The sequence below is a fragment of the Acidovorax sp. GW101-3H11 genome (assembly GCF_001633105.1).
Classification (GTDB): domain Bacteria; phylum Pseudomonadota; class Gammaproteobacteria; order Burkholderiales; family Burkholderiaceae_C; genus Acidovorax.
In genome coordinates this window covers 1171025-1228176 of sequence record NZ_LUKZ01000009.1, presented here as the reverse complement: position 1 = coordinate 1228176, position 57152 = coordinate 1171025, and the positions used below count along the sequence as shown (strand labels likewise).

The following is a 57152-nucleotide window of genomic DNA, read 5'->3' as shown; positions in this document are numbered from 1 at the left end:
AAGGCTGTCAGCGCGCGTCCATCAAGCGCTGGCAGCTATTTTTTTGATAGTTGAATCAGCGTGTGGCGGTTGTGGGAATCGTGGCAACAGGCCGGTCCAGCCGCACCCGCACAAAACTCGCAAAACGCGGCAGGCCGCCGTCGTGTGTGCCTCGGAAGCGATAAGTCACCCAGCTGCCGATGGGCGGAGGATCGGCGCGGTCGGCATCCGTCAGCCCCGCGCCCAGCCTGAAGCGCTGGCCCGAGGGCATCTCCACCAGCAGCGCGCCCAGCCGCCCGGCATGTTTGCCCTTGCCCGGCAGGTGGCCCACCACCAGGGCCTCGGTGTCTTCGTGGGTCTTGAGCTTGATGAGATCGTCGCTGCGGCCTGAACGGTACAGCGAACTGCCCTTGTGCAGCATCAGCCCCTCGCCGCCCGCGCGCACCGTGCGCTGCAGCAGGGCTTGCAGGGCGGCATCGGTGGCCACGCGCTGTTGCGGCACGGCCTGCACCCAAGGTTGGTGGATTTGCGCCACCAGGGCTTTCAGGGCGGGCAGGCGTTCATCAAACGGGCCGCCCTGGGTGGGCAGGTCAAACACCATGAAGCGCATCTGCCGCCAGGCCGCATCGTCTGGTTGCTGCTGGCGTGTGGTGGATTGGGCGTGCGCAAAACGTCCGCGCCCCGCCCACAGCTCGCCGTCCATGGGCGTGGCGGGCCAGCCTGCGGTGAACCAGGCGGGCGCGGCCACGGTTTCGCCACCCCGCGTGCGCAGCGTGTGGCCGTCCCAGTAGCCCCGCACGCCGTCGTACTTCTCGCTCACCCAGTAGTCGGCCAGCGGCATCCCGGGGCGGTACACATTGGCCAGCAGCAGGGCGGGGGCATCGGCTGCGTGCACCGCCATGGCGACAGGCAGCAGGCCCAGCATCCCCAGGCCCAGCCAATGCCTGCGGGTTAGTTTGCTATTGAAAATATAGCTGCTTGCGCATGATGGATGCGCGGTAGCAGCCATTTTGTTCAATATTTCGGTGTGGTCCGCAGGGTGTCCGGGGTGCGGTGCGCTCAGACCTGGTCGGCAGACAGGCCCGCCGTCTGGCTGAAGCCGCCATCCACGTAGGTGATCTCGGCGGTCATGCCCGAGGCCAGGTCGGACAGCAGGAAGGCCGCCACATTGCCCACGTCTTCAATCGTCACATTGCGGCGCAGGGGCGAGGCATCGGCCACGCGGGACAGCAGCTTGCCAAAGTCCTTGATGCCGCTGGCCGCCAGCGTCTTGATGGGGCCCGCGCTGATGCCGTTGGCGCGGATGCTGCGGCCGTCTGCAGTGCGGCCCACGGCCTCGGCCAGGTAGCGCACCGAGGCTTCGAGGCTGGCCTTGGCCAGGCCCATGGTGTTGTAGTTGGGGATGGAGCGCAGCGCACCCAAGTAGCTCAGGGTGATCAGCGACGACTTGTCGTTCAGGTAGGGCAGGGCGGCTTTGGCCATGGCCGGGAAGCTGTAGGCGCTGATGTCGTGCGCAATGCGGAAGCCTTCGCGGCTCAGGCCGTCGAGGAAGTTGCCCGCAATCGCCTCGCGCGGTGCAAAGCCGATGCTGTGCACAAAGCCGTCGAACTTCGGCCAGGTCTGCGACAGCTCGGCAAACATGCGCTCGATCTGCTCGTCGCTCGCCACGTCGCAGTCAAACACCAGCGTGGAGTTGAACTCGGCAGCAAAGTCGGTGATGCGGTCCTTGAAGCGCTCGCCCACGTAGCTGAACGCCAGCTCGGCGCCTTGTTCGTGGCAGGCCTTGGCGATGCCGTAGGCGATGGAGCGGTTGGACAAAACACCCGTGATGAGCAGCTTCTTGCCGGTCAGAAAACCCATGTTTGTTCTCCTTGTGGAATTGGGGGGAGGGCGCCCCGCTGGCGCGCTGCATGTGGTTATGCGCTACTCGCTGCGGTGGCCGATGAACGTAGTGCAGAATTGTCGCATGTGGCTTGTTGCAGTCTGTTCTCGCTGGGTCCGCGCGGTGTTGTGCGCTGTGTGTGGCATGGTTTTCGGCCCGGCTTCCTGGGCCGCACATGCCTATGCGCAGTTTGGTGATGTGAAGTACCCGCCGGGTTTTACCCATTTTGACTATGTCAATCCGAACGCTCCAAAGGGCGGAGAGATTCGTTTGGTCCCGCCGATTGCGGTCACCAATTTCGACAAGTTCAATCCGTTCACGCTGAAGGGAACGCCGCCTGCGGGGATGCTGGAGTTGGTTTTCGAGTCCCTGTTGATCGGTAATTCAGAGGAACCGTCCACAGGGTACGGCTTGCTCGCAGAAGACGTGGAGGTGGCGCCGGATGGTTTGTCGGCCACCTTTCGCATTCGCAAGGAAGCGCGATTCAGCGATGGGTCTGCAGTGATGGCCGCCGATGTGGTCCATTCTTTCAACACCCTGATGAGCAAGCAGGCATCGCCGCAGTTCAAGACGATCTTTGGGGATATCAAAGAGGTCCGGGCGCTGGCTGAGCGCTTGGTCAAATTTGAATTTGCCAGTTCCAATCGAGAACTGCCGCTTGTGGCTGGGAGTGTCCCGGTTTTCAGCCGGAAATGGGGGGCTGGAAAGCCCTTCGATGCAGTCATCACAGATGTGCCCATTGCCTCGGGGCCCTACCGGCCCTCCAGTGGGCAACTGGGGCGCGATATTACCTATGTTCGTGACAAGAATTACTGGGGTGCTTCCTTGCCGGTGCGCAAGGGTCTCTACAACTTTGATCGCATCACCTACAAACTCTATCTCGATGACACCAGCCGGTTTGAAGGGCTCAAAGCGGGTGAATATGACCTGAAGCGGGAGTTCGTTTCCAAAAACTGGGCGCGCCAATACAAGGGCAAGGCTTTTGACTCCGGCGCCGTCAAGAAGCAGGTGTTCGAGCACCGCAATCCTGGTGATTTCCAAGGCTACACATTCAACCTGCGCAATCCCAAGTTCAAGGACATTCGCGTTCGCAAGGCTATTGCGCTGACGATGGACTTCGAGTGGCTCAATCGCCAGATGTTTTATGGTTTGTACAAGCGGGTGGAGGGGTATTTCCCGAACAGTGACTTCCATGCGTCGGGGCTGCCAGGGCCTGCAGAAATGGCTTTGCTGGAGCCGCTGCGCGACAAGCTGAGCCCCGACGTGTTTGGCCCGGCCTTGCGATCACCCAGCACGCTGCCTCCATCCAGTTTGCGGGACAACCTGCGCCAGGCGAAACAGTTGTTGGCGGAGGCAGGCTGGGTCTACCGTGACGGAGCGCTGAGAAACGCCCAGGGCGATGCGTTCGAGATGGAGTACCTGAATGCACAGCCGTCCTCGGTGCGACTGGTCAGCCCCATGCAGATTGCTTTGAAAAAGCTGGGGATCAACCTGAAGATACGCAATGTGGACGGAGCCCTCTACCAGCAGCGGATGGATGAGTTCGAATTCGAGCTGGGCAGCCTTCGTATTCCAGGACGGACTTCCCCAGGCAGCGAGCTCTTTGAATACTTTGGCTCCAAGGCCGCCGCGACACCCGGCTCGGCCAACATGTGGGGCATTGCCGATCCAGCGGTGGACAGCCTGATTCGTTCGGTGCTTAGTGCACAGACCAAGGCGGATGTCTCTGCGGCGATGCGTGCGCTGGACCGTGTTTTGTCGCACGGCTACTACTCGATTCCGCAGTGGTACAGCGACGAGTTTTTTGTGGGCTACCGGCCCGCTGGTTTTGTCTTGCCCTCGACAATTCCGCCCTATTACCAGCCGGATTCTTGGGCTGCCGCCACGTGGTGGGCTTCGCCAACCAACCGCTAGGGTCACACTGCATGCTCAGCTACATACTCAAACGCATCTTGTTGATGGTGCCCACGCTGCTGGGGGTGCTGCTGCTGACCTTTGTGGTCATCCAGTTTGTACCCGGCGGGCCGGTGGAGCAACTGGTGTCGCAGTTGCAGGGGCGCTCTTCCGGTGGGGAGGGCGCTTCGCCGAGTGCAGGAGCGGGAGGGGATTACCGTGGCCGCCAAGGGTTGAGCCCGAAGCAACTGGAGGAAATCAAGGCGCTGTACGGGTTCGACAAGCCTGCGCATGAGCGCTTCGCGCAAATGCTTTGGTCGTTTGCGCGGTTTGACCTGGGGCAGAGTTTCTATCAACGAAAAGCCGTCTCTGACCTTGTGCGTGAAAAGCTCCCCGTTTCCATCAGCCTGGGCCTGTGGACCTTTTTCATCAGCTATCTGGTTGCCGTGCCTCTGGGCGTTGCCAAGGCGGTGCGGGCGGGGTCGCGGTTCGATCTGGTCACCACCTTGCTCATCCTGGTCGGCTACGCCATACCCGGCTTCGTGCTGGGTGTGGCGCTTTTGGTGATCTTCGGCGGGCAACTGCAGTGGTTTCCGCTTAGGGGGCTCACATCGGCCAACTGGGAGCAGCTGTCCTGGGGCGCGCGCATCGTGGACTACCTGTGGCACATCACGCTGCCGGTGATCGCCATGGTGCTGGGCAGTTTTGCCGTCACGGCCATGCTGACCAAAAACGCGTTCCTCGAAGAAATCCGCAAGCAGTATGTGCTCACGGCCCGTGCCAAAGGCTTGAGCGAGCGCCAGGTGCTGTGGAAGCATGTGTTCCGCAACGCGCTCATCCCCATCGTTACCGGCTTTCCGGCCGCGTTCATTGGCGCGTTCTTTGCGGGCTCGCTGCTCATCGAAACCCTGTTCTCGCTCGACGGCCTCGGCCTGCTCAGCTACGAGAGCGTGATCCGCCGCGACTACCCGGTGGTGCTGGGCACGCTGTATTTGTTCACGCTGATCGGGCTGGTGACCAAGCTCATCAGCGACCTTTGTTATGTGTGGGTGGACCCGCGCGTGAAGTTTGACTAGCCCGAACGCACCGATGGCCCCGATGAGTCCTGCTGCTGCCCCGATTTCACTCTCCCCATCCCGCCGCGCCTGGCTGCGTTTCAAGCGCAACCGGCTGGGGTACTGGAGCCTGCTCATTTTTTGCGCCCTGGTGCTGGTCAGCCTGTGCGCCGAGCTGGTCAGCAACGACAAGCCGCTGGTGGTGCGCTACGAGGGGCAGACCTACTTCCCCATGCTCAAGGACTACCCCGAAAAAACCTTCGGGGGCGACTTTGAAACCCCCACCGACTACCTCGACCCCTTCATCAAGGAGCGGCTGAGCACCGGCAGCAACTGGGCGCTGTACACCCTCAACCCCTATGGCCCCAACACGCTCAACTACTTTGCCAAGGCGCCCAACCCCTCGGCGCCCACGGCCGACAACTGGCTGGGCACGGACGACCGGGGGCGTGACCTGCTGGCGCAGCTGCTCTATGGCTTTCGGGTGAGTGTGCTGTTTGGCCTGGCGCTCACCGTCACCGGCGTGCTGCTGGGCGTTGTCACGGGGGCCATCCAGGGCTTCTTTGGTGGCAAGATCGACCTTGCGTTCCAGCGCTTCATCGAGATCTGGGGCTCCATGCCCGAGCTGTACCTGCTCATCATCTTCAGTGCGGTGTTTGCGCCCAGCATTTCGCTGCTGCTCATCTTGCTCAGCCTGTTTGGCTGGATGGGGCTGTCGGACTACGTGCGCGCCGAGTTCCTGCGCAACCGCCAACTGGACTATGTGAAGGCTGCGCGAGCCCTGGGGGTGGGCAACCTGCAGATCATCTGGCGCCATATCCTGCCCAACAGCCTGACGCCCGTGGTCACCTTCCTGCCGTTCCGCATGAGTGCGGCCATCCTTGCGCTCACCTCGCTCGACTTTCTGGGCCTGGGCGTGCCGCCTGGCACACCGTCGCTGGGCGAGCTGCTGAGCCAGGGCAAGAACAGCATCGACGCGTGGTGGATTTCGCTTTCGACCTTTGGCGTGCTGGTCACTACCCTTCTCTTGCTCACCTTCATGGGCGACGCACTGCGCGATGCGCTGGACCCCAGAAAGGCCGACCTGTGACCGTAATCTCATCGGCCAACAATCCACCCCTGCTGCAGGTGCAGGACCTGCATGTGCGCTTTGGCACCAAAGAGGTGGTGCGGGGTGTCAATCTCCACATTGCCGCTGGCGAGAAACTCGCGCTGGTGGGCGAGTCTGGCTCGGGCAAGACCATCACCGCCTTGAGCCTGCTGCGCCTGGCGGGCGATGCCGCCATCACCGGGCAGGCCCATCTTCAAGGCCGGGGCGACCTGCTGGCGCTGACCGAGCGCGAGATGCGCGGCGTGCGCGGCGACGACATCGCCATGGTGTTCCAGGAGCCCATGACGGCGCTCAACCCGCTGATGACGATTGGCGCGCAGATTGCCGAAATTTTGCAGCTCAAGCGCGGCCTCACGGGCGTGCAGTGCGCGCAGGCCACCATCGATCTGCTGGCGCAGACCGGAATCCCCGAGCCCGCGCGCCGGGCGGGCAGCTTTCCGCACCAGCTCAGCGGCGGCCAGCGCCAGCGCGCCATGATCGCCATGGCCCTGGCCAGCGCGCCCAAGCTGCTGTTGGCCGACGAGCCCACCACCGCGCTGGACGTGAGCCTGCGCGGGCAGATTCTGGATTTGCTGAGCGACCTGCAACGCCAGACCGGCATGGCCGTGCTGCTCATCACGCACGACCTGAACCTGGTGCGCCGCTTTGCCGACCGCGTGGCCGTGATGGAGCAGGGCGTGCTGGTAGAGCAAGGCCCGGTAGCCGAAGTATTCGGCGCGCCGCAACACGCCTACACCCGCCGCCTGATTGCCAGCCAGCCGCGCCGCGATGTGGCCCTGGCCGACCCGCCTGCTGGCACGGCGCCCGTGGTGCAGACGCAAGACCTGCGCGTGGTCTACCCCACGCCGCTGCCGGGCATCCAAGGCTGGTTCAAAAAGGGCGAGTTTGTGGCCGTGCAGGGCGCCACGCTGCAATTGCTGCCCGGCCAGACACTGGGCGTGGTGGGCGAATCCGGTTCGGGCAAGTCCACCCTGGCCCAGGCCATCCTGGGGCTGTTGCCCTCGACAGGACAACTGCAGGTGGGCGGCCAAGCCTGGCAGCAGCCCGCCATGCGCAACACGCCTGCCAACCAGCAGCTGCGCCGCCGGGTGCAGGTGGTGTTTCAGGACCCGTTCTCGTCCCTGTCGCCCCGCCTCACGGTCGAGGAGATCGTGGGCGAGGGACTCAAGGTACACGAGCCCACACTCACCGTGGCCGAGCGCCGCAGCCGTGTGGAAGCCATACTGGCCGAGGTGGGCCTGACCGAAGCGCAGTTTCCGCGCCTGCTGGCGCGCTACCCGCATGAGTTTTCGGGCGGCCAGCGCCAGCGCCTGGCGGTGGCGCGCGCACTCATCGTGCAGCCGCAGGTGCTGGTGCTCGACGAGCCCACCAGCGCGCTGGATGTGACCATCCAGCAGCAGGTGCTGGGCTTGCTGCAGCGCCTGCAAAAAGAAAAGGGCCTGAGCTATCTGCTCATCACCCACGACGTGGATGTGATCCGTGCCATGGCGCACGATGTGCTGGTCATGAAGGACGGCGCGGTGCTGGAAAGCGGCAGCGTGGTGGATGTGCTGGATGCCCCCCAGCACCCGTACACCCAGCGGCTGGTGGCTGCCGCCACAGTGCCTGGCGGATAATTTGAGAGTCAAATTGGCTGCTTGCGCCTGTCTGCTATGCGCGAGCTGCTATCAAATTTGATTATCCCCTGTTGCGCCAGAGGCTTGGCCTTTGGCCTCGATCCTGCAGGGGGGCCTGGTGCGTCGAGTGCCGATCAGGTCCTGACCGCCAGGCGCCGCGCATGTTGCTCCACGCCGGGCTGTGCCCACACGATCTTGCGCACATCCACCCCCAGGGCCTGTGCGCGCTCCATCAGGTGCTCGCGCACATGCCAGGGCAGGGTGGGGGTGCGTGACAGCACCCACACATAGTCGGTGCTGGAGCCCACCACCAGGGCCCACTGGTAGTTCTCGTCCAGCGCCACCACGTTGTAGCCGCCATAAAACGGTCCGAAGAACGACACCTTGAGGGCGGCGCGGTTGGGGCTGTCCACAAACTCGGCGCGGCCCTTCGCTTCCTTCCACTGCTTGCGCACAGGGTCATAGCCCCGGTTCACCACCTTGATGGTGTTGTCTGCGCTGCGGTTGTACGTGGCCGTGGCCTGCGTCAGGCCACGCTCAAAGGAGTTTTCGATGCGCGCCACCTCGTGCCAGTGCCCTGTGTAGCGGTCCACATCAAAACCTGTGACGGACTGCACGCCCTCGGGTGCGCGCGGTGTGGAGCAGGCCGACAGCACCAGCGCCCCCATCAACGCGGCTGCGCCCACGATCCAAGGCCAGGGGGCGCGGCGGGGCGTGGTGCAGATAGCGTGCATGGCGGTGTCTCCTGGGGGCTGTTGTTGTGTGTGGGGCGCTGGCTGCAGCGCTTGCCTGGCAACCGACTGTAGGTACGGCACATGCGGCACGGTGTAGGAAGGCGCTGGCGCGCGCTGTCGGCGGCGCGGCGCGCCGGGTGTCGCCATGCGCGCTGCCTGCGCCGCCTTGGCCTGCGCCCTTTGCGCGTTTCTGTGTGCAGGGGATGGTGACGGGGGTAGAGTGCAACTGGGCCTCGGGCGGCGGCGTTTCATGGCCTGTTCTGTGTGGCCGTTCTGCGATCAAGGAGCCTTGTGAACCATCCCTTTTCGTCCCCTGTGCCTGCCTCGTTCCCTTTGACCGAAGACGCTGTGGCTTCTGCAGATTCGATCGCGCCAACGCGGGCACCGGATCTGCCCGCCGACGACCCCGCTGTGCGCAGCTACCAACAGGCGCAGCGCCAGGCCTCGCCGGGCACATGGTGCAGTGGCCTGCACCTGGGGGCCGAGCAGGTGAGCTGGGCGGCGGGCACCGGCACCCCTGACCCCACTGTGAGGCTGCGCTTGCCGCTGGGCGGCGCACGCACGGCACGGCAGTTCTTTCGAGGCGCCATACCGGCCCCGCTGGAGCTGGAGAATGCGATTGCTGCGGTCGAGGATGAAGTGCACATCGCCCACCGCCAGTTGCAGGGCTTGCTGCCGCAGGGGCAAGTGTGGGCTCCGTGGTCTACCGACGCGGCGCTGCACGGGCTGGCAACCTTGGCAGGTGTGCCGCCCGGGCCGCAGCGGGTGCTGACGCTCGACGCCATGGAGCGCTTGTTCAACCGCCTGGCGGCTGTGTCTGAAGGCCGCCCCGCCGCGCACGAGGGCCTGCCGGAAGACCCCGCCTTTGCTGGCACGCTGCTCGTGTTGCGGGAGCTGATGCACCACCTGCCATTCGCATCCCTGGTGCTGGTGGACGGCACGCCCGGGGCATGAGTCCAACAGAGGCACGGGCTGGCGTGAAAGACGCCCCATGCCGCAGTGCGCGCCTGGTGCATGCGGCTGTTGAACCGGCTGTGCCAGTCCCAGCCTCTTTCCAGTCTGCTGGCTACTTGGCAGCCGCCTTGGCTGCTTGCGCCTTCTGCGTCTTGTTGTAGACCTCCATCACGGTCCCAAAGTCGCGTTCAAAGTTGATGGGCAGGAAGGTGTCGTTGCCGGGCAGAAGCTGCCGCAGCTTGGGCGAAAAGCTGTAGCTGAAGGAGCACTTCTTCACACGCGCCTGCACGTCGGGCGAGACATCCTTGCCCATCGTCCAGGTCTCGGTCATGAAGGGCGGGCTTTCCCACAGCGTGCGGATGCTGGAGCCCTTCACATCACCCTTCACCACCATGCGCTGGTACAGGTCACTGGCCACGGCAGCCGCCGGGTAGAAGCCGTGCATCACGCCCGTGACAGAGCGCTCATGGCCGTTGGAGAACACCACTTCGTAGTTCTGGTCTGGCATCAGTCCGATGGCGGGGAACAAGGCGCGCGGCGCCAGGTTGCCCGAATTGGAGGTGGGCGTGGTGTGCGCAATCTTCTTGCCCACCAAATCCTGCGGTTTGGTGAAGGGACTGTCTACGCGCGCGATGAGGATCAGCTTGTATGAATTGCGTTGCCCGCTGGCCTTGTTGCCCGGCACCCCGAACGGCGTGGGCTGGCCGGCAGCCACCAGTTGTGGCACCAGGCCGGGGTTGACCTGAGCCAGCTGTGCCTTGCCAGACACCAGGCTGTCGATGAGTTCTTTTTCTGCCAGCACGTCGATGTTGGTGCTCTTGTCCAGCGATTCGCCCTGCTGGTTCTGCAGATCGATGTTGCCGCAGCGTGCCAGGTGGTTGAAGTAGTCGCCCCACAGCAGCATGGTCTCGGCCTTGGCATAGGTCTTGGGCATGGCCACCACCAGCTTTTCGCGCGGGCTGCTGGCGAACTGGCTGGCGGCTTGCGCAGTGGCAGCAGGCTTGGCGGGGGCGGCGCGCTCTGTTTGTGCGGCCACTGGGCTCAGGGTCAGCGCTGCGCCAGACATCAGTGCATAAAAGCGGGTATCGAATCGCATGGTGAGGTCCCTCCGGGGTGTTGGCTTTGAGGGCAACACTGAACAAGTCCATCGCGCACCGCGCATCCCTGCTTGGGGCGGTCTGCCGCGTTGCAAATCCTCGCGATAGCTACGGCTATCGCTGTGGTTTGCGCCTTGCATCCCATCCCCAACCAGGGCGCGCGCCACCGCGAGGACTTGTTCAGTGTTGCCTTGGATCGGGCCGAGCCCGAGGGCCGAGAGTATGCAGGGGCTTTGGGTGATGATCGGGCACCCAGGCGACTGTGTGTGGGCTTTCTGCAAAGGCGCCCAGGCACTGGACAGTGTGTCAACCGGCTGCACGGCGCCCTGGACAGGGCCGCGAAGGACAGGCGCGGCACGGCCCGACACAATGCCATCACGCAACACCCTCAATACGCTCCTCATCCGTTCCAGTCCCATGTCGCAAAACACCCTCACGCTGCAGCTGTTCTTTGAAGACCCGATCAAGCTCAAGACCGCTCAGCTGGTCTACCAGTACCTGTGCGCAGACAACACCGAGCAGGCCCAGCGCTGGGCGGACAAGCTGGGCGCCCCCGGCCTGGAGGCGTTGTGGGACACAGAATGGTTCAACCAGTCGGTGGCTGCGGCGCCGTCGCACCTGGTGCTGCAGTTCGATACCGGCACCAGCAGCGACCTGCCCTTGCTGCAGATCGAAACCTTGTTCAGCCACGGCCTGCGGGCGGCGGTGCTGGAGGTCTTCTACGACCAGGTTGGCGAAACCGAGCGCATGCACTTCGACCGGGGCCAGTGGGTGTCGCGCCAGGCGTTCATGGACGCCAACCCGCAGTGGCGCGCCGTGGTCGAGCCCGCTCAGCAAGGCGGCGAAGACAGCGAGGGCGATGCCGACGACCGCTACGCCTGCTCCAAAGACCCCGCCAAGCCGCTGGCCGTGGCCAAGCTGCGCCAGCAGGAAGAAAAGCGCAAGCGCGAGGCCCAGGAGGCGGCCGAGGCGTTTGTGGAGATGGCGCGGGCCATGGGCAAAAGCGGCAAGTCGCCCGTGCAGGGCCTCATCGCCGTGCTGCTGTTGCGCGCCGGGCTCAAGGGGCTGGTGCATGCGGTGGCATTCACGGTCGTCACCGTGTTGCTGTTCAAAGGCTTCTGGCTGTGGATGGGCCTGGGGCTGGCGCTGGCCGTGGCGCTGCCGCTGTACTACATGGCCACCGAACACAAGGAGCTGCGCGGGGACGACGGAGACGATGACGCCGACCCGCCTGGCGACGGCGGCCCCGCCACAGTGGTGGCAGCGCAGTAAAAGAATCTCAGGAGAACAACAACATGCTGACGCAAATCGAATGGTGGGGTGGGGTGATCTTTGTGCTGGGGGCGCTCACCTACCGCATGGTCATGGGGGCGCTGGAGAGGCCGGTGGACGGCATCCCTTGGTACCGGCTCATGATGCACGCGTTCTTTCTGGCCCCGGCCGTGCTGCTGGCGGGCTACTTCTATCCGCTTACGCAGCCCGCGCTGCAATACGGCTACCTGGTGCTGTTGGCCGTCTCGCTGCTGGTGGTGGCCGTGATGCTGGTGCAGGAAATGACCGGCGATTCGGGCGAGGGCAAAGAAGAGGGGCGCAGCAAGGAACCCTTGAAGGAGGGCGCGACAGCCGAGGCTGAAGAGTACGAGGAGCCCGGTTGGCTGATGCCGGTGGTCGGCGCCATCGTGCTGTACAGCCCGGTGCTCACGGCCTGTGGCCTCGCCAGCTATAAAGCCTGGCCCATGGTGCAGCGCCTGGCGTAGTGCATCCGCAGTGCGCAGTGGGATGGCAGCGGTCTGGCAAGGCTGACAATGCCTGCCCACCATCCCCATGTTTTTCGCTGCCCTTAGTTTTGGCTCGGTGTACCAGCCTTCGTTAGTCCACAACTCCATGTCCCCCGATTCCTTTGCCGATCTTCTGTCGGTCTACATGCGGCGCATCCGCGCCAGCGCCTCCGGCGTGGCCACCGAAATCGGCCTGAGCCGCGAGGCGGTGAACAACTGGCGCAACGGCATTTCGGTGCCCAACCCGCGCTCGCGCGACAAGCTGGTGGCCTGCACCCGCTACCTGCGCCTGACCGAGAGCGAGACCAACCGCCTGCTTAGCGCAGCAGGGTTTGCGCCCGAGTTTCCGCTGCAGGCCGAAGCGCCGCTGCGGGCCGAGGCCAGGGCCACGGGTGTGGCCCCAGGCGCGGCGCAGCCCTTTGCGGCGTTTCAGGACCGGCTGTTTGCCCAGCTTGCGCAGGCCGTGCCATACCCCATCTCGCTGCTGCTGTCGCCCGCGCACTGGGGGCAGCCGCCGTTTCGGCACGAGCTGCTGCAGCGTGCCCGCGCGCAGTATGGTGAGGGCTCGGTGCTGCACATCCAGCCGCCCTACAGCGTGAGCACGGTGCCCGCCGAATACTTCGCCGCCATCGGCCGCCAATGTGGCCTGGGCGATGTGGCGTCGGACTACGAGTTTGAATCTGCGCTGGAGCGCCGCCTGCTGGCAGGCGAACGCATCTTCTGCCTGGTCAGCCGCTTTGAGCAGGGCACACCCGCGCTGCGCGAGACCCTGGCGGGCATTTTGCGCAGCCTGAGCGAAATGCACAGCGGCCGCCTGCACCTGCTGCTGTGTGGCGGCGAGGCGCTGGCCGACCTCAAGTACCGCAGTGGCGACCTCTCGCTGCTCAACATCGCGCAGGTCAACCACTGGCCCGACCCGTCGCTGTACGACCTCCTGCAGCTGGCCCGGCACCGCTGGCCCGAGCACACCTGGACGGAGCCCGTGGTGGCCGATCTGCAAGCGCTCAGCGGCGGCCACCCCGCGTTGTTTGAAGAGGGCTTGCAGTGGCTGGTGGACCAGGGAATGGACCAGAGAGGGGGCAACGGCGATGCACCCCCCAGTGCCCTGCGCACCCACCTGGCCAGCAGCCCGCGCCTGTGGCAAACCTTTTTGCCCCTGGCCCAGGCGCCCGCCACCCGCGCGCGCCTGTTACAGCTGCTGCAGGCCGACGACCTGGGCCGCGCCCGGCCCTACCTGCAAGACGACGAACTGCGCGCCCTGTTCTGGGGCAACCTGATCCATGTGCGTGGCACGGGCGATGCGGCGCGATTGCACTGGCGCTGCGCCACCATTCGCGATGCGGGCTTCATGGTGCTGGATTCATGCTCGGCGGACTGAAGCCCCTGCTGTCCAAACCCGTGGTGCGCGCCGTTGTCATCGCGCTGGTCACGCTGTTTGTGGTCAGTGCGGTGTTCACGCCCCAGCACAACCCGGCCACGCGCGGCAGGTTCATGGCGACCATGAACGTGGGCCCGGTGTGGGGCGAGCTGGTGCAATGGCGCGTGGCGATGGTGCAGGCGCACAACGAGCTGGGCCACTGGCCCAAGGACATTAATGCCTACGCCCCCCCGGTGGCTCAGCCGCAGTTGCGCGTCACCTCCCCGCGCCCCTATGTGCTGCAGGCCGACATCGCCCAGCACCCCGAGCTGGGCAAGCTCGCAGGTACCCAGGTGGTGGTGGAGCTGAAACCCGGCACCACCACCTGGTCCTGCCGCCCCGGCAAACCGCCCATCCCCCTGGGCTACCTGCCCATCAACTGCCTGGAGGGCAGCACCGACGATTTCGAGCGCCCCACCCAAGTGCCCGATGCCGACCCGTTTGGCTGGATGCGCTCGCTGATCGCCTGGTGCGCCGTGATCTTTGGGGTGGGCGCCGTGCTGTGGGTGGTGCGCCATCCGCTCATCGGTGCGGGCCAGCTGCGCCCCGCACGCCTGCGCCGCACGCCGCTCGCGCGCCTGCCGCAGATCGACCGCCTGCTGCGCTGGCTGCGGCGGCTGGACGCCACCTTGCTGGCCGCCGACATCCGCACGGTGGACTGGCGCCGCGCCGTGGCCTGCGCCCAGGCCACGGGCGGCGAGCGCGCCCCGGCCCTGGCGCGCGCGCTGGCCGAGCGCGTGTCGGCACGCTGCCAGCCCAGCACCGGCTGGGCGCTGCCCGGTGCAGTGTTTGAGTGGCAGTTCCCGCCCGACCTGCCCGTGTCGCTGGACCGCTGCCTGGTGTTTGTGCCCACGCCCGGCATCGACGAAGCCACCGTGCTGCGCCAGCTGCGCGCCGTGCAGACCGGCAGCGACGTGCTGCTGATCCTGTGCGAGCACAGCGTGGACACGCCCTGGCCCCTGCTGCGCGCGCATGCCGACGACCGCGCCAACCTGCATGTGATGCTGGACAGCGCCCACCAGACCGAATGGCTGATTGGCGGCGAGGCCCTGCAGGTGCTGCTGCGCCAGCTGGCCGCACAGCTGCGCATCACGCGCATCTCGCCCTACCAGACACGCGGCGGCGTGACGCGCGAGGGCGGCTTTTTTGGCCGCGCCCAGCTGCTCGCCCGCGTCATCAACCGCGAGCCCGCCAACTACCTGGTGGTGGGCGGGCGCCAGCTGGGCAAAAGCAGCCTGCTCAAGGCCGTGCAACGCCGCATGGCGGGCCACCCGCACACCGTGTGCCACTACGTCTCGCTGCGCGACCACCGCCTGGCGCCGCGCATGGCGCTGCAGTTTGGCCTGGCGGCCGACACCCCGCTCGAAGCCATCGTGGACCACCTGCAGGCGCAGTACCAGGGCAAGCGCCTGGTGCTGCTCATCGACGAGGCCGACCTGTTCTTTCGTGACGAATCGGCCAACGGCTATGTGCAGCTGTCCACCCTGCGCGCGCTCAGCGAAGAGGGGCGCTGCTGGTTCATGCTCGCGGGCTTCTGGGATTTGTATGCCACGGCCGTGCTCGACTACCAAAGCCCCCTGCGCAACTTTGGCGAGGTGCTGGCCATTGGCGGCCTGGAGCGCAGCGCCTGCCGCGAGCTGGCCACCGAGCCGCTGCGCAAACTGCGCCTAGGCTTTGACAACGAGCGCCTGGTGGACCGCCTGGTGGACGCCAGCGGCCAGCGCGCCAACCTGGTCGCCATCCTGTGCCAGGAGTGCCTGGAGGCACTGGCGCCCGGCGAGCGCGTGATTGAAAAGCGCCATCTCGACCAGGCCCTGGCCTCGCAGGCCGTGCAGGATGCCTTGGCGGGCTGGGGCCGTCTGAGCCACGACGAAGCCGCCTGCCGTCTCGACCGCATCGTGGTCTACCACACCGCCCAGACCGGGCAGGCCAGCCTGGTCGCCCTGGCCCAGCTGCTGCAAGGCCACGGCATCGCGGGCGACGCGCAGGCGCTGCGCCAGTCACTGGCGCGCCTGCAGCTGGCCTATGTGCTGCGCAAGCATGAAGGCGGTGAATACCGCTTTGCCATCCCGCTGCTGCAGGACCAGTTTGAACCGGCGGAAGTGGAACTGCTGCTGCACCAGGAGCTGGCCGTGCTGGCGCGCAGCGACGCCAAGGTGTGAGCCAAAGAGGCTTATTTCCGATGGCCCTCACTCCCTCTCCCCTTGTGGGAGAGGGCCGGGGAGAGGGGGGTGAAACGGGCGCATAGCGGGCGCAGGACCCCTCTCCCCAACCCTCTCCCGCAGGGGGAGAGGGGGCCACCCTTCAGTGCTGGTGCACAGGTTGTTGTTTCTGTCTGGGATCTGTGTCTATTGCGGGGGAAAAAAGGCCGTTATCGCGCTATGGATAAGCGCTTTTAGCTATTGATTTGATAGTGATAGACGCTGTGGGCATGGAGGTTCACGGCAGTGCCACCACCACCGCCCCGCGCTTGCGCCCCGTCTCCACATACGCATGTGCCGCAGGCAGGTCGGCAAACGGGTAGGCGCAGTCCAGCACCGGCCGCAGCGCACCGGCCTGGGCCAGGCCCATCAGGGTCTGCAGGTCCTCAGGCTGCTCGGCCGCCGGGCCGCCAATGCTGCGGCGCGTGCCGCGCGGGCGGGCCAGCACCTGCGCCAGGCTGCCCGCCACCGCCAGGTAGCGGCCATGCTCCGTCAGGCGCGGCAGGCAGGCGGCAAAGCTGCTGGCGCCCACCGTGTCGGCCACCACGTCCCACTGCTGCGGGTCCTGGGTGAAGTCCTCTTCGGTGTAGTCGATCACGGCCTGTGCGCCCAGCGCCCGGGCCAGCGCCACATTGCCGCCACTGCACACCGCCGTGACATGCGCGCCCCGGTGCCGCGCCAGCTGCACCATGGCGCTGCCCACCGCGCCCGCTGCGCCAATCACCAGCAGCGATTCGCCCGCGCGCAGGTTGGCCTTGTTCAAAAAGTGCAGCGCCGCCAAGCCACCAAACGGCAGGCAGGCCGCGTCTACAAACGACAGGCGCTCGGGCTTGTGCACCAGGGGCCGGGTGCTGGGCAGCAGGCAGTACTCGGCATGGCCGCCCATGGCCACGCCCGCCACACCCACCACGGCATCGCCGGGGGCAAAGCCGGTGACCGCGCGGCCCACGGCCTCCACCACGCCTGCCACATCGGTGCCCAGCACCGGCTGGCGCGGCCGCGTGATGCCAAACGCCAGCCGCCCCAGCAGGCCAAAGCCGCGCGGCAGCTTCTGCGTGCGCACGCGCATGTCGGCCGACGACACACTGGCCGCCAGCACCCGCACCAGCACATCGCGCGGGCCGGGCACCGGGCGGGGCAGGGTGCGCAGCCGCAGCACATCGGTGCCGCCATAGCGGGTGCAGACCCAGGCGAGCATGGTGGTGGACGTGGGCAGGGCGAGTGTGTGCATGGGCAACAGGGCAGGGCGCCCGGTGGCGCAGTCGAAGGGAAGGGCGGGGTGGAGGTGCCTGCGGGCAGCTTAGGCGGCCGGGTGGTGCGTGCACAACCCGACCGTGGGAGGGGCGGCCGGTGGTGGCGGCACTCCATCTGCGCGTTAGCCTTGTGGGGTTGCGGGATCGACTGACAGACCGCTTGATGGCTGCAAAGGCTCGCCGTGCACCCGTCCCATGCTCTGCGGCCTTGTATGCCCTTGGACGGGCGGTTCGATCGCCAGGAACAGCTCGATGTGGCGGGCTGTTTTTTGATAAAAATGGCCACTACCGCGCACCCATCAAGCACTTTAAGCTATTAAATATGTAGCTTTATCGCTACGCCCCTCAAGGCCGCTGAGCCATCACCAGCGCATACAGCGCCTGCGCCGCCACCGACAGGCTCTCGTCCCGCCGCCGCACCAGATAGATCTGCCGCGTGAGCCCCGGCAGCGACAGCGGCCGGGTGACCAGGCCCGGCTGGTCGAAGTGGAACAGCGTGAGCGCGGGCACCACGCTGATGCCCAGGCCCGCGCGCACCATGCCCATCACGGTGGCGAGCTGCTCCACTTCCATCAGCGTGTGCATCGCCTGCGGGTGCAAGGCGGCCTCCAGGTACTGCCGCACGCTGCTGGTGCGCGCCAGGTGGATGAAGGGCCACGCGGCCAGGTCCTGTGCGGTGATGGCCTTGCGGCGGCGCGCCAGCGGGTGATCTGCAGGGCACACCAGGTAGAAGTTGTCGCTGCAAAACGGCTCGGCCTGCAGCGCAGGCGTGTCGGCGCGGATGGCGGCCAGCGCAAAGTCGGCATGGCCACTGGCCACGCGGTCGATGCAGGGCTCGGACAGCACATCGGCAATGTCGATCTCGATGCCCGGGTGCGCCGTGCGGTACTGCGCCAGCACACCCGGCAGCCAGCCCGCCGCCAGTGACGGCAACAGCGCCACGGCCACGTGCCCGCGCTGCAGCGTGGCGGCACTGCGCACGGCGGCCAGTGCGCTGGTGATCTCTGCGCGGATGCGGCGGGCCGATTCCAGAAAGTTCTGCCCCTCGGGCGTGAGGTCCACATGCCGCGTGCTGCGGTCGAACAGGCGCAGGCCCAGGTCGTCCTCCAGCGCGCGGATGAGGGCGCTGAACGCGGGCTGCGACAAATGGCACAGCGTGGCGGCGCGGGTGAAGCTGCGCTGCTCGGCCAGCGCGAGGAAGGCGTCGAGCTGGCGGCTGGAGAGGTGCGGGGCGCTCATGCGGGGTGGGTGTGATTCATCTGGTTTTCAGATGGATTCATCGTAACAATCGATTTTACAGAATACCGCAGGCTGCCTACAGTGGGCGCAGGAGACAACGATTCCATGGCGAAAAAAGCTAACAAAAAGCTGCTGGTGGGCTGCGCCGCCGGCTTCTCGGGCGACCGCACCGACGCGGCCCTGCCCGTGGTGCAGGCGCTCATCGCCAGCGGCCAGCCTGCGGTGCTCATCTTCGAGACCCTGGCCGAGCGCACGCTGGCCCTGGCCCAGCTGGCGCGCCGCACCGACCCCGACGCTGGGTATGAGCCGCTGCTGGTAGACCTGCTGCGCCCCGTGCTGGCGCAGTGCCTGGCGCACGACGTGCGCATCGTCAGCAACTTTGGCGCGGCCAACCCGCACGGCGCCGCGCGCCGCATCCACGCCCTGGCGGCCGAGCTGGGCCTGGCCCGCCCGCGCATTGCCGTGCTGCAGGGCGACGACCTGAGCGGCCCCGAACACCGCGCGCTGCTGCAGGGCGCACTGGGCAGCGCGATGCCCACCGAGCCCATCGTCAGCGCCAACGCCTACATCGGCGCGCAGGCCATTGCCGATGCGCTGCGCGCCGGGGCTGACATCGTGGTGTGTGGCCGTGTGGCCGACCCTTCGCTGGTGCTGGGCCCGGCGCTGGCGCACTACGGTTGGGCGCTGGACGACTGGGACCGGCTGGCGCGCGCCACCATGGCCGGGCATCTGCTCGAATGCGGCGCGCAGGTCACAGGCGGCTACTTTGCCGACCCCGGCTACAAGGATGTGCAAGGCCTGGCGCAACTGGGCTACCCCATCGCCGAGATCGACGCCGACGGCCACTGCACCATCACCAAGCCCCCGGGCACGGGTGGCTGCATTACCGAACGCACGGTGAAGGAACAGCTGCTGTACGAGTTGCACGACCCGGCGGCGTACTTCACGCCCGACGTGGTGGCCGACATCACCACTGCCCGCGTGACCACTGTGGGCGCTGACGTGGTGCGGCTGGAAGGCGTGTTGGGCCACGCGCGGCCCGCCACGCTCAAGGTCAACGTGTGTTTTGAATCGGGCTGGTTTGCCGAGGGCGAAATCTCCTACGCCGGCCCCCGCGCCGAAGCACGCGCGCGCCTGGCGGGCGAGGTGCTGCGCGAGCGTCTGCAGGGCCTGGGCCCGCTGCGCATCGACCTGATCGGCGTGACCAGCATCTTTGGCGACGACACCAGCCGCTGGCTGGACGACCCCGCAGCAGGTGATGCTCGCAATGACCCCCGCGACGTTCGCCTGCGCGTGGCCCTGCAGCACCGCGACCACGCCAGCGCCCAGCGCCTGGTGCGCGAGGTGACCGCGCTCTACACCTGCGGCCCCGCAGGGGGCGGCGGCGTGCGCACCGCCATGCGGCCGCGCCTGGGCACCGTGTCGTGCCTGGTGCCGCGCGAGGCCGTGGCCGTGCGTTTTGAGATGGTGGATTGAGGACTCAAGCCATGACCCCTACACACCCTACCGTCACCGTTCCCTTGTATCGACTTGCCCACAGCCGCACGGGGGACAAAGGCAACCGCTCCAACATCAGCGTCATCGCCTGGCACCCCGCGCTGTGGGATGTGCTGGTTGACCAGGTCACCGAGGCCGCCGTGGCGCAGCAGTTTGCGCAGCGCCGCCCGCGCCAGGTCACGCGCTACCTGCTGCCCCAGCTGCAGGCCATGAACATCGTGCTGGACGACGTGCTCGACGGTGGCGTGAATGATTCGCTCAACCTCGACAGCCACGGCAAGGCACTCAGCTACCTGCTGCTCGATATGCCTGTCGCCGTGCCCGCGCACCTGGCTGCGCACTTTGGCGGCCCCACGGCCTAGACCTCCCGTTTCGCTTTTCCATCCATACCAACACCAGGAGACAACATGACCCCTTCATCCCCCCGCCGCGCTCTGCTCGCCACTGCTGCCGTACTGGCGCTGGGCACATTGCACGTCCCCGCTGCGCTCGCCCAGGCGGCTGGTGCCTATCCCGCCAAGGCCATCACCTTCGTCGTGCCCTTTGCTGCAGGCAGCGCCACCGACCAGCTGGCGCGCGCGCTGGGCCAGTCCATCACCAACGACACCAAGCAGCCCGTGGTCATCGACAACAAGGCGGGTGCCAGCGGCATGATCGCCGCGTCGGCCGTGGCCAAGTCGGCGGCCGACGGCTACAGCGTGCTCATCACCACCAACACCACCCACGCGGCCAACGAGCACCTGTACAAAAAGCTCTCGTACGACCCGGTGAAGGACTTTGCGCCCGTCACCGGCCTGGGCAAGGGCGGGCAGGTGCTGGTGGTCAACGCCAGCGCACCGTACAAGAGCGTGGGCGAGCTGCTGGCCTTTGCCAAGAAGAACCCCGGCAAGCTCAGCTTTGGCAGCGGCAGTTCATCGAGCCGCATGGCGGGCGAGATGCTCAAGCAGCTGGCGGCCGTGGACATCCTGCATGTGCCCTACAAGAGCAACCCGCTGGCCATCACCGACCTGCTGGGCGGGCAGATCGATTTGATGATCACCGACACCTCCACCGGCGTGCCCCAGGTCAAGGCGGGCAAGCTGCGTGCGCTGGGCTACTCCACGCAAAAGCGCAGCACCCAGTTGCCCGATGTGCCCACCATCGACGAAGCCGGTGTGAAGGGCTATGACATGGGCTACTGGTTTGCGGCCTACGTGCCCGCCAATACACCCGCACCCGTGGTGGCACGCCTGAACGAGCTGCTGACCGCCGCCACCAAGAGCGCTGCGGCCAAGAGCTTCTTCGAGAACGCAGGCTCTGAAGCCTGGACCACCACGCCCGATGAACTCGCCAAGTTCCAGGCCGCCGAAACCCAGAAGTGGGGCAAGGTGATCAAGGCCGCGGGTATCGAGGCCGAGTAAATCGAAGGCCTGGTAGCGGTGGCGGGTAACACGCGCTGCGCCGGGTTTTCACTCCCTCTCCCCTCGCGGGAGAGGGCCGGGGAGAGGGGGCTCTTCTTCCGAGCGCCGCGCCCCATGCTCCCCCTCTCCCCCACCCTCTCCCACGAGGGGAGAGGGAGTGCCAGCGCGCTTTCAAAGGGATGTAGAAAATCAAGCCAAATAGGCCTCTACCGCCTGATAGGTAAGCGCTGATAGCTATCAAATTGGTAGTAATTCAGCCGAGGCTAGGGATGTCCTGCATAACCCTCGCGGGGCGGTGGTAGTGCGGATCGGGATGGGGCGCAAGGCGTCTTTTTGCAGCCAATAGCCCAGCTATTGGCAAGTGTATGGACCGGACACATGGTTAACAGGTGTGCGGGGACATGGTTTACAGATTTGATTTAACGGCTTCGGTGTCAGTCAGGTCAATCACCAGACAGCGGTGATGCGCGAAGAACACTTCAAAGCAACCGTCCTTGTCCTGCTTGGGNAAGTGTATGGACCGGACACATGGTTAACAGGTGTGCGGGGACATGGTTTACAGATTTGATTTAACGGCTTCGGTGTCAGTCAGGTCAATCACCAGACAGCGGTGATGCGCGAAGAACACTTCAAAGCAACCGTCCTTGTCCTGCTTGGGCCGGATACCCACCTTATGGTGCTGCAGGGCGTTGCTCAGCTTGTAGCTCCTTCCCCTGAATCTCAGGACCCCGTTCCAGCCGACCGTACTCACCTCGTCTTCACTGCTGTACTCGGGCTGACTCAGTTGCTCAGGAAACGCTCTCTTGCTAGGCCGATAGCACGTGACCGGCGTAGCGCCGTGCAGTGCTTCATGAGGGCGCTGATGGTTGTAGACCACACGCCAGCGGTCCAGCGCCTGCTGGACCTTCTGCAGGCTCTCGAAGCACCTCCCCTTGAGCACCTCGATCTCCAGCGTTCGGTGAAAGCGCTCATCCTTGCCGTTCGTTTGCGGGTGGTAGGGCCTGCTGTGGCTGACGTGGATGCCCAACTGCACCAGCCACACGCCCAGCGCTGTGAGCTGTCCCGGTGCGCTCGGTGAGCCCCAGGGAGCGCCGTTGTCGAAGTTGATCTGCGCTGGCAGGCCATAGCGCCTGAATACCTCCGTCATGTGCGCTTGCACGATCTCAGTGGCAGTCTTGCCGCAGGCCTGAAGCGCCAGGTTGAAGCGCGAGTGGTCGTCCAGCATGGTCAGCGGCGAGCACCGACCCTCCACGGTCTGGAAGTGGCCCTTAAAGTCGGCCTGCCAAAGTGCGTTGGGCTCCTCGCGTTCGAACCGCTGCCAGGGCTTGGCCGCTTCGCTGGCCTCGGGCGTGATCAAGCTGTGGCGGCGCAAGATGGATGTGACGGTGCTGGGGGCCACGTTGGGCCCACCCAGGTGCTGCAAGCGCCAGCTGATCTTGCGCCCGCCCCACGAGGGATGCTCGGTGCGCACAGCGATGACAGCCGCCTCCACCTGTGGCGAGGAACTGCTTGGACTGCTGCGCGGTCTGCGCGAGCGGTCTACAAGCCCCTCGCTGCCTTGCTCCTCAAAGCGGTTGAGCCACTTGTACCCGGTGGGGGCACTGATGCCAAAGCGGCGGCACAACTCACGCAGATTGGAGCCCTCTTGCCTTGCCAGTTCAACGAATTCCTGTCTCAGGTTCATGGTGTTGCAAGCCTTCCATGGCATAGCGACCTCCGGCGAAGTTCACCGAAAGTGTTAACCATGTCCCCGCACACCTGTTAACCATGTGTCCGGTCTGAACAGGCAAGAAAAGCAACGCAGCGAACCGCCAGAGGCCGCGCTATCACCGACCGCAGGGAGTTATGCAGGACATNGAGCCCTCTTGCCTTGCCAGTTCAACGAATTCCTGTCTCAGGTTCATGGTGTTGCAAGCCTTCCATGGCATAGCGACCTCCGGCGAAGTTCACCGAAAGTGTTAACCATGTCCCCGCACACCTGTTAACCATGTGTCCGGTCTGAACAGGCAAGAAAAGCAACGCAGCGAACCGCCCGAGGCCGCGCTATCACCGACCGCAGGGAGTTATGCAGGACATCCCTAGCATCCCTCACCACGGCACCCCCGCAAACCGCTCCACCAAAAAATCCAGCAACGCCCGCACCGCAGGCGACAAGTGCCTGCGCGACGGGTACAGCGCATAGATCGTCATCACCGGCAAGTCCCACCCCGGCAGCACGGCCTGCAGCTCGCCGCTGTGCAAATACGGGTTGACCAGATACGTCGGCTGCATCGCAATGCCACCGCCCGCCAGCGCCGCGCGCATCAGCGTGGTGGCCTCGTTGGCGCTGAAATGGCCGCTAACGCCCACGCGTTCCACCACATCGCCGCGCGTCAGCTGCCACACGCTTTTGCCAAAGTTGGCATAGCTCAGGCAGCGGTGCTGCGCCAGATCGGCGGGCAACTGTGGCACGCTGTGCGCGGCCAGGTAGGCGGGCGATGCCACCAGCACCGAATCACACCGCGCCAGTGGGCGGCCAATGAGCAGCGGGTCGGGCTCGGCGCTGATGCGGATGGCCAGGTCGATGCGCTTTTCCACCAGGTTCAGTGACCCTTCGCTGGCGTCCAGGTCGATCTTGAGCTGCGGGTGCTGCGCCAGAAAGTCCGCAATCGCCGCGCCCATCTGCGCAAATGCAAACGACACGCTGCAGGTCAGCCGCAGCTGGCCGCGCAATGCGCCCTCGGTGGTGGTGGCGGTTTCTTCTTCCAGGTCTTGCGACAGCGCCAGCATCTGCTGGCAGCGGCGCAGCGCGTGCTCGCCCGCGTCGGTCAGCGTCACGCTGCGAGTGGTGCGCTGCAGCAGGCGGGCCTGCAGCCACTGCTCCATCTCGCCCACATAGCGCGTGACCATGGCACGCGACATATCCAGCTTGTCGGCCGTGGCGCTGAAGCTGCCGCTGGTGGCGACTTCGGCAAACACATGCATGGCGGTCAGGCGGTCCATAGGTGGTGGGTGGGTTATTTGATCGAATGGTGAAACAAATATGCGCGAATTATCGGGTTTATTGGATCGATTGGCGCAAATAAACTTCATTCCGTCATCTACCCAACCTCTCAAAACCCTGGAGAAACCACCATGTTCCGCACCACCCTCATCGCCGCCACCCTCGCCGTTGCCTTCACCGGAGCCCAGGCCGCCCAGCCCCTGCAGGTCAAGGTCTACAACGCCGACGGCAACAGCTTCAACGTCAACTCCACGCTGGTCTACGGCGAGAAGGAGGCCATGGTGATTGACGCAGGCTTTACCCGTGCCGACGCGCTGCGCATTGCCGCCAACGTGCTCGACACCGGCAAAGAGCTGAAGACTATCTACGTGAGCCAGGCTGACCCCGACTACTACTTTGGCGTCGAGACGCTGAAAGAAATCTTCCCCAAAGCCGACGTGGTGACCACGCCCGCCGTGCTGGAGAAGATCAACGCCAAGCTCGCTACCAAGCTCTCGTTCTGGGGCCCCAAGATGGGCGCCAACGCACCGCGCACGCCCGTGCTGCCCAAGGCCATCGCGGGCAACACGCTGAGCGTGGACGGCCAGGCGGTCGAGATCCGTGGCACCACCGGCCTGCTGGCACACCGCCCGTATGCGTGGATCCCGTCCATCAAGGCCGTGGTGGGCACCATCGGCGTGTTTGGCACCAACACCCATGTGTGGACGGCCGACACGCAAACCGTGGCCGAGCGCAGCGCCTGGGTGGCCCAGCTCGACGAAATGGCCGCCCTGCAGCCCACCGTGGTGGTGCCCGGCCACATGCCCGCCGGTGGCGCGCTGGATGCCGCCAACATCAGCTATACCAAGGGCTATCTGCAGGCGTTCGAGAAGAATGCCGCCGCGACCAAGACCAGCGCCGAGCTCATCGACGCGATGAAGAAGGCCTACCCCGCAGCGCCCATGGGCCTGTCGCTGGACATCGGCGCCAAGGTCAACAAGGGCGAGATGAAGTGGTAAGCCAACCCTCAGACTGCCACGCACACAGATTTCCCGTCCCGTCCTTCAAGTCCCCGTCCCAACCCAAGGAGTTCCCATGAAGCTCGTCAAGACCTTGCTCATCGCCGCATCGCTCGTGGCAGCCTTTGTTTCCGCCAGCGCCTTTGCCCAGACCACCAACAAAGACATCGTGGTGGCCGGCATGAAAGGCCTGTTCATCACGCGTGATGCGTCGGTCATCGACAAGTACTGGTCGCCCGGCTACATCCAGCACAACCCCGCCGTGCCCAATGGGGCCGAGGTGCTGCGCGGATGGATCAAAAGCCTGCCGCCCGACTTCAAGTACGAGCCCGGCATGGTGGTGGCCGAGGGCGATCTGGTGATGATGCATGGTCGCTACTCTGGCATGGGCCCCAAGCCCATGGTCGGTGTGGACATCTTCCGCCTGTCCGGTGGAAAGATCGTTGAGCACTGGGATGTCCTGCAGGAGGAGGTCACCCAGACCGCCAGCGGCAACCCCATGTTCACCAAACCCGCCAACTGAACCCCTTCTGAAGGAGCACCAGACCGTGACCGCCACACATCCCCTCCAACAAGTCCTGCAGCACCTGCACGCCGGGCGCTGGAACGCGGCGCACGATCTGGTGCAGCACGACGGCTCCATGCTCGCAGCCTGGCTGCACGGCATCCTGCATCTGCAAGAAGGCGATTTGGAAGACGCCGAAAATTGGTACGACCGCGCTGCCCGCCACTTCCGCAGCCGGGGCACGCTGGCCGAAGAGATTGCGGCGTTTGAAGCCGCACTGGCTGCGTCCGAAACCTCAGACCCCAACGAAAGAACCTGATCCATGCCCACCACGCCAACCGTCACCGTGACCTACCTGTTCGACCCCCTGTGCGGCTGGTGCTATGCCGCCGCGCCCGCGCTCAAGTTTCTGCAAGCACAGGAGGGTGTCGAGGTGGTGCTGGCCCCCACCGGCCTGTTCGCGGGTGCAGGCGCGCGGCCCATGGACGCGCAATTTGCCGCCTATGCCTGGGCCAACGACCAGCGCATCCAGCAGCTCACCGGCCAGCCCTTCACGCAGGCCTACCGCGACCAGATCCTGGGTGCCGAAGGCGGCCGTTTTGACTCCGGCCCCGCCACGCTGGCCCTCACGGCCGTGGCGCAGACCGCGCCTGAGCGCGAGCTGGACGCGCTGCACGCCCTGCAGCACGCCCGCTATGTGGACGGCCGCGACAACACTGACCCGGCCGTGATCGCCGAGGTGCTGCGCGCCCTGGGCCTGCAACAAGCCGCCACCCTGGCCCTGTCGCCCGACACCGCCTTGCAGCGCGCCAACGGCGACCGCACTGCGACCGCCCAGGCCATGCTGCGCGCCGTGGGTGCGCGCGGCGTGCCGCAACTGGTGGTCACGGGGCAGGGCGGGGCGCTGCGGTTGCTGGGTGGCGATGCGCTGCTGGGCCCGCGCGAGCAGTTGCTGGCGCTGGTGCGGGCGGCGGCTGCGGATTGAATGCAGCGGAAGTGCGCCGTTTTTTTAAACACCAAGAAGCCGTTCACGCTGAGTCCGTCGAAGCGCTGTGCAGGGCTTCGACGGGCTCAGCCCGAACGGTGTTGGGTAATTGAGGGTGGGTTCATCAAAACCCGTTCACGCTGAGCTGGTCGCAGCGCGGCGTGAGGCTTCGACAGGCTCAGCCCGAACGATGTTGAGTGATCGAGGGTGGGTTCATCAAAACCCGTTCACGCTGAGCCTGCCGAAGCGCGGCGCAGGGCTTCGACAGGCTCAGCCCGAACGGTATTGGGTGATCGAGGGTGAGTTCATCAAAACCCGTTCACGCTGAGTTTGTCGAAGCGCCGCGCAGGGCTTCGACAGGCTCAGCCCTAACGGTGTTGAGTGATCGAGGGTGGGTTCATAAAAACCCGTTCACGCTGAGCCTGTCGCAGCGCGGCGCAGGGCTTCGACGGGCTCACCCCGAACGGTGTTAAGTGATCGAGGGTGAGTTCATCAAAACCCGTTCACGCTGAGCTTGTCGAAGCGCCGCGCGAGGCTTCGACAGGCTCAGCCCGAACGGGAAGGAATGGGTAAAAGCGAGTCCGTACGAAAACGCCCGCGCAGGCTCACTCCATCGACGGATCAATCAGTACCTTGGCCCCGGTATTGCGCGGGCCATAGAACGCAATCGCATCCGCACTCAGTGCCCCCGCCAGCGACACCGTGCGCGCATAGTGGCTGGCAAACGTGGTCTTCAGCTCGGCGGCCACACGCGCGCGCAGCGCCTGGGTGGCTTCATCACCAATCTTCTGCAGAAACGGAAACAGCAGCCACCCGCCCATGCCCCAGGCCATGCCAAAGGTGCGGTGCACTTCGGTGGGGCGCGTGTCCAGGTGGCCGTACAAATACACCTGCTTGTGCACGGCCGAACCATAGCGGCTGTACTCCTTGGCCGTGCGGTTGATGGCGGCTTCCATGCACTGCAGGATCTGCCCAGCCAGCGTGCCGCCGCCCGTGGCATCAAACGCAATCGTGGCGCCTGTGGCGGCCAGCGCATCCGTCAGGTCAGCCATGAAGGTGGGCACGCTGCTGTCGCAAACATACTGCGCGCCCAGCCCGCGCAGCAGCGCCGCCTGCTCGGGCTTGCGCACGATGTTGACCAGGCCAATGCCGTCCTTCTGGCACACCTTGTTCAGCATCTGCCCCAGGTTGCTGGCCGCAGCAGTGTGCACCAGCGCGGTGTGGCCCTCGCGCTTCATCGTCTCCACCATGCTCAGCGCCGTGAGCGGGTTCACAAAACACGATGCGCCCTCGGCCGCCGTGGTGCCGGGCGGCAGCGGCAGGCACTGCGCCGCAGGCATGGCGCGGTATTGCGAATACATGGCGCCACCAATCACCGCCACCGTGCGGCCCAGCAGCGCCTGTGCGGCGGGCGATGCACCCGCCGCCACCACCAGGCCCGCGCCCTCGTTGCCCACCGGCATGCTCTGGCCCAGGCGTGCGGCCATGTTGGGCATGGCGCGCTCGGGGATGCGGGCCGTGGCCACCGGCCGATCGGCCGTGCCGCTGACCTGCACGGTAGACAAATCGGCCGGGCCTAGCAGTAGGCCGATGTCCGACGGGTTGATGGGCGTGGCCTGCACCTGGATCAGCACCTCATCAGGCCCCGGCGTGGGCACGGGCGTGGGCTCCAGGCTGATCTGCAGCGTGCCGTCGGGCTGGACGAGGGAGCGCAGTTGCAGGGCGGTGGTGGGGATGGAGGCGGGTGCGGTGGTCATGGATGGCTTTCCTTGAAAAAGAGGGCGCGCCTTGCTGTGATGGCGCGGCCACGTGCCTGGCATTAGAACGCGACTGATCCGCAAACGCGGTCGCACAAGTGCCTTGCGGCAGCAGGGTTGCCGTGGCTGCCAACGCAGGTCCAGGCCAACGCGGCATGGGCAGGCTTTTAACCCCCCAGCGTCCGCACCATCTGCTCATACATCGCATTCACCGCCGGTGACCGCTGCGACACCTTGCTGCGCAGCACCGCCACATGCATGGCATCCAGCGGCGGCAGCTCAAACTCTGCAGGCAGGTTCTGCAAAATTTGCAGGTGGGGCGGCACGCTGCAGCGCGTGAGCACGGCCACGGCCAGGCCGCTCTCCACGGCGGCCAGCTGGCCTGCCAGGCTGGGGCTGTGGTACACGAGGTGGTAGCCGCGCCGCCGCGTGCCCAGCGCGGCCAGGGTGGCCTGCCGCGCCATGCTGGTGGATTCATACACCGCAATCGGCAACGGGTCGCGCCGCCACACCTCAAACTGCGGCGAGCCCACCCACACCAGCGGCTCGTCAAACAGAAAGCGCCCCCGCTGCGGCTTGTCTTGCGAGACCAGCGCCAGGTCCAGCTCGCCCCGCGTGATGCGCGGGATCAGGGATGTGGACTGCTCACAGGTCAGCTCAATCTCCACCCCCTGGTAGCGGTGCGCAAAGCTGCGCAGCACCGGCGTGAGGTAGGCGCTGGCGTAGTCATCCGGCACACCCAGCCGCACGCGGCCTGCCAGCTTGGGGCCAAACAGCGCCGCATGCGCCTCGGCCTGCAAATCGAGCACACGGCGCGCGTACGACAGCAGCTCGGCCCCCGCTGGCGTCACCTCCAGGTGGCGCGGCCCGCGCAGCAGCACCGGGCGGCCCAGCGCCGCCTCCAGCTTCTTGATCTGCATGCTCACCGCCGACTGCGAGCGGTGCACCAGCGGCGCCGCGCCCGAGAGCGAGCCCGCATCCACCACCGCCACAAAGGCGCGCAGCCAGTCGATCTGAAAGTCTGGGTAGTTCATGGGCGGTTTGCCTCGAATTCGTTTATCGAATGGTATCTGTTCGATTTATCCGTTTTACAGCGTAGCCAGAAACCCGGAGCATCTGCGGCATGAACCACTCCCCATCCCACACCGCCGCATCACCATCCCTTGCCAGCACGCTGCAGCCCGCCAACGCACACACCCGCGAGCGCGACGGCCAGTGGCTGCTCATCGCCGGTGGCGTGCTGCTGGGCACCATCGGCGTGTTTGTGGAAGAGGCGGGCCAGCACCCGCTGGTCACCGTGTGGTTTCGCTGCGCATTTGGCGCGCTGGCGCTGCTGGCGTGGTGCCTGGGCATGGGGCGGGGGCGCGAGCTCCTGCTTAGCGGCAAAGCCCGCTGGGTGGCCTGCGCCTCGGGCGTGCTCATGGTGCTGAACTGGGCGCTGTTTTTTGCGGCCATCCCGCGCACCTCCATTGCCGTGGCCACGGTCATCTTTCATATCCAGCCCATCTGGGTCATCGTGTTTGGCGCGCTGTTTCTGCGCGCGGCCATCTCGCCCCTGCAGTGGCTGGCCACCCTGGCCGCGCTGGCGGGCCTGGTGTTGACCACCGGGCTGCTAGACGGCACGCCCGCTGCTGCCGCCGCAAGCAACAACAGCCAGGGCTACCTGGCAGGCGTGCTGATGTGCCTGGGCGGCTCGCTGTGCTACGCGGGCGTCACGCTGCTGGCCAACACACAAAAGGCCATCAGCCCCTACGCCATGGCCCTGTGGCAATGCCTGGTGGGCGCGGTGGCGCTGGCGTGGGCCCCCTGGGCGCTGGGCTGGCCGCCGCTGGGCGCCGCCTGGGGCTGGCTGCTGGGCCTGGGCGTGCTGCACACGGGCCTGGCCTATGTGGTGCTGTTTGCGGGCATGGCGCGCCTGGGGCTGGGGCGCATTGCGGTGCTGCAGTTTGTGTACCCGCTCACCGCCGTGCTGGTGGACTGGGCCGTGTATGGCCGCACGCTCAGCCCCGTGCAGCTGGCGGGCGTGGGGCTGATGGCGGCTGCGCTGTGGACGCTGCGGCGGCCCCGGCTAGCAAGCTGACGGCTACTAATGACTTGGATTACCACTTCACCAACCGCACCACCATCGGCCGGTGGTCTGAACCCAGGTCGGGCCCCGTGTGTGCATCCACCAGCTGCCACGCCGACGAGGCCAGCACGTGGTCCAGCGGCAGCACCGACAGCCAGCCCCAGGCGTTGGGCCAGGTTGGCACGGCAAGGCCCGCGCGGCGCATCTGCGCTTGCTCTGCGTCCCACACTCCGCGTGCCCAGGGCGTGGTGTTCAAGTCACCCGCCATTACGCTCAGACCACCGGCCTGTGTCAGATGTTGGGTCTCGTCTTGCAGTGCACGGTCACGTGCTTGGGCAAAGGCGCTGCTGATCGGGGGCATGGGGTGCAGCGCGCTCAGATGTACGGGCTGGCCGTTCCACGCCATCGTCGCGCGCAGGCGCAGCGTGTCGTGGTCGGTGCGGGGTTGCAGCACCTGTGTACCGGCGAGCGGGTAGCGCGACAAAATAGCCAGCCCAAACGGGTCGGGCTGCGGCACGGTCAGGCGGTGCGGGTAGCGCGCGGCAAGGGCCGGGTCATCGGCCAACGCGCGCTGGGCCAGCTCGGTGAACTCCTGCAAAAACACCACATCCGGCGCATCGGCAGAGGCCAGCCAATGCCGTAGCGGTGTGAAGTCTGTGGTAGACAGATTCAGGTTGGCAGTGCCCACTTTCAGCACCTGGGCGTTGGCGGTGGTGGGTGCAGCCGCTGCAGGCAGTGTGGCGGGCTGCCATATCAACGAACCCGCAATCATCGACGCAGGCAGTGGCAGCCACGATGCGCTTTGCCGCAGCATTAGCGCCATCACCACGATGGGCGCTGAGGCCGCCGCACCTACCACGGCATAGGCCCACTGCCAGTGCGCGGCCAGCTCCACCAGCCATTGCAGCCAAGACTCATTGTCTGTGGATAGTTTCCGTGAGACGGGCGCCGTGAGCGCACCCAGTGCGCAGAGCCACACCAGCCATTGCGCTCTGGTGTTGCAGAAGTCAAAGATTGCGGAGCGGCTTGGCATGGAGGTCAGATTTGTGAAGCAGCCGCGCATTGTGCGCGCAGCCGCAAGCAATGCAGGTGCGCGGTGGCGTGTGTCACTTCACCCCTTCACGAAGGCAGATGGCTGAACTTGGACACCCTTTTGGGCTAAGCTTGTCGCAGCCTTGCGTAACGCATCCACGAGCACAGCGTGGGTGGTCTCGTCCATTCGGAGCGTCTTGTCGGGCAGGCTGCCTATGACTCAATGCGAGAACTCAGGGCGCCTTGCCCGCCGCCAGATGTTGTGTGAAGAACGCCACCACCTTCGCATTGAACCCCTGGTGAAACGCCACCCGGTCAAACCCCGGCCCATCGCGGCAAATCTCCGGCGCGGCCTCGTTCAGCGCAGGCGAGCAGGGCGCCAGAAAGGCATAGTGCTCCGCGTTGGCAGCCACATGCCAGTCGGGTGCGCGGGGCAGGCCCTGGCGCAGCACCTCCACGCTTTGCAGCGTCACGCCACTGCCACCCAGCGCTGAGGCCCACAGCTGCACCGGCACGCCGACCTGCCCCAGCCCCTTGGCATCGAACACGCTCAATGGGTCCACGATGACCGCCGCCCGGATGCGTGCATCCGGCGCAGGCGTGGCGGGGATTTCGTTGCGCCGAATCTCGCCGCACAGGGGCCGCGTGGACAGCGGCGGGCACAGGTCCGGGCGCAGCGCCCAGTCCGGCTTGGCACCTATGGCCACCAGCCCCGTGTAGCCGCCGCGCGAATAGCCAAAAAAGCCCACCTTGCCCGCGTCCAGCTGCGCGCGCTGGGGCCACGCGCCCAGCATGTAGTCCGTCAGCCGTCGCATGTCCACCGGCCGCGTGGCAAAGGCCGACAGGTGGCCCTGGCGGCTCAGGTCCTGAAAGTTGTCGCCTGGATGGTTAATGGCAGCCACCACATGGCCCGCATCGGCCAGCGCAGCCGCCGTGTCGTGGTGCCCCAGGGCCGATCCGCCCGCGCCGTGCGACACCACCACCAGCGGCAAGCCCTGGCCAGCCACGGTGCAGTCGCGCGTGCCTTGCAGTACCAGCGGCGCCAGGTCGATGCGGCCCGGCGGCGTGCTGCAGGGCGACCACACGGCGCCGCGCAGCGCTGGCCCGTCCTTGTCTGCAGGCACCTCGATAAACGCAAAGCCCGCCGCCTGGGCCACGGTGGCGGCGCAGCCAAGCGCTGCGGCCGACAGCCAACGCATGCCGAGGCCGAAGCGGGAAGGCGAGCGGGCACGGAGGCGGAAGCGGAGTGGCGATGAAAAGGTCATGGTGATGTGCTGGCGTGGATGGGTATCAGCAGGTGGGTGCGCAAGTCTGCCTGCGCGGCGTTGCGGGGGAGTTTAGGCAGTAGTGCTGCCGCCTGGGTTGCCGCCGCTGCTGCTGTCGTCATGGGCGCGTAGCTATCAAATAAATAGCTAATAGCGCTTGCTGGACGCGCGGAGAAGGGCGATTTGATGCTGAATTTTCCCGGCCACCACTGCTGCAGACACCGCTGCGGCCCGTTTGCAGCCGACGATTCCAAGTCCGGCAGGCTCCGAAAGCTGGAAGACATGGCGCTGGCGTACCCCGGCTGGCGCTTTGATGGCGCTATGTGCCTGCTGACTTTTCACTTTGTGCCGCGCGAGAAGCGCGTGCCGATGGCGGCGGAAATCTGGCGGCGGTTGAAGCCCGGGGCGCCGCTGGTGGTGGCCGCGAGCGGGGCAGGGGATCGCGATCTGTGGCTGTCGCGCTATGCCGCGTTTCTGGCGGCGGTGCAGTTAGGCGCGGGACAAGGTGGCTGCGGAGCTGGCTGTGTTGACGCCTGAGGAGGATGAGGTGGTTTTGTGTGAGGTGGGGTTTAGCGATGTGCGGATGTTTTATATGGGGTTTGCTTTTAAGGCGTGGATAGGATTTGTGGCGCTTTGAATGCATGCGGGTTAGGAGTAGAGAAGCCTTGAATATGTCCTCATACCGATGGTTGAATTTTCTAAGATGAAGGCTTTTGCTTTGAATTTGGCGACGTTCAGATGGCTTTAGGGAAAATTTCTTGTTTTGCTGCTTCAGGAACAGGTGATTACGAAGGTGAGTTTAGAGAGGCCCGTGCCTCTTGCGAGGATTGGTCAAAATCCGCAGCCCACGCCTCTAACACTCCCTCTAAGCCAACGTGCAATGGATTAACTTTTGCTTCCCATGTTTTGGTGTATGTAACGACAGTTGCTTTTGCTTGTTTGGTGGGCAATACGAGTGATGCTTGGTCGGGAATTTTTCGATAGGTGGTGAAGTAGATTTCGAGAAGCTTTTCTCTGTGTAGTGGTAGAAGATCCTGTGGTCGGTACTTAAATTTGAAGGTGTTGGGAAGCTCCACGCCCTGGATCATGAGGGATTTTTGAAATTCCTTATCAATTACAAAGGAGATCTCCCGATATGCATTGAGATTTTTTTCTGCTTCGGCGTCACCCGAATCGCACTGCTTGGAACTGAAATCTTGTTTGGCAATTTCTAAAATGTATTTTCYAATTCGACTTGCTTCAGCCACTTCTGGATAGGAAAGAAAACTGTCTAACGCGCGTAGCAGTGTTTCGCTAGGGTGTATGACTGCAAGTTTCGATAGCGACGTGTGTACATCTTTAGTTAAGCTGGATACGTCGGCTTCGGATATTTTGCTGTTGGGGTGAATTGTTGATATATAAATGGACAGAAGGCCAACGCATTGATGGTAGAGTGCCTCCAGCTCTTCGGCTTTTTTGAAATCGCGTTCCAGAGCACGCTCAGTGTTTTTTGCAATTTGCTCTCGCTCCCATTGTTTGGCAGCTCTTGTATTTGAAAGGTGCTGCGTGAGAATGTTGCCAAACAATAAAGATCCCGAGCCCACTAGCACGCCTAATAATGTCGATAAGGCAGGGTTGGTGAGATATTCCATCATGATTAAATTCTCTGCTTCCTGTTTTTAAGTTGTCTTTATGACTATATCCGCTGCTCCAATGATTCTCAACACGGCCTTCAGCACTTGACGACTTACTTTGGTTTCAAATAGGTCAAAGTTCAGTCTTGCCCGGCCAAAGGTGACCGCATAGCATCCCTGTCAAGCACCCACCCCCATGAGGTGCTGCACAAAAACATGACAGGAGACAAGCCTTGCCATCCACCCGCTGGAGTCACTGCGGCACCGAAGACCTGAGCGTCTTGCAGACCATCTTCTGGTCCGCAGGCGCGTCGCGCAATGCGCTGGCGCAGCGCCTGGCCTATTCCAAGAGCAAGGCCAACGCCATGGTGGCGGCGCTGCTGGACGAAGGCCTGCTCGACGAGGTGGGCCTGCAGGAATCCTCTGGCGGCCGGCGGGCTGAAACCCTCCGTTTGAGCGAAACCCTGGGCGTGGTGATTGGCGCTGACCTGGGCGCCACCAGCATGCAAATTGCGGTGATGCGGCCCGACATGACGGTGCTGGCGCGGCACCGCGAGCCGATTGATGTGCGCCAGGGGCCGGGCGTGATCCTGGCGCGGGTGCGGGGGCTGATGCGCGAGCTGCTGGCGCGCTGCGGGCTGGCGCCCAACCAGGTGATTGCCATTGGCATGGGCGTGCCGGGGCCGGTGGATTTTGAAAGCGGGCAGCTCGTCAACCCGCCGCTGATGCCCGACTGGGACGGCTTCTCGATCCGCGACTACCTGCGCGAGGCGTTTGCCGCGCCGGTGTTTGTGGACAACGATGTGAACCTGATGGCGCTGGGCGAGATGTACCGGCTGCAGCGCAATCTGCCCAACTTCTTGGTCATCAAGGTGGGCACGGGTATTGGCTGCGGCATTGTGTGCCACGGGCAGGTGTACCGGGGCGCCAATGGCTCGGCGGGCGATGTGGGCCACATCTGTGTGGACCAGCACGGCCCGCGCTGCCACTGCGGCAACCAGGGCTGTGTGGAGGCGATGGCCGCAGCACCCGCCATGGCGCGCATGGCCACTGAGGCCGCGCAGCGCGGCGAGAGCGCGCTGCTGGCCGAGCGCCTGCAAAGCACGGGCGCGCTGACGATTGAAGACGTGGCCCAGGCCAGCCGCACGGGCGATGTGGCGGCCAACGCCATCATCCAGCGCGCGGGCAGCCTGGTGGGGCAGATGCTGGCGTCCATCGTCAACTTCTTCAACCCGTCGCATGTGTTCATTGCGGGGCGGGTGACGGACATGGGGCCGCTGTTCCTCGCGTCGGTGCGGCAGAGCGTGTACCACCGGTCGCTGGCGTTGTCTACGCGGCATCTGGAGATTCAATACGCGCCGCTGGCCGACGATGCCGGTGTGGTGGGCGCGGGCGTGCTGGCGATGCAGGAGAGCCTGTCGCGTGCGGGCTCGGTGACGGGTGCGGGCGTTGGAGCAGGGGTAGCGCGATGAGCGTGGCCGTCGAGTTCCGCAACGTGACCAAGGAGTTCGGCCCGGTGCGCGTGCTGCACGGCGTGGGCTTTGCGCTGCAGCCGGGCCGGGTGTACGGCCTGCTGGGCGAGAACGGCGCGGGCAAGTCCACGCTGATGAAGATTCTGGCTGGCTACGAGAGCCCGACGACTGGCGAGGTGGTGGTGGACGGCGCGGTGCGCGCGCCCGGTGGGGGATCGCGTGCGGCCGAGGCGCAGGGCATTGTGCTGATCCACCAGGAGTTCAACCTGGCGGACGACCTGACGATTGCGCAGAACATCTTCTTGGGCCATGAGATCAAGCGCGGGCTCTTTCTGGATGACAAGGCGATGCGCGAGAAGACGCGCGAGGCGCTTGCCAAAGTGGGACTGCCGCTGGACCCGGACACGCGGGTGCGCAAGCTCATCGTGGCCGAAAAGCAGCTGGTTGAGATTGCCCGGGCGCTGGCCCGCAATGCGCGCCTGCTCATCATGGACGAGCCCACCGCTACGCTGACCCCGGGCGAGACGGAGCGCCTGTTTGCGCTGATGGCCGGGCTCAAGGCCGCGGGCGTGACCATCATCTACATATCGCACAAGCTCGACGAGGTGGAGCGCACCACCGACGAGGTGGTGGTGATGCGCGACGGCCTGCTGGTGGCGCGCGAGGCCACGGCCAGCGTGACGCGGCGGCAGATGGCCAACCTGATGGTGGGCCGCGAGCTGGCGGATTTGTTTCCGCCCAAGCTGCCCGCGCCGCAGGATGGCGCACCGGCCATCACGGTGCGCGGCCTCACGGTGCCGGGGTGGGCCGAGGGCGTGGACTTTGAAGTGCGGCGCGGCGAGATTCTGGGCTTTGCCGGGCTGGTGGGCGCTGGGCGTACGGAGCTTTTTGAGGGCTTGCTGGGCCTGCGCCCGCGCACGGCGGGCACGGTGGAGATTGCGGGCCAGCCCGTGCAGCTCAAAAGCCCACGCGATGCGGCGCGCCACGGCCTCACCTATCTGAGCGAAGACCGCAAGGGCAAGGGCCTGCATGTGCACTTTGGCCTGCGGCCCAACCTGACGCTGATGGCGCTGGAGCGCTACGCCAAGCCCTGGCTGGACCCGGCGGCCGAGCAGGCTGCGCTGCGCGAAGCGGTGCAGGAGTTCGGCATCCGCACCGGCTCGCTGGAGGTGCGTGCGTCATCGCTGTCGGGCGGCAACCAGCAAAAGCTGGCGCTGGCCAAGGTGCTGCACCCCGGCCCGAGCGTGGTGGTGCTGGACGAGCCCACGCGCGGCGTGGACGTGGGCGCCAAGCGCGAGATTTATCACCTGGTGCAGCGCCTGGCAGAGCAGGGGCTGGCGGTGATCGTGATTTCGTCCGAACTGATGGAGCTGATCGGCCTGTGCCACCGCGTGGCGGTGATGCGCGCGGGGCGGCTGCAGACCACGCTGCAAGAACCCCATTTGACCGAAGAGGAGTTGATAGCCCATGCCACAGGCACCCGTTAACGTACCGGCTGAAAACGCCGCCGCCCCGCAGGCAGGTGGTAGCCGCCACGCCGCTGCGGCCGCCACCGGCGCCAGCGCCTGGTGGGGCAAGCTGCATGGCCTGGGCCCGGTCATCGGCCTGGTGCTGCTGTGCATTGCGGGCACGCTGCTCAACAGCAACTTCGCCACCTACGACAACGTGATGAACGTGCTGACCCGCACGGCGTTCATCGGCATCATTGCGGTGGGCATGTGCTTCGTCATCATCTCGGGCGGCATCGACCTGTCGGTGGGGTCGATGGCGGCACTGATCGCGGGCTCGGTCATCCTGTTCATGAACGCGATGGCGCCCGTGCTGGGCTCGCCCATGGCGGCCGTGGTGGTGGGCATGCTGCTGGCGGTGGTGCTGGGCGCGGTGTTCGGGCTGGTGCACGGCCTCTTGATCACCAAGGGGCGCATCGAGCCCTTCATCGTCACGCTGGGCACGCTGGGCATCTTCCGCGCGTACCTCACGTACTTCTCCAACGGCGGGGCCATCACGCTGGAGAACGACCTATCGGACATCTACAGCCCGGTGTATTACGCCAACCTGCTGGGTGTGCCCATCCCCGTGTGGATCTTCCTGCTGGTGGCGATTGTGGGAGGCGTCATCCTGAACCGCACGGCCTATGGCCGCTATGTGCAGGCCATCGGCTCCAACGAGCAGGTGGCGCAGTACGCGGCGGTGGATGTGCACAAGATCAAGATCCTCACGTACATGCTGCTGGGCGTGTGCGTGGGCATTGCCACGCTGCTGTATGTGCCGCGCCTGGGCTCTGCATCGCCCACTACGGGGCTGCTGTGGGAGCTGGAGGCGATTGCCGCCGTCATCGTGGGCGGCACGGTTTTGAAGGGCGGGGCGGGCAGCATCACCGGCACGGTGGTGGGGGCCATCCTGCTCTCGGTCATCAGCAACATCCTCAACCTCACCAGCATCATCAGCGTGTACCTGAATGCGGCGGTGCAGGGGTTCGTGATCATCGCGGTTGCCTTCATGCAGAGGGGCAAGCGGTGATGGATCTTCGGTTTTCTCGGTAGGTCGTTTGACTTTCGTGTTCCCCAGCCGGCCAGCTTCCATGGCCATATTCCAAAGCAACAGGAGACAACGCATGAACAGCCAACTTTCTTTCACCCGCCGCCTGGCCCTCTCGGCCGTGGGCGCCGCCGCCTTCGCATTGGCCGCGCCTGCCATGGCGCAGGCCAACAAGACGGTGGTGGGTGTGGCCATTCCGTCGGCCACGCACGGCTTCACGGGCGGCATCGTGTACTGGGCCAACCAGGCCAAGAAGGACCTGGAGAAGGCCCACCCCGGCCTGCAGGTGATCGTGAAGACGGCAGGCGGCGCGCCCGAACAGGCCAACCAGCTGCAAGACTTGGTCACGGTGAACAAGATCAACGCATTGGTCATCTTCCCGTTCGAATCGGCGGCCTTGACCAAGCCCGTGGCCCAGGTCAAGGCCAAGGGCGTGTACGTGACGGTGGTGGACCGGGGCCTGACCGACACCAGCGCGCAGGACGCGTATGTGGCGGGTGACAACACGGCGTTTGGCAAGATTCCGGCCGAGTACATTGCCAAGGCGCTGGGCGGCAAGGGCAACGTGGTGGCCATGCGCGGCATTGCGACCACGCTGGACAACGAGCGCATGGACGCGTTCAACAGCGTGCTGAAGAACCACCCCGGCATCAAGCTGCTGGACGCCAAGTACGCCAACTGGAACCGCGACGACGCCTTCAAGGTGATGCAGGACTACCTGACGCGCTTCCCGCAGATCGACGCCGTGTGGGCTGCCGATGACGACATGGCCGTGGGCGTGCTCAAGGCCATCGAGCAGGCCAAGCGCAAGGACATCAAGCTGGTGTTTGGCGGCGCGGGGGCCAAGGGCATGATCAAGACGCTGATGGACGGCAGCAACCCGATGATCCAGGCCAACGTGTCGTACAGCCCCAAGTTCATCTACGACTCGATCAAGCTCACGGCCGAGGCGCGCATCAAGGGCGAGAAGCTGCCTGCCAACACCATCATTCCGTCGGTGCTGATCACCAAGGAAACGGCGAAGGATTTCTACTTCCCTGACTCGCCGTTCTGATGGAAATGTGAGTCAAGTTGCCTGATCAGGAACATCGCTCAGATGAGGACATCAGCCCGCGCACCCGCAGCGGCGCTGGGTGTTACTCCCTCTCCCCTCGCGGGAGAGGGTGGGGGAGAGGGGGCTGCACCCGCGCCGCGTCCGTTCCATCCCCCTCTCCCCGGCCCTCTCCCACCAGGGGAGAGGGAGTGGGGGGCGATCTGAGCTATGTGAAAAATCAAGCCAAATTGGCCTCTACCGCCTATCCAGTAAGCGCTGGCAGCTATTGAAAATATAGCTGCTAGTCGCTGCGAACCTGCAACCCGCGTCCCTTGGAGCCGCCATGCCAAGACCCGTCACCCTCTTCACCGGCCAGTGGGCCGACCTGCCTTTGGCCCAACTCGCGCCGCTGGCCAAGAGCATGGGCTACGACGGCCTGGAGCTGGCCTGCTGGGGCGACCATTTCAACGTGCAGGAGGCGCTGTCTTCGCCTCAGTACGTGAAGGACAAACACGCACTGCTGGCCCAGCATGGCCTGCAGTGTTTTGCCATCGGCAACCACCTGGTGGGCCAGGCCGTGTGCGATCTGATCGACGAGCGCCACCAGTCCATCCTGCCGCCCCACGTGTGGGGCAACGGCGAGCCCGAGGGCGTGCGCCAGCGGGCCGCCGCCGAGCTGGCCGACACGGCGCGTGCGGCCGCAGCGTTCGGCGTGAAGACGGTGACGGGCTTCACGGGCTCGTCGGTGTGGCATTCGATCTACGCCTTCCCGCCCACCACGCAGGCGTATTGGGACAAGGGCTTTGCCGATTTTGCGAAGCGGTTCGGCCCCATCCTGGATGTGTTCGAGCAGCACGACATCAATTTCGCGCTCGAAGTGCACCCCACCGAAATCGCGTTTGACATCGCCACGGCAGAGCGCGCGATTGCAGCGGTCGGCGGCAACAAGCGCTTCGGCTTCAACTACGACCCCAGCCACCTGGCCTACCAGGGCGTGGACTACGTGAAGTTCATCCGCCAGTTTGCAGACCGCATCTACAACGCCCACATGAAGGACGTGTGGTGGGGCAAGGGCGACGGCACGGTGGGCGTGTTCGGCGGGCACACCAGCTTTGGCGATGCGCGGCGCCACTGGGACTTTCGCAGCGTGGGGCGCGGGATGATCGACTTTGAATCCATCATCGTCGCGCTCAACGACATCGGCTACCAGGGCCCGCTCTCGGTGGAGTGGGAGGACAGCCGCATGGACCGCGTGCATGGCGCGACCGAGAGCGCGGCGTTCTGCAGGCGGCTCGATTTCAAGCCCGCAGTCGGTGCGTTCGACGCCGTGTTTGCGCGCGACAAGCAGAACGTTTGAACGCACTCCCGCCATCGTGACCATTCAAGCGCCACCCACTCCCTCACCGTTCGGGCTGAGCCTGTCGAAGCCGGGGCAGGGGGCTTGAAAGCCCTTCGGCAAGCTCAGGGCGAACGGCTGGGTGATGACAACAACAGCGAACCAAGAACAACAAACAAAGGCCTTCCGTATGTCCAGTGAAGTCAAAAAACTCCGCTACGCCATGGTCGGCGGCGGCCACGGCGCCTTCATCGGTGCGGTGCACCGCCAAGCGATGGCGCTCGACGGCCAGTTCGAGCTGGTGGCGGGAGCGCTGTCGTCATCGCCCGAGCGCGCCCGTGCATCCGGCGCCGCGCTGGGTCTGCGCGATGACCGCAACCACGGCACCTGGCAGGCCCTGCTGGCCGACGAACTGCGCCGCCCGGCGCATGAGCGCATCGACCTGGTGAGCATCGTCACGCCCAACCACGTGCACCACCCGGTGGCGCTGGCGTTTGTGCAGGCGGGCTTCCATGTGGTGTGCGACAAGCCGCTGGTGCACACCAGTGCGCAGGCTGACGAGCTGGTGGCGGCGGTGAAGAAGGCGGGCACCGTGTTCGGCGTCACCTACAACTACACCGGCTACCCCATGGTGCGCGAGGCGCGCCACCTGGTGCACAGCGGCGCGCTGGGCACACTGCGCAAGATCACCGTCGAATACAACCAGGGCTGGCTGGCCACGGCGGTAGAAGAGGGCGGCGCCAACAAGCAGGCCGACTGGCGGCTGGACCCGGCGCGCAGCGGCAGCGCGGGCACGCTGGGCGACATCGGCTCCCACGCCGAAAACCTGGCCGCCACCGTCACCGGCCAGCATCCCGCCTGGGTGTGTGCGGACCTCACCACCTTTGGCGCCGGGCGTCGGCTGGACGACGACGCCCAGCTGCTGCTGCGCTACGACAGCGGCGCACGCGGCTTCATCGTGGCATCGCAAGTGGCAGCGGGTCTGGAGAACGACCTGCGCCTGCAGGTGTCGGGCACGCTGGGCACCATCACCTGGCGGCAGGAAGAACCCAACCAGCTCGTCCACTCCCCCGTGGACGGCCCACGCCGCATCCTCACGCGCGGCTCGCCGTGGCTCAGCCCGGCGGCGCTCCGCGCGGGGCGCATCCCGGCGGGCCACCCCGAGGCGTTTATCGAGGCCTTTGCCAACGTCTACCTGGGCGTAGCCGCCGACATCCGCGCGCGGCAGGCAGGCACGGCGGCCGACCCGCTGCACGCCGACTACCCGCGCGTGGAAGATGGCGCACGGGGCGTGCGTTTTATTGAGCGGGTGGTGGTGTCTGCGGCCAGCGCGCAGAAGTGGACGGCGGTGGGGTGATCTGGCCCCACGCTGCCTGCGATCAGGGGTAGCCGTCGGCCAGCTGAAACCGCTGGTCAAAATTCATCTTGCCCAGCAGGCGCAGCGCGGCATTGCGGGTGGTGTTGTCCACCTTGCTGATGTCCAGGCTGTAGCGCTTAGCGGTGGAGACCACGTCCACACATTTGTGGCCCCATTGCACGGCCACGAGCAGGGCGGGGCGCTGGCCGACTTCGGCGCCCACCGATACGCCGCGCTGTTCGGGGCGCAGCATGAATTCAAGATGGGGGGTGCGCACCAGGGTGAGGCGGTCGGCGCCCCGGGGGCCGAGCGCGAACGAGACCACCCAGTCGTCTTCGTCTTCCACCGTCACAAACGGAACATGCTGGGGTGCGGCCATGGTGCTGGGCGTTGGGGTTGGTGGGCGGGGCGGGTGGGCCGCCGTGGTGCACTGCCCGGGGTGCGGGCGGGCGCCAGTATGCCGTTGCAAGCGCTGTGCCTGCTGCGGGAGAACCCGAGGTTGGGCCTTTCCAACGCAGGGCCGGGGATGTCAGCCTGGTGCAAGGCTGGCGCAGTGGGCCAGGGGGCTGCTTGCGTGGCGAGAGTGCCTGGATTTTGAGGAAAAATCGGCCTCTGCGCGCGACCATTATGCCTTTTTAGCTATTGTTTTGATAGTTTTATGGCCGCGACCGGCGTCATGCCACGGCCGTCGCCAATCCTGTCGCCAGCTGGCCCACGGTGGCCAGCGCGGCCTGCAGCCGGTGGTGGGCGGGGTGGCCGTAGTTGATGCGCACGCAGTGGGCAAACCGCTGGTCGGCCGAGAAGATCTGCCCCGGCGCCAGGCTGATGCCCTGCTGCAGTGCAAGCCGGTGCAGATCCAGCGCATTGACCGCAGGCGGCAGCTCCACCCACAAAAAATACCCACCCTCGGGCCGCGACACGCGCGTGCCGGGCGGGAAGTGCGCGGCCACCGCCGCCAGCGCGATGGCCTGCTGCTGGGCCAGGCTGCGGCGCAGTTGGCGCAGGTGCCGGTCGTAGCCGCCCTGGGCCAGGTATTCGGACAGCGCCTGCTGCGACGGCGTGGCGGCCGAGAGTGTGGTCATGAGCTTGAGCCGCTGCACGGCCGTGGCAAAGCGGCCCGCCGCCACCCAGCCCACGCGGTAGCCGGGCGCCAGGCTTTTGCTGAACGAGCTGCAGTGCATCACCAGCCCCGCGCCATCAAACGCCTTGGCTGGGGGCGGGCGCTGGGGGCCAAAGTGCAGTTCGCCATACACGTCGTCTTCGATCAGCGGCACGCCGTGGCGGGCGAGCAGGGCGACGAGTTCGCGCTTTTTGGCCTCGGGCATCAGGCTGCCCAGCGGGTTCTGAAAGCTGGGCATGAGCCAGCAGGCCTTGATGGGCTGGTGGGGTGGCTGGCGTTCCAGCGCCTCGGCCAGCGCGGCCAGGTCGATGCCGTCGCGCGGGTGGGTGGCGATTTCCAGCGCCTGCAGGTTCAGCCGCTCCAGGGCCTGCAGCGCGGCATAAAAGGTGGGCGATTCGACCACCACCACGTCGCCGGGCTGGGTGACGGCCTCCAGGCAGAGGTTGAGCGCTTCCATCGCGCCGTTGGTGATGATGATTTCTTCCACATCCACCGCCGTGCCGTGCACGCCGTAGCGCAGCGCGATCTGCTGGCGCAGGCGTTCATCGCCCGGTGGCAGGCTTTGCACGATGTTCCACGGGTCGAGCTTGCGCATGCCGCTGGCCAGGCAGCGCGCCAGGCGGTCGAGCGGGAACAGCTCCAGCCCCGGAAAGGCCGAGCCCAGCGGCACCAGGTCGCGGTCGCGCGCCAGGCCCAGCACCTCGAACACCAGGTCGCTGATGGCCACGTCGGTGGAGGTGGCGGCGGGCTGCGAGGGCAGAGGCTCGGCGGGGCGGGCCTCGGCCGTGCCGGGCAGCCGGGCGCTGACGTAGTAGCCCGAGCGCGGGCGCGCATGGATCAGGCCCTGGGCCTCCAGCAGGTAATACGCCTCGAACACGGTAGACGGGCTGATGCCGCGCGTGCGGCTGGCCTCGCGCACCGAGGGCACGCGGTCGCCGGGGCGCAGCGCGCCGCTGTGGATGAGCTGGGCGATGGCGTCAGCGTGGCGTTCGTAGCGTTTCATGGGCGTAAAAACCAGGTGCAGGCGTTGATGCAGGGCAAACTGATCTGTATTTTTAACTGGAAACTGAATCTGTACTGTTTTTGGGTGCACGCGTAGAGTTGCTCTGGAATCTCCCTGTGCTCCGTTGCCCCACCCACATCCCCATGATTGATCGCCTGCACTGTCTGCACCGCTTGCTGCGCCCCATTGCTGTTGTGTTCTTCCTGTCTGCGGGCCTGGCCGCCGGGGTGGCGGCCCAGCCCGCGCCCACCACTGCGGCACCGGCTGCCATGGCCCCGCGTGTGCTGGCCTGCACGGTGTGCCACGGCAAAGAGGGCCGGGCCACGCCAGACGGCTACTTCCCGCGCATTGCGGGCAAACCGGCGGGCTACCTGGCCAACCAGCTGCTCAACTTTCGCGACGGGCGGCGCAGCTACCCGCAGATGACCTACCTCATCGAGCACCTGACCGATGACTACCTGCGCGAGATGGCCGAACACTTTGCGGCGCTGGACCTGCCGTACCCGCCCCCGCCCGCACCCCAAGCGCCCGCCGCCGTGCTGGAGCAAGGCCGCAGGCTGGTGCAGCAGGGCGATGTGGCCCGCAACATCCCCGCCTGCGTGGCCTGCCATGGCGCGGGCATGACGGGCGTGGCGCCATCCATCCCCGGCCTGCTGGGCCTTCCGCGCGACTACCTGAACAGCCAGCTCGGCGCCTGGAAAACCGGCCAGCGCCGCGCCCATGCGCCAGACTGCATGGCCGACATTGCGCGCCAGCTCACGCCCGAGGAGGTGAGTGCCGTGTCGGCCTGGCTGGCTGCGCAGCCGGTGGCGGCGGGCGGCAAGCCTGCGCGCACCCTGCCTGCCGCCATGCCCGCCCGGTGCGGTGGCGTGGCCGATGTGCCGGTGGCTGGACGCTGAGGAGGCGCAACGATGAAACGCATCCTCTGGACGATCTCTTGCGCACTCGCGGCCCTGGGCATGGCCGCCGCCGCTGTGGTCACCTTGAACCTGCGGGGCGAAGAACCACTGCCCGCCACCGAAACCCTGCAATCCACGCCCGCGCTGGTGCAGCGCGGCGAATACCTGGCCCGTGTCGGCAATTGCATGGCCTGCCACACCACGCAGGGCGGGGCGCCGTTTGCGGGCGGGCGCGGCATCGAGACGCCGTTTGGTGTGGTGCACAGCTCCAACCTCACGCCCGACAAGGCGCAGGGCATTGGCAGCTGGACATCGGCCGAGTTCTGGCGCGCCATGCACCATGGCCGCAGCAAGGACGGGCGGCTGCTGTACCCGGCGTTTCCGTACCCTAACTACACCCAGGTCACGCGCGAGGATTCGGATGCTATCTTTGCGTATCTGCAAAGCCAACCTGCCGTGGCCGAGCCCAACCGCGCGCATGCGCTGCGTTTTCCGTACAACACGCAGGCGGCGCTGGGTGTGTGGCGGGCGCTGTTTTTCACGCCCGGAGCGCCCCAGCCCGAAGCCACGCAGTCGGCTGAATACAACCGGGGCGCCTACCTGGTCAACGGCCTGGGCCACTGCACCGCCTGCCACACGCCGCGCAACGCGCTGGGCGCCACCACCGACGCCAAGGCGTTCACGGGCGGGCTGATCCCGGTGCAGAACTGGTATGCGCCTGCGCTCAATGCGGCGCATGAGGCGGGTGTCAAAGAATGGAAAACCGACGACGTGGTGGCTTTGCTGAAAACCGGCGTGGCCCCGCAGGGCTCGGTGCTGGGGCCCATGGCCGAGGTGGTGTTCCGCAGCGCACAGCATTTGAGCGATGCCGATGCGCGCGCCATGGCGGTCTACCTGCAGGCGCTGCCGCAGCAGGAGCACAGGGCGCTTGCTGCCGGGGCCGCGCCCCCGGCCAGTGCCCTGGCGCGCGGCGCCAAGGTGTATGAACAGCACTGCGCCCAGTGCCACGGCGACCAGGGGCAGGGTGAGCCGGGTGCCTTCCCCGCGCTGGCGGGCAACCGCGCCGTCACGCTGGCCGACCCCACCAACCTGGTGCGCGTGGTGCTGCAGGGCGGCTACCTGCCCGCCACGGCGGGCAACCCGCGCCCGCATGGCATGCCGCCGTTCCAGCAGTTGTTGTCCGACGAAGACATTGCGGCCGTAACCACCTTGGTGCGCAACAGCTGGGGCAACCGGGCGCCCGGGGTGGGTACCATCGAGGTTTACCGCGCCCGGGAACGGCGCGGTTTGTAGCGGGTCCGCTGGTGTTGACGGACTGCTGCACCAGCCCCAGGAGCCCGTTTGATGTCCAGCCCCGCCGCACTGCCCCCGTCCACCCCCGCAAGCCCGGCGGCCGCCACGCCCGGCGGCTGGTGGGCCGTGTGCCTGTGCGCGGCCTGGTGTGGCACCTGCGGCATCTACCGCCCCCTGTTTGACGAACTGGCCCGCGCGCACCCGGACGTGCGGTTTGAATGGGTGGACATCGAGGACGAATCCGATCTGGCGGGCGACCTGGACGTGGAAACCTTCCCCACGCTGCTGATTGCCGACGGCCAGCGCGCGCTGTTTTTGGGCCCGCTGCTGCCCCAGGCGCCGGTGCTGGCGCGGCTGCTGACCAGCCTGCAGGCGGCCACCCCCGGCAGCGGTGCCGGGGCAGGGCAGGAGGCCCAGGGCGTGTTCGAGCGCGTGCGGGCCGCGCGCGGGCGCTGAGGCGCTGCGGGGCCTTTTGCTCCTTTTTTGATAGCTGATTGCGCTTGATGGTCGCGCGCAAAGGGCATTTTTTCTTGAATTTTGTGTCTTCCTCCTCCTCCGCTCCCTGGTTTCCCATCAACTCGCTGCAGGCCTGGTGCGACAAAGGCGCCTGGTCGCGGGGCGTGGACCTTTTTCGCCAGGCTGCGGTGGTCCACATCGACATTGAAGAGCGCGGCGACAGCGCCTTCACCATCCATGGCGAGGTGCAGGGCACCCAGCTCGATCCGTATGGGCTGTCGGTAGACCTGCAGCTGGCGCCCAATGGCCAGGTCAGCGCGTGGTCGGGCGAATGCAGCTGCCCGGTCGGGGAAGACTGCAAACATGCCGTGGCGCTGACGCTGAAGGCGGCGCACCTGCGCTCGGGCCCGGCGTCCGCATCCTCATCCGCACCCGCGCCCCTGTCGGCCCAGGCTGTGCAGGCGCTGCAGGCCATGCAAGACCGCGTGGCCGCCCAGGCCCGTGCCGAGGCCGAAGCGCGCCTGGTGCGCTGGCTGCACGACTGGGACCTGGCCGCCGACAACGCTGCGCCGCCCCCGCCCGGTGCGCGCGCTGACCGGCCCGAGTGTTATCTCTACCTGCTCTCCACCGTGGGGCGGCTGCGCTCGGGCGCGCCGCAGCTGCAGATCGAGGCCGTGGTGTCCTACCCCAAGCTCACCGGCGGCTGGGCCAAGCCCAAGACCATCCGCACCCAGCCCGGCCCCGGCCAGGCGGTGTACGACCGCGCCACCGATGCCGACCGCCAGCTGCTGCAGCTGCTGCGTGCCATGCCGCGCAGCCTGGGTTACTACTCGGCCTACAGCGGCGCGCCGTCGGGCGTGCTGGAAGGCACGGTGGGCCTGCTGGCGCTGCAGCAGGCCGCCGCCACGGGCCGTTTGTTTGCTGACGCGGGCGGCGCCACGGTGGGTGCGCCGCTGCGCTGGGGCGATGCGCTGCCCATCGCCTGGGCCTGGAACGAGACCCCGCCCCCCCAGGCCGACGGCGACAGCGCCTGGCGCCTGCAGGCTCGCCTGCCCAACCCCAGCGCCGCGCTCTGCGCCAACGACCCGCCGCTGTACCTGGACACCGACCAGGGCCTGTGTGGCCCCGTGCTGGCCGAGGGGCTGAGCGCCGCACAACTGCAGCTGCTGCTGCAGGCGCCCCCGCTGGGCACCGCCGCGTTGCAAAAACACCATGCCGATGTGGCCAGCCGCCTGGGCGGCATGCTGCCGCTGCCGCCGGTGCTCAGCCCCCTCACTCGCGTGCAGGGCGTGAAGCCCGTGGCGCGGCTGCACGTGGCGCCCGTGGCTGAATCCGATGTTCCTTACCTGGGGCTCATCACCGCCCAGCTGCGTTTTGACTACCAGGGCCATGTGGGCTGGTGGGCCGGGCAGGAGCTGGGCGTGCTGGTGCCGGGCGCCGACGGCGGCCAGGTGCTCCTGCAGCGCGACGCGGCGGCCGAGCTGGACGCCATCGAACGCCTGATGGACCTGGGCCTGCTGGGGACGGACGATGGCCTGTTCGGCATTCCCGGCGAGGAATCGCAGGAAGACTGGTTGCACTGGTTTGACAACGGCTTTTCGGTGCTGCGCGAGGCTGGTTTTGTGCTGACGCTGGATGCCGCATTGAACGGCTGGATCACCCATGCCGACAATCTGGACGTGGCGCTGTTGCCCACTGGCGAAGGCGAGGACGAGGCCGCGTCGCCTTGGTTCGCGCTCTCGCTGGGCATGGAAATCAACGGCGTGCGCCGCAACATCCTGCCGCTGTTGCCCATGCTGATTGCGGCCGCCGCCCAGCAGCCGCCCGACCCCGCCACGGGCCAGCCACTGCTGCCGCCGTTTGCCTATTTGCGCGGTGTGGGGGACTCGGGTTTTGTGCGGGTGCCGACCGACGCGCTGCGCCCCTGGATGGCCGCCCTGCTGGACCTGGTGGGCGACCGCGCGCACGACTTCAGCGGCGACAGCCTGAAGCTCTCGCGTTTGGACGCGCTGCGCACCAGCGCCGCCTTGGGCGAGGGCGCGGTGTGGCAGGGCGCAGATGCGCTGCGCGGACTGGTGGCGCAGTTGCAGGGCGCGAGCGCATTGCCCGCCGTGCCCGTGCCGGCGGGTGTGCAGGCCACGTTGCGGCCGTACCAGCAGCAAGGGCTGAACTGGCTGCAGTTTCTGCGCGCCCATGGGCTGGCCGGGGTGCTGGCCGACGACATGGGCCTGGGCAAGACGCTGCAGACGCTGGCCCACATCCAGGTCGAAAAAGACGCGGGCCGTTTGAGCGACCCCGCCCTCATCATTGCGCCCGTGAGCCTGATGGGCAACTGGCAGCGCGAGGCCGCGCGTTTTTGCCCCGGCCTGCGCTGCCTGGTGCTGCACGGCGCGGGCCGCCACGCCGTGGCCGATGCGGTGGCCGAGCACGACATCGTCATCGCCCCCTATTCGCTGCTGCAGCGCGACCGCGAGCGCTGGCTGGCGCAGCCCTGGCACCTGGTGGTGCTGGACGAAGCCCAGAACATCAAGAACGCCAGCACCCATGCCGCGCAGGTGGTGGGCGAGTTGCAGGCGCGCCACCGGCTGTGCCTGTCGGGCACGCCCATGGAAAACCACCTGGGCGAAATCTGGAGCCTGTTCCACTTCCTGATGCCGGGGTTCCTGGGCAGCCAGCAGCGCTTCAAGGAGCTGTTCCGCAACCCCATCGAAAAACAGGGCGACACGGCCCGCCTGGCACAGCTGCGCGCCCGCGTCACACCCTTCATGCTGCGGCGGACGAAGAATCTGGTGGCCGCCGAACTGCCGCCCAAAGTGGAGTCGGTGATGCCGGTGGAGCTGAGCGGCCCGCAGGCCGACCTGTACGAAACCATCCGCCTGGGCATGGAAAAGACCGTGCGCGAGGCGCTGCAGACCAAGGGCCTGGCCAAATCGCAGATCACCATCCTCGATGCGCTGCTCAAGCTGCGCCAGGCGTGTTGCCACCCGGCGCTGGTGCCGCTGGATGCCGCCAAAAAGGTCAAAACCTCGGCCAAGCTGGAGCAGTTGATGGCGCTGTTGCCCGAGATGTTGGCCGAAGGGCGGCGCATTCTGCTGTTCTCGCAGTTCACCAGCATGCTCACGCTGATCGAGGCGGAGCTGAAAAAACGCGGCTGGCCCTGGGTCAAGCTCACGGGGCAGAGCCAAAAGCGCGACGCGATCATCGAACAGTTCACCAGCGGACAGGTGCCGCTGTTTCTCATCAGCCTGAAGGCGGGCGGGGTGGGGCTGAACCTGCCGCAGGCCGACACCGTGATCCATTTCGACCCCTGGTGGAACCCGGCCGTGGAAAACCAGGCCACCGACCGCGCCCACCGCATCGGCCAGACGCAGAGCGTGTGGGTGGTCAAGCTGGTGGCGCAGGGCACGATCGAAGAGCGCATCCTGGCCTTGCAGGAGCGCAAGGCGCAGCTCGCAGGCAGCCTTTACAGCGAGGCGGCGGCCCGCAAGGAGCCGCTGTTTACCGAAAGCGACCTGGCCGAATTGCTGCAGCCGCTATCGTCGTTGTAGCAAGAAAGGATGGCTGGGCGGGCGGGGCGCGCTTGTGGCGCCATTCAAGCGGCCAGGCCAGCCGTGCTGGCGTGTTAACAACAGCCTATGGGTGTCGCCGCACGCGCTGTCTTTGCAAATCAATGCTTTACGCGTTACAATAAGAGCCTCACGACCAAACGGGCGGGTACCAACCGCCCGTTTTTTTTGGTCGATTGCTTTTCGAGCTCGAAGCTGCCGGAGAAGTCTCCGGGGGTTATCGGGTTTTTTGTTTTTCCGGGATTGAACAGAACACGTGGCACTACAGCAAGTCGTTGAACAAATTGTGACGGGCCTGGACTATGACCTGGTGGAGATTGAACGCTCCGCCGGTGGTTTGCTGCGCGTCACCATCGACTTGCCCTGGGTGCAGCCGGCCGCCGATGCGTCCGCCCCCGTGATCGAGCAGTTCGTCACCGTCGAGGATTGCGAGAAGGTCACCCGCCAGCTGCAGTTTGCGCTGGAAGTGGACGGCGTCGAATACAAGCGCCTCGAAGTGTCGTCCCCCGGCATCGACCGCCCCTTGCGCCACGAACAGGATTTCGTGCGTTTTGAAGGTGCGGTCATCGACATCACCTTGAAGGCGCCCATTGGCGCTGCAGGCGGGGGGCAGGTCAATGCCACCCGCAAGAAATTTCGCGGCACGCTGGAGCGCGCCGAGGCGGGTGGCTGGCAAATCGTCTGGAGCGACGAGCCGCCGGTCAAGCCAGGTCAAAAAGTGAGCAAGAAACGTGTGCCCGCCCCTTTGCAGGCGCTGGGCTTTACCCTGGACGAGCTGCGGGATGCGCGCCTGGCGCCCATCGTGAACTTCAAGGGGCGTGCGGGCAAGGCCGGGTCGGCAGCTGCCTGAGTTGCTGAATGGATTGGGGTGGGTGGTCGCTGCGCGCAGCCTTCCATCTTCGGGTGATTGAAACAGGAGAGTCGTCGCATGAATCGCGAATTGTTGATGTTGGTTGAGGCCATTTCGCGCGAGAAGAACGTGGAGCGGGATGTGGTCTTGGGCGCCGTGGAGTCGGCCCTGGCCCAGGCTACCAAGAAGCTGTACCAAGGCGAGGTGGACATCCGCGTGTCGATTGATCGCGATAGCGGCAACTACGAGACTTTCCGCCGCTGGCTGGTGGTGCCCGATGACGCCGGCCTGCAGAACCCCGAAGCCGAAGAGCTGCTCATGGACGCGCAGGAGCGCATCCCCGACATCGAGGTGGGCGAGTACATCGAAGAAGGCGTCGAGTCCGTGCCGATCGGCCGCATCGGTGCCATGGCCGCCAAGCAGGTCATCCTGCAGAAGATCCGTGACGCCGAGCGTGAAATGCTGCTCAACGACTTCATGTCGCGCGGCGAGCGCATCTTCACCGGCACCGTCAAGCGCATGGACAAGGGCGACATCATTGTCGAATCCGGCCGTGTGGAAGGCCGCCTGCGCCGTGGCGAGATGATCCCCAAGGAAAACCTGCGCAGCGGCGACCGCGTGCGGGCCATGATCATGGAGGTGGACCTGACGCTGCGCGGCGCGCCCATCATCCTGTCGCGTTCGGCCCCCGAGTTCATGATCGAACTCTTCCGCCAGGAAGTTCCCGAAATCGAACAAGGCCTGCTGGAGATCAAGTCCTGCGCCCGTGACCCCGGCTCGCGCGCCAAGATCGCCGTGCTCTCGCACGACAAGCGCGTGGACCCCATCGGCACCTGCGTCGGCGTGCGCGGCACCCGCGTGAACGCTGTGACCAACGAACTCGCTGGCGAACGCGTGGACATCGTGCTGTGGTCCGAAGACCCGGCCCAGTTTGTGATTGGTGCGCTGGCCCCGGCCAACGTGTCCTCCATCGTGGTCGATGAAGAAAAACACGCCATGGACGTGGTGGTGGACGAGGAAAACCTTGCCATCGCCATCGGCCGTGGTGGCCAGAACGTGCGTCTGGCGTCCGACCTCACCGGTTGGAAGATCAACATCATGGACGCCGCCGAAAGCGCGCAGAAGCAGGCCAACGAGACCGACACGGCCCGCAAGTTGTTCATGGAAAAGCTGGATGTGGACGAGGAAATCGCCGACATCCTGATCTCCGAAGGCTTCAACAGCCTGGAAGAAGTGGCCTATGTGCCGCTGCAGGAAATGCTGGAGATCGAAAGCTTCGACGAAGACACCGTCAACGAGCTGCGTGCCCGTGCCAAGGATGCCCTCCTGACCATGGAAATCGCCCGCGAGGAAAGCGTGGAAGAGGTCTCCCAGGACCTGCGCGACCTCGAAGGCCTCACCCCCGAACTGATTGCCAAGCTGGCTGACGGTGGTGTGCATACACGTGACGACCTGGCCGACCTGGCCATTGATGAGCTGACCGACCTGACCGGACAGTCTGCAGACGACGCCAAAGCCTTGATCATGAAGGCGCGCGAACATTGGTTCGCGGGGCAACAAGAGTAAGGGTCAGGGAGGCACGAACCACATATGTCCAGTAACACTGTCGCCGAGTTCGCAACCGAACTCAAAAAATCGCCTGAAACCCTGCTCGACCAGCTCAAGGCTGCGGGCGTGGGCAAGGCCGCCCCCTCCGACGCACTGACCGAGTCGGACAAGCAAAAGCTGCTCGCATACCTGCAGGCCAGCCACGGCACGGCATCTGCCGACCGCAAGAAGATCACCCTGGTGAAGAAGTCCACCAGCGAGATCAAACAAGCCGACGCCACGGGCAAGGCGCGCACCATCCAGGTGGAAGTGCGCAAGAAGCGCACGTTCATCCAGCGGGATGAAGGCGCTGATGCGACTGCCGAGACCGCCACTGCGGTCGTGGAAGAAGCCGCTGTGTCGAGCGAAGACCTGGAACTGGTCCGCCGCGAAGAAGAAGCCCGCCGCCAGGCCGAGCTGATCCGCCGCCAGGAGACCGAGCTGGCCGAGAAGCGTGCCGAGCGCGAAGCCCGCGAGAAGCGCGAGCGCGAAGCCGAAGAGCGTGCGGCTGCCTATGCAGCGCAAGAAGCCGAAAAGAAGGCCCAGGCCTCCGCCGTGAAGCAAGAGGCGACCCGCGAGCAGGCTGCCGAAGCTGCTGCACGCGCCGCTGCGCAGACCGAAGCCCGCGAGAAGGCCCAGGCAGAAGCCAAGGCCCGTGCGGACGAAGAGTCTGCCCGCGCCCGGGATCTGGAAGAGCGCCGCCGCAAGGCCCTGGCCGAAGCAGAAGCCATCCGCGCCATGATGGCCACGCCCAAGAAGGCGGTCATGGTCGCCAAGAAGCCCGAAGAACCCAAGCCCGTGGCCAAGCCTGCGGCAGTGGGTGATGCCAAGAAGGGCACGCTGCACAAGCCTGCCGTTGGCACGGGTGGCCCGCGTGCGGGCGCTGCAGCCCCGGCCGGTGCCGGTGCTGCCCCGGGTTCGGGCAAGGAAGTCAAGTCGGCCAAGCTGTCCTCCAGCTGGGCCAACGACACGGCCAAGAAGAAAGAAATCAAGACCCGCGGCGACAGCAGCGGCGGTGTGGGCCGCAACAACTGGCGTGGTGGCCCGCGTGGCCGCCGTGGCGACGGCCGCGACCAGCGCGACGATCACCAGCAGTCTGCCCCGGTCGAGGCGCGCATCATTGAAGTGCATGTGCCCGAGACCATCACGGTGGCCGAGCTGGCGCACAAGATGTCGATCAAGGCGTCCGAAGTCATCAAGGCGCTGATGAAGATGGGCCAGATGGTCACCATCAACCAGCCGCTGGACCAGGACACCGCCATGATCGTGGTGGAAGAACTGGGCCACAAGGCCGTGGTGGCCGCCCTGGACGATCCCGAAGCCTTCACCGACGACGATTCGCAGCAGCAGAATGCAGAGCTGCTGCCCCGCGCACCGGTGGTCACCGTCATGGGCCACGTGGACCACGGCAAGACCTCGCTGCTGGACTACATCCGCCGCGCCAAGGTCGCTGCGGGCGAAGCCGGCGGCATTACGCAGCACATTGGTGCCTACCACGTGGAAACGCCACGCGGCATGGTGTCGTTCCTCGATACCCCCGGCCACGAGGCTTTCACAGCCATGCGTGCCCGTGGTGCCCAGGCCACCGACATCGTGATTCTGGTGGTCGCGGCCGACGACGGCGTGATGCCACAAACGAAGGAAGCCATCAAGCACGCCAAGGCGGCAGGTGTTCCTATCGTGGTGGCCATCACCAAGGCTGACAAGCCCGATGCCAACCCCGACCGCGTCAAGCAGGAACTGGTGGTGGAAGAAGTGGTGCCTGAAGAGTACGGTGGCGAGTCGCCGTTCGTGCCTGTGTCCTCCAAGACCGGCATGGGCATCGATACGCTGCTGGAGCAGGTGCTGCTGCAGGCCGAAGTGCTGGAACTGAAGGCGCCGGTCGAATCGCTGGCCAAGGGCCTCGTGATCGAAGCGCAGCTCGACAAGGGCCGTGGCCCTGTGGCGACCGTGCTGGTGCAGTCCGGCACGCTCAAGGTGGGTGACATCGTGCTTGCAGGCCAGACCTACGGCCGCGTGCGCGCCATGCTGGACGAAAACGGCAAGGTCGCCAAGACCGCAGGCCCATCGATCCCGGTGGAAATCCAGGGTCTGACGGAAGTGCCTCAGGCGGGCGACGAGTTCATGGTGCTCACCGACGAGCGCCGTGCCCGCGAAATCGCCACCTACCGTGCCGGCAAGTTCCGCAACACCAAGCTGGCCAAGCAGCAAGCGGCGAAGCTGGAAAACATGTTTGCCGACATGACGGCGGGCGAAGTGAAGATGCTGCCCATCATCGTCAAGGCCGACGTGCAGGGTTCGCAGGAAGCGCTGGCGCAGTCGCTGCTCAAGCTGTCTACCGACGAAGTCAAGGTGCAACTGGTGTACGCCGCCGTCGGCGCCATCAGCGAGTCCGACATCAACCTGGCCATCGCCTCCAAGGCGATCGTGATCGGCTTCAACGTGCGGGCAGATGCCGGTGCGCGCAAGCTGGCCGAGGGCAATGGCGTAGACCTGCACTACTACAGCATCATTTACGACGCTGTGGACGAGTTGCGGGTGGCGATGTCCGGCATGTTGGCCCCCGAGCAACGCGAAGAGATCATTGGCACGGCCGAGATCCGCACGGTGTTCGTGGCCACCAAGATCGGCACGATTGCGGGTTCGTACATCACTTCGGGCATGGTCCATCGCAACGCACGCTTCCGCCTGCTGCGCGAAAACGTCGTGGTCTACACGGGCGAAGTCGATTCGATCAAGCGCCTCAAGGACGATGTCCGTGATGTCAAGGAAGGTTTTGAGTGCGGTATCAAGCTCAAGAACTACAGCGACATCAAGGAAGGCGATCAACTCGAGTTCTTTGATATCAAGGAAATCGCACGGACGCTGTAAGGCGACCGCTACGACGACAGAGCGACATGGCTGCAAAGAAGTCCGCTACCCCCAACCGCGCCTTCAAGGTCGCCGATCAGATCCAGCGCGATCTGACGGAACTGATCGCGCGCGAGTTGAAAGACCCGCGCGTGGGCATGGTGACGCTGCAGGGCGTGGAGGTGACCCCCGACTACGCCCATGCCAAGGTGTTCTTCAGCCTGCTGACGGGCGACCCGGTGGAAACCCAGGTGGCACTCAACCAGGCTGCGGGCTTCTTGCGCAATGGCCTGTTCAAGCGCCTGCACATCCATACGGTGCCCACGCTGCACTTCGTGTTCGACCGCACCTCTGAGCGTGCGGCTGACATGAATGCGCTGATTGCGCGCGCTGTGGCTTCCCGCTCCAAAGACGACGAGGAAGCATGACCGAGCGCGCTCCCCGCATCCGGGTGCAGCGGCGCCCGGTGCACGGAGTGCTGCTGCTCGACAAACCCCTGGGCCTGTCCAGCAATGACGCCTTGCAAAAGGCGAAATGGCTGCTGCGCGCCGAGAAGGCGGGCCACACTGGCACGCTCGATCCGCTCGCCACGGGCGTATTGCCGCTGTGTTTTGGCGCGGCCACCAAGTTCAGCCAGCTGCAGCTCGAAGCCGCCAAGACGTACGAAGCGATTGCCGTGTTGGGTACCACCACCACCACCGGCGACGCCGAGGGCGAGGTGCTGGAGCGCCGCGAGGTGGACCCCGCCCAGCTCACACCCGAGCGCCTGGCCGCCGTGCAGCAGCAGTTCACCGGCCCCATCCGCCAGGTGCCGCCCATGCACAGCGCCCTCAAGAAGGACGGCAAAGCGCTGTACGAGTACGCGCGCGCAGGTGTGACCGTGGAGCGTGAGCCGCGCGGTATCGTCATTCATGCACTAAAACTGGCACTCACGCGCACTGACCAAGCACTGTTTGCTATAAAAATAATAGTAACTTGCAGCAAAGGCACCTACATCCGCACCCTGGGTGAGGATATTGGTGCTGCGCTGGGCTGTGGGGCGCACCTCAGCTTTCTGCGCCGTATCGACACCGGTGGCATCGGTGTGGAGCGCTGCGTCACGCTGGCGCAGCTGGAGGCCATGCCCGAGGCCGAGCGCTTGGCCAGCCTGGAAGCGCCTGAGTCGCTGCTGGCCGGGCATACACGTGTCACGCTGGATGGTGAGAATGCAGCCCGATTCCTGTCGGGCGTGCGTCGCCGTGGCAACTGGCCTGATGCCAGTGCCGTGGCGGTGTTTGGAGAGAGTCCCCCGGCGCTGCTGGGAGTGGGGCACATCGTGGGCGGGGAGCTGGTGCCGGGCAGGCTCCTGAGTCCGCTGGAAATTCAACAAATTTTGGAAAGCACGCCGCATTCCGCGTCCATGGCGCACAGCGGCACATTGGAAAAACTATGACTAAACAGATCCGCAACATCGCCATCATTGCCCACGTTGACCATGGCA

At 65.8% G+C, this 57152-nt stretch carries 49 protein-coding genes (1 of these 49 cut by a window edge); 34 read left to right on the top strand and 15 right to left on the bottom strand.

Annotated features, from left to right (window positions below; translation table 11 throughout):
* Window positions 1–55: 55 nt before the first annotated feature.
* Both A1D30_RS11635 and fabI read right to left on the bottom strand, forming a co-directional pair.
* Window positions 56–904, bottom strand: coding sequence for a DNA ligase (locus tag A1D30_RS11635; protein ID WP_063460766.1), 849 nt, complete (start codon window positions 902–904; stop codon window positions 56–58).
* 134 nt (window positions 905–1038) lie between these two features.
* Complete coding sequence (gene fabI / locus A1D30_RS11630; protein WP_063460765.1) at window positions 1039–1839, bottom strand: enoyl-ACP reductase FabI; 801 nt, start codon at window positions 1837–1839, stop codon at window positions 1039–1041.
* Here fabI and A1D30_RS11625 point away from each other — a divergent pair.
* The 4 genes from A1D30_RS11625 to A1D30_RS11610 are packed head-to-tail and all read left to right on the top strand — an operon-like array spanning window position 1838 to window position 7536.
* Window positions 1838–3775, top strand: coding sequence for an extracellular solute-binding protein (locus tag A1D30_RS11625; RefSeq protein ID WP_242421859.1), 1938 nt, complete (start codon window positions 1838–1840; stop codon window positions 3773–3775). The two genes, fabI and A1D30_RS11625, sit on opposite strands and share 2 nt — an antisense overlap.
* A gap of 11 nt (window positions 3776–3786) precedes the next feature.
* Window positions 3787–4830, top strand: a complete 1044-nt coding sequence (gene yejB / locus A1D30_RS11620; RefSeq protein WP_063460763.1) for a microcin C ABC transporter permease YejB — start codon at window positions 3787–3789, stop codon at window positions 4828–4830.
* 13 nt (window positions 4831–4843) lie between these two features.
* On the top strand, window positions 4844–5899 hold the full coding sequence (locus A1D30_RS11615; RefSeq protein ID WP_109790923.1) for an ABC transporter permease: 1056 nt from the start codon (window positions 4844–4846) through the stop codon (window positions 5897–5899).
* Window positions 5900–5904: 5 nt separating this feature from the next.
* Window positions 5905–7536 (top strand): dipeptide ABC transporter ATP-binding protein, encoded by a 1632-nt coding sequence (locus A1D30_RS11610; protein ID WP_242421873.1) that lies wholly within the window; start codon window positions 5905–5907, stop codon window positions 7534–7536.
* Between the two features lie 134 nt (window positions 7537–7670).
* Here the strand turns inward: A1D30_RS11610 and A1D30_RS11605 are convergent, their stop codons facing one another.
* Window positions 7671–8270, bottom strand: a complete 600-nt coding sequence (locus tag A1D30_RS11605; RefSeq protein WP_063460760.1) for a lipocalin family protein — start codon at window positions 8268–8270, stop codon at window positions 7671–7673.
* 291 nt (window positions 8271–8561) lie between these two features.
* On the opposite strand from A1D30_RS11605, the gene A1D30_RS11600 reads away from it, so the two are divergent.
* Window positions 8562–9224: a hypothetical protein gene (locus A1D30_RS11600; protein WP_242421858.1), complete on the top strand. Its 663-nt coding sequence runs from the start codon at window positions 8562–8564 to the stop codon at window positions 9222–9224.
* Between the two features lie 112 nt (window positions 9225–9336).
* Here A1D30_RS11600 and A1D30_RS11595 read toward each other — a convergent pair whose 3' ends face one another.
* Complete coding sequence (locus tag A1D30_RS11595; RefSeq protein WP_063460759.1) at window positions 9337–10320, bottom strand: PhnD/SsuA/transferrin family substrate-binding protein; 984 nt, start codon at window positions 10318–10320, stop codon at window positions 9337–9339.
* Between the two features lie 418 nt (window positions 10321–10738).
* Here A1D30_RS11595 and A1D30_RS11590 point away from each other — a divergent pair, with 418 nt between their 5' ends.
* The 4 genes from A1D30_RS11590 to A1D30_RS11575 all read left to right on the top strand — a co-directional run bounded on the left by A1D30_RS11590 (window position 10739) and on the right by A1D30_RS11575 (window position 15678).
* Window positions 10739–11593: a hypothetical protein gene (locus tag A1D30_RS11590; RefSeq protein WP_063460758.1), complete on the top strand. Its 855-nt coding sequence runs from the start codon at window positions 10739–10741 to the stop codon at window positions 11591–11593.
* Window positions 11594–11616: 23 nt separating this feature from the next.
* Window positions 11617–12078: a hypothetical protein gene (locus tag A1D30_RS11585; RefSeq protein ID WP_063460757.1), complete on the top strand. Its 462-nt coding sequence runs from the start codon at window positions 11617–11619 to the stop codon at window positions 12076–12078.
* A 127-nt stretch (window positions 12079–12205) separates the two neighbouring features.
* The gene (locus A1D30_RS11580) at window positions 12206–13477 is read left to right on the top strand and encodes a hypothetical protein (protein WP_199865956.1); all 1272 of its coding nucleotides are present in this window, start codon (window positions 12206–12208) and stop codon (window positions 13475–13477) included.
* Window positions 13462–15678 (top strand): ATP-binding protein, encoded by a 2217-nt coding sequence (locus A1D30_RS11575; protein ID WP_063460755.1) that lies wholly within the window; start codon window positions 13462–13464, stop codon window positions 15676–15678. The genes A1D30_RS11580 and A1D30_RS11575 overlap by 16 nt, the downstream gene beginning before the upstream one ends.
* A 277-nt stretch (window positions 15679–15955) precedes the next feature.
* Here the strand turns inward: A1D30_RS11575 and A1D30_RS11570 are convergent, their stop codons facing one another.
* Window positions 15956–16948: an NAD(P)-dependent alcohol dehydrogenase gene (locus tag A1D30_RS11570; RefSeq protein ID WP_082836407.1), complete on the bottom strand. Its 993-nt coding sequence runs from the start codon at window positions 16946–16948 to the stop codon at window positions 15956–15958.
* 367 nt (window positions 16949–17315) lie between these two features.
* Complete coding sequence (locus A1D30_RS11565) at window positions 17316–18209, bottom strand: LysR family transcriptional regulator (protein WP_063460754.1); 894 nt, start codon at window positions 18207–18209, stop codon at window positions 17316–17318.
* A gap of 105 nt (window positions 18210–18314) precedes the next feature.
* Here A1D30_RS11565 and A1D30_RS11560 point away from each other — a divergent pair, with 105 nt between their 5' ends.
* Genes A1D30_RS11560 through A1D30_RS11550 form a run of 3 tightly spaced genes read left to right on the top strand, consistent with a single transcriptional unit; the run spans window position 18315 to window position 21106 of the window.
* Complete coding sequence (locus A1D30_RS11560) at window positions 18315–19685, top strand: acyclic terpene utilization AtuA family protein (protein ID WP_063460945.1); 1371 nt, start codon at window positions 18315–18317, stop codon at window positions 19683–19685.
* 11 nt (window positions 19686–19696) lie between these two features.
* Complete coding sequence (locus A1D30_RS11555; protein WP_063460753.1) at window positions 19697–20068, top strand: hypothetical protein; 372 nt, start codon at window positions 19697–19699, stop codon at window positions 20066–20068.
* Window positions 20069–20113: 45 nt separating this feature from the next.
* Complete coding sequence (locus A1D30_RS11550; protein ID WP_063460752.1) at window positions 20114–21106, top strand: tripartite tricarboxylate transporter substrate binding protein; 993 nt, start codon at window positions 20114–20116, stop codon at window positions 21104–21106.
* A 556-nt stretch (window positions 21107–21662) separates the two neighbouring features.
* Here A1D30_RS11550 and A1D30_RS11545 read toward each other — a convergent pair.
* A complete protein-coding gene (locus A1D30_RS11545) occupies window positions 21663–22814 on the bottom strand; it encodes an IS481 family transposase (RefSeq protein WP_063460751.1) in 1152 nt (383 codons plus the stop codon).
* Window positions 22815–23194: 380 nt separating this feature from the next.
* On the bottom strand, window positions 23195–24088 hold the full coding sequence (locus A1D30_RS11540) for a LysR family transcriptional regulator (protein ID WP_063460750.1): 894 nt from the start codon (window positions 24086–24088) through the stop codon (window positions 23195–23197).
* A gap of 132 nt (window positions 24089–24220) precedes the next feature.
* Here A1D30_RS11540 and A1D30_RS11535 point away from each other — a divergent pair, with 132 nt between their 5' ends.
* The 4 genes from A1D30_RS11535 to A1D30_RS11520 all read left to right on the top strand — a co-directional run bounded on the left by A1D30_RS11535 (window position 24221) and on the right by A1D30_RS11520 (window position 26577).
* Window positions 24221–25087, top strand: a complete 867-nt coding sequence (locus A1D30_RS11535; RefSeq protein ID WP_063460749.1) for an MBL fold metallo-hydrolase — start codon at window positions 24221–24223, stop codon at window positions 25085–25087.
* 76 nt (window positions 25088–25163) lie between these two features.
* Window positions 25164–25610 (top strand): nuclear transport factor 2 family protein, encoded by a 447-nt coding sequence (locus A1D30_RS11530; protein WP_082836406.1) that lies wholly within the window; start codon window positions 25164–25166, stop codon window positions 25608–25610.
* A 25-nt stretch (window positions 25611–25635) separates the two neighbouring features.
* Window positions 25636–25911, top strand: coding sequence for a hypothetical protein (locus A1D30_RS11525; RefSeq protein ID WP_063460748.1), 276 nt, complete (start codon window positions 25636–25638; stop codon window positions 25909–25911).
* Between the two features lie 3 nt (window positions 25912–25914).
* Entirely contained in the window at window positions 25915–26577 is a 663-nt protein-coding gene (locus A1D30_RS11520; RefSeq protein WP_063460747.1) for a DsbA family protein, read from the top strand.
* 605 nt (window positions 26578–27182) lie between these two features.
* On the opposite strand, the gene A1D30_RS11515 is transcribed toward A1D30_RS11520, so the two are convergent.
* Both A1D30_RS11515 and A1D30_RS11510 read right to left on the bottom strand, forming a co-directional pair.
* On the bottom strand, window positions 27183–28334 hold the full coding sequence (locus tag A1D30_RS11515; RefSeq protein ID WP_063460746.1) for a zinc-binding dehydrogenase: 1152 nt from the start codon (window positions 28332–28334) through the stop codon (window positions 27183–27185).
* A 167-nt stretch (window positions 28335–28501) separates the two neighbouring features.
* Window positions 28502–29368, bottom strand: a complete 867-nt coding sequence (locus tag A1D30_RS11510) for a LysR family transcriptional regulator (RefSeq protein ID WP_063460745.1) — start codon at window positions 29366–29368, stop codon at window positions 28502–28504.
* A gap of 89 nt (window positions 29369–29457) precedes the next feature.
* On the opposite strand from A1D30_RS11510, the gene A1D30_RS11505 reads away from it, so the two are divergent.
* Window positions 29458–30414, top strand: a complete 957-nt coding sequence (locus tag A1D30_RS11505; protein ID WP_063460744.1) for an EamA family transporter — start codon at window positions 29458–29460, stop codon at window positions 30412–30414.
* A gap of 19 nt (window positions 30415–30433) precedes the next feature.
* Here the strand turns inward: A1D30_RS11505 and A1D30_RS11500 are convergent, their stop codons facing one another.
* Together A1D30_RS11500 and A1D30_RS11495 are read right to left on the bottom strand one after the other, a co-directional pair.
* A complete protein-coding gene (locus A1D30_RS11500; RefSeq protein ID WP_063460943.1) occupies window positions 30434–31435 on the bottom strand; it encodes an endonuclease/exonuclease/phosphatase family protein in 1002 nt (333 codons plus the stop codon).
* A 232-nt stretch (window positions 31436–31667) separates the two neighbouring features.
* Window positions 31668–32633: a hypothetical protein gene (locus tag A1D30_RS11495; protein WP_063460743.1), complete on the bottom strand. Its 966-nt coding sequence runs from the start codon at window positions 32631–32633 to the stop codon at window positions 31668–31670.
* A gap of 348 nt (window positions 32634–32981) precedes the next feature.
* Here A1D30_RS11495 and A1D30_RS11490 point away from each other — a divergent pair, with 348 nt between their 5' ends.
* Window positions 32982–33236, top strand: a complete 255-nt coding sequence (locus A1D30_RS11490) for a class I SAM-dependent methyltransferase (protein ID WP_131798450.1) — start codon at window positions 32982–32984, stop codon at window positions 33234–33236.
* Between the two features lie 248 nt (window positions 33237–33484).
* Here A1D30_RS11490 and A1D30_RS25505 read toward each other — a convergent pair whose 3' ends face one another.
* Window positions 33485–34330, bottom strand: coding sequence for a hypothetical protein (locus tag A1D30_RS25505; protein ID WP_157891325.1), 846 nt, complete (start codon window positions 34328–34330; stop codon window positions 33485–33487).
* A 254-nt stretch (window positions 34331–34584) separates the two neighbouring features.
* On the opposite strand from A1D30_RS25505, the gene A1D30_RS11485 reads away from it, so the two are divergent.
* The 6 genes from A1D30_RS11485 to A1D30_RS11460 all read left to right on the top strand — a co-directional run bounded on the left by A1D30_RS11485 (window position 34585) and on the right by A1D30_RS11460 (window position 42048).
* Entirely contained in the window at window positions 34585–35784 is a 1200-nt protein-coding gene (locus tag A1D30_RS11485) for an ROK family transcriptional regulator (RefSeq protein WP_063460942.1), read from the top strand.
* Entirely contained in the window at window positions 35781–37271 is a 1491-nt protein-coding gene (locus A1D30_RS11480; RefSeq protein ID WP_063460741.1) for a sugar ABC transporter ATP-binding protein, read from the top strand. The genes A1D30_RS11485 and A1D30_RS11480 overlap by 4 nt, the downstream gene beginning before the upstream one ends.
* Complete coding sequence (locus A1D30_RS11475; RefSeq protein ID WP_199865955.1) at window positions 37252–38304, top strand: ABC transporter permease; 1053 nt, start codon at window positions 37252–37254, stop codon at window positions 38302–38304. Before A1D30_RS11480 ends, A1D30_RS11475 begins: the two co-directional genes overlap by 20 nt.
* 94 nt (window positions 38305–38398) lie before the next feature.
* Window positions 38399–39376: a substrate-binding domain-containing protein gene (locus tag A1D30_RS11470; RefSeq protein WP_063460740.1), complete on the top strand. Its 978-nt coding sequence runs from the start codon at window positions 38399–38401 to the stop codon at window positions 39374–39376.
* Between the two features lie 322 nt (window positions 39377–39698).
* Window positions 39699–40712: a sugar phosphate isomerase/epimerase gene (locus A1D30_RS11465; RefSeq protein ID WP_063460739.1), complete on the top strand. Its 1014-nt coding sequence runs from the start codon at window positions 39699–39701 to the stop codon at window positions 40710–40712.
* Between the two features lie 169 nt (window positions 40713–40881).
* Complete coding sequence (locus A1D30_RS11460) at window positions 40882–42048, top strand: Gfo/Idh/MocA family oxidoreductase (RefSeq protein ID WP_063460738.1); 1167 nt, start codon at window positions 40882–40884, stop codon at window positions 42046–42048.
* A 22-nt stretch (window positions 42049–42070) separates the two neighbouring features.
* Here A1D30_RS11460 and A1D30_RS11455 read toward each other — a convergent pair whose 3' ends face one another.
* Both A1D30_RS11455 and A1D30_RS11450 read right to left on the bottom strand, forming a co-directional pair.
* The gene (locus tag A1D30_RS11455) at window positions 42071–42427 is read right to left on the bottom strand and encodes a hypothetical protein (protein ID WP_063460737.1); all 357 of its coding nucleotides are present in this window, start codon (window positions 42425–42427) and stop codon (window positions 42071–42073) included.
* Window positions 42428–42722: 295 nt separating this feature from the next.
* Window positions 42723–44171 (bottom strand): PLP-dependent aminotransferase family protein, encoded by a 1449-nt coding sequence (locus A1D30_RS11450; RefSeq protein ID WP_063460736.1) that lies wholly within the window; start codon window positions 44169–44171, stop codon window positions 42723–42725.
* A 143-nt stretch (window positions 44172–44314) separates the two neighbouring features.
* Between A1D30_RS11450 and A1D30_RS11445 the strand changes: the two genes are divergently transcribed.
* The 10 genes from A1D30_RS11445 to typA form a co-directional block, all read left to right on the top strand.
* Complete coding sequence (locus A1D30_RS11445) at window positions 44315–45070, top strand: c-type cytochrome (protein WP_063460735.1); 756 nt, start codon at window positions 44315–44317, stop codon at window positions 45068–45070.
* Window positions 45071–45082: 12 nt separating this feature from the next.
* The gene (locus tag A1D30_RS11440) at window positions 45083–46363 is read left to right on the top strand and encodes a cytochrome c (RefSeq protein ID WP_063460734.1); all 1281 of its coding nucleotides are present in this window, start codon (window positions 45083–45085) and stop codon (window positions 46361–46363) included.
* A gap of 51 nt (window positions 46364–46414) precedes the next feature.
* Window positions 46415–46819, top strand: coding sequence for a thioredoxin family protein (locus A1D30_RS11435; protein WP_063460733.1), 405 nt, complete (start codon window positions 46415–46417; stop codon window positions 46817–46819).
* An 83-nt stretch (window positions 46820–46902) separates the two neighbouring features.
* Complete coding sequence (locus A1D30_RS11430; RefSeq protein WP_347336235.1) at window positions 46903–50367, top strand: DEAD/DEAH box helicase; 3465 nt, start codon at window positions 46903–46905, stop codon at window positions 50365–50367.
* Window positions 50368–50641: 274 nt separating this feature from the next.
* Window positions 50642–51235: a ribosome maturation factor RimP gene (rimP, locus tag A1D30_RS11425; RefSeq protein ID WP_063460732.1), complete on the top strand. Its 594-nt coding sequence runs from the start codon at window positions 50642–50644 to the stop codon at window positions 51233–51235.
* A 78-nt stretch (window positions 51236–51313) separates the two neighbouring features.
* Window positions 51314–52801: a transcription termination factor NusA gene (nusA, locus tag A1D30_RS11420; RefSeq protein ID WP_063460731.1), complete on the top strand. Its 1488-nt coding sequence runs from the start codon at window positions 51314–51316 to the stop codon at window positions 52799–52801.
* A 24-nt stretch (window positions 52802–52825) separates the two neighbouring features.
* Complete coding sequence (gene infB / locus A1D30_RS11415; protein ID WP_063460730.1) at window positions 52826–55693, top strand: translation initiation factor IF-2; 2868 nt, start codon at window positions 52826–52828, stop codon at window positions 55691–55693.
* 26 nt (window positions 55694–55719) lie between these two features.
* Window positions 55720–56100, top strand: a complete 381-nt coding sequence (gene rbfA, locus A1D30_RS11410) for a 30S ribosome-binding factor RbfA (RefSeq protein ID WP_063460729.1) — start codon at window positions 55720–55722, stop codon at window positions 56098–56100.
* Window positions 56097–57104 carry a tRNA pseudouridine(55) synthase TruB gene (gene truB / locus A1D30_RS11405; RefSeq protein ID WP_063460728.1) on the top strand — a complete coding sequence of 336 codons (1008 nt, stop codon included), beginning with the start codon at window positions 56097–56099 and terminating at the stop codon, window positions 57102–57104. The genes rbfA and truB overlap by 4 nt, the downstream gene beginning before the upstream one ends.
* On the top strand, window positions 57101–57152 hold the beginning of the coding sequence (gene typA / locus A1D30_RS11400) for a translational GTPase TypA (protein WP_063460727.1). It continues 1772 nt past the right edge of the window; 52 of the gene's 1824 nt are visible here — the first part of the coding sequence; its start codon is at window positions 57101–57103; its stop codon lies off the right edge, out of view. The genes truB and typA overlap by 4 nt, the downstream gene beginning before the upstream one ends.

Bases quoted from the DNA above. Each gene is read 5' to 3' on its own strand.
- A1D30_RS11635 (WP_063460766.1), bottom strand. From the start codon at position 904: ATGCTGGGCCTGCTGCCTGTCGCCATGGCGGTGCACGCAGCCGATGCC.
- A1D30_RS11625 (WP_242421859.1), top strand. From the start codon at position 1,838: ATGTTTGTTCTCCTTGTGGAATTGGGGGGAGGGCGCCCCGCTGGCGCG.
- fabI (WP_063460765.1), bottom strand. From the start codon at position 1,839: ATGGGTTTTCTGACCGGCAAGAAGCTGCTCATCACGGGTGTTTTGTCC.
- yejB (WP_063460763.1), top strand. From the start codon at position 3,787: ATGCTCAGCTACATACTCAAACGCATCTTGTTGATGGTGCCCACGCTG.
- A1D30_RS11615 (WP_109790923.1), top strand. From the start codon at position 4,844: ATGGCCCCGATGAGTCCTGCTGCTGCCCCGATTTCACTCTCCCCATCC.
- A1D30_RS11605 (WP_063460760.1), bottom strand. From the start codon at position 8,270: ATGCACGCTATCTGCACCACGCCCCGCCGCGCCCCCTGGCCTTGGATC.
- A1D30_RS11595 (WP_063460759.1), bottom strand. From the start codon at position 10,320: ATGCGATTCGATACCCGCTTTTATGCACTGATGTCTGGCGCAGCGCTG.
- A1D30_RS11590 (WP_063460758.1), top strand. From the start codon at position 10,739: ATGTCGCAAAACACCCTCACGCTGCAGCTGTTCTTTGAAGACCCGATC.
- A1D30_RS11585 (WP_063460757.1), top strand. From the start codon at position 11,617: ATGCTGACGCAAATCGAATGGTGGGGTGGGGTGATCTTTGTGCTGGGG.
- A1D30_RS11580 (WP_199865956.1), top strand. From the start codon at position 12,206: ATGTCCCCCGATTCCTTTGCCGATCTTCTGTCGGTCTACATGCGGCGC.
- A1D30_RS11575 (WP_063460755.1), top strand. From the start codon at position 13,462: ATGCTCGGCGGACTGAAGCCCCTGCTGTCCAAACCCGTGGTGCGCGCC.
- A1D30_RS11570 (WP_082836407.1), bottom strand. From the start codon at position 16,948: ATGCACACACTCGCCCTGCCCACGTCCACCACCATGCTCGCCTGGGTC.
- A1D30_RS11565 (WP_063460754.1), bottom strand. From the start codon at position 18,209: ATGAGCGCCCCGCACCTCTCCAGCCGCCAGCTCGACGCCTTCCTCGCG.
- A1D30_RS11560 (WP_063460945.1), top strand. From the start codon at position 18,315: ATGGCGAAAAAAGCTAACAAAAAGCTGCTGGTGGGCTGCGCCGCCGGC.
- A1D30_RS11555 (WP_063460753.1), top strand. From the start codon at position 19,697: ATGACCCCTACACACCCTACCGTCACCGTTCCCTTGTATCGACTTGCC.
- A1D30_RS11550 (WP_063460752.1), top strand. From the start codon at position 20,114: ATGACCCCTTCATCCCCCCGCCGCGCTCTGCTCGCCACTGCTGCCGTA.
- A1D30_RS11545 (WP_063460751.1), bottom strand. From the start codon at position 22,814: ATGCCATGGAAGGCTTGCAACACCATGAACCTGAGACAGGAATTCGTT.
- A1D30_RS11540 (WP_063460750.1), bottom strand. From the start codon at position 24,088: ATGGACCGCCTGACCGCCATGCATGTGTTTGCCGAAGTCGCCACCAGC.
- A1D30_RS11535 (WP_063460749.1), top strand. From the start codon at position 24,221: ATGTTCCGCACCACCCTCATCGCCGCCACCCTCGCCGTTGCCTTCACC.
- A1D30_RS11530 (WP_082836406.1), top strand. From the start codon at position 25,164: ATGAAGCTCGTCAAGACCTTGCTCATCGCCGCATCGCTCGTGGCAGCC.
- A1D30_RS11520 (WP_063460747.1), top strand. From the start codon at position 25,915: ATGCCCACCACGCCAACCGTCACCGTGACCTACCTGTTCGACCCCCTG.
- A1D30_RS11515 (WP_063460746.1), bottom strand. From the start codon at position 28,334: ATGACCACCGCACCCGCCTCCATCCCCACCACCGCCCTGCAACTGCGC.
- A1D30_RS11510 (WP_063460745.1), bottom strand. From the start codon at position 29,368: ATGAACTACCCAGACTTTCAGATCGACTGGCTGCGCGCCTTTGTGGCG.
- A1D30_RS11505 (WP_063460744.1), top strand. From the start codon at position 29,458: ATGAACCACTCCCCATCCCACACCGCCGCATCACCATCCCTTGCCAGC.
- A1D30_RS11500 (WP_063460943.1), bottom strand. From the start codon at position 31,435: ATGCCAAGCCGCTCCGCAATCTTTGACTTCTGCAACACCAGAGCGCAA.
- A1D30_RS11495 (WP_063460743.1), bottom strand. From the start codon at position 32,633: ATGCGTTGGCTGTCGGCCGCAGCGCTTGGCTGCGCCGCCACCGTGGCC.
- A1D30_RS11490 (WP_131798450.1), top strand. From the start codon at position 32,982: ATGGCGCTGGCGTACCCCGGCTGGCGCTTTGATGGCGCTATGTGCCTG.
- A1D30_RS11480 (WP_063460741.1), top strand. From the start codon at position 35,781: ATGAGCGTGGCCGTCGAGTTCCGCAACGTGACCAAGGAGTTCGGCCCG.
- A1D30_RS11475 (WP_199865955.1), top strand. From the start codon at position 37,252: ATGCCACAGGCACCCGTTAACGTACCGGCTGAAAACGCCGCCGCCCCG.
- A1D30_RS11470 (WP_063460740.1), top strand. From the start codon at position 38,399: ATGAACAGCCAACTTTCTTTCACCCGCCGCCTGGCCCTCTCGGCCGTG.
- A1D30_RS11465 (WP_063460739.1), top strand. From the start codon at position 39,699: ATGCCAAGACCCGTCACCCTCTTCACCGGCCAGTGGGCCGACCTGCCT.
- A1D30_RS11460 (WP_063460738.1), top strand. From the start codon at position 40,882: ATGTCCAGTGAAGTCAAAAAACTCCGCTACGCCATGGTCGGCGGCGGC.
- A1D30_RS11455 (WP_063460737.1), bottom strand. From the start codon at position 42,427: ATGGCCGCACCCCAGCATGTTCCGTTTGTGACGGTGGAAGACGAAGAC.
- A1D30_RS11450 (WP_063460736.1), bottom strand. From the start codon at position 44,171: ATGAAACGCTACGAACGCCACGCTGACGCCATCGCCCAGCTCATCCAC.
- A1D30_RS11445 (WP_063460735.1), top strand. From the start codon at position 44,315: ATGATTGATCGCCTGCACTGTCTGCACCGCTTGCTGCGCCCCATTGCT.
- A1D30_RS11440 (WP_063460734.1), top strand. From the start codon at position 45,083: ATGAAACGCATCCTCTGGACGATCTCTTGCGCACTCGCGGCCCTGGGC.
- A1D30_RS11435 (WP_063460733.1), top strand. From the start codon at position 46,415: ATGTCCAGCCCCGCCGCACTGCCCCCGTCCACCCCCGCAAGCCCGGCG.
- nusA (WP_063460731.1), top strand. From the start codon at position 51,314: ATGAATCGCGAATTGTTGATGTTGGTTGAGGCCATTTCGCGCGAGAAG.
- infB (WP_063460730.1), top strand. From the start codon at position 52,826: ATGTCCAGTAACACTGTCGCCGAGTTCGCAACCGAACTCAAAAAATCG.
- rbfA (WP_063460729.1), top strand. From the start codon at position 55,720: ATGGCTGCAAAGAAGTCCGCTACCCCCAACCGCGCCTTCAAGGTCGCC.
- truB (WP_063460728.1), top strand. From the start codon at position 56,097: ATGACCGAGCGCGCTCCCCGCATCCGGGTGCAGCGGCGCCCGGTGCAC.